The sequence below is a fragment of the Bifidobacterium sp. LH_389 genome (assembly GCF_056357235.1).
The window spans coordinates 1-57671 of the sequence record NZ_JBKEVR010000010.1 but is presented as its reverse complement, the minus strand read 5'-3'; the positions used below and the strand labels follow the sequence as shown (position 1 = coordinate 57671).

43 protein-coding genes, 2 rRNA genes and 1 riboswitch (1 of these 46 running past the window's edge) are annotated in these 57671 nt (G+C 59.2%); of the genes, 23 read left to right on the top strand and 22 right to left on the bottom strand.

Features of this window, described 5'->3' with window-relative positions; genetic code table 11:
- Together AC1AZA_RS09185 and AC1AZA_RS09180 are read left to right on the top strand one after the other, a co-directional pair.
- Positions 1-49 carry the 3' portion of a DNA-processing protein DprA gene (locus AC1AZA_RS09185; protein ID WP_476514360.1) on the top strand. The gene continues 962 nt to the left of window position 1, outside the view, so only the last 49 of its 1011 coding nucleotides appear in the window; its start codon lies off the left edge, out of view; the stop codon is at positions 47-49.
- Complete coding sequence (locus tag AC1AZA_RS09180) at positions 46-873, top strand: phosphoribosyltransferase (RefSeq protein ID WP_476514359.1); 828 nt, start codon at positions 46-48, stop codon at positions 871-873. The genes AC1AZA_RS09185 and AC1AZA_RS09180 overlap by 4 nt, the downstream gene beginning before the upstream one ends.
- Before the next feature lie 297 nt (positions 874-1170).
- Here the strand turns inward: AC1AZA_RS09180 and AC1AZA_RS09175 are convergent, their stop codons facing one another.
- Positions 1171-2232 (bottom strand): replication protein RepA, encoded by a 1062-nt coding sequence (locus AC1AZA_RS09175; RefSeq protein ID WP_476514358.1) that lies wholly within the window; start codon positions 2230-2232, stop codon positions 1171-1173.
- A gap of 430 nt (positions 2233-2662) precedes the next feature.
- Between AC1AZA_RS09175 and AC1AZA_RS09170 the strand changes: the two genes are divergently transcribed.
- From AC1AZA_RS09170 to AC1AZA_RS09145, 6 genes are all read left to right on the top strand, one after another.
- The gene (locus AC1AZA_RS09170; RefSeq protein WP_476514357.1) at positions 2663-3973 is read left to right on the top strand and encodes an ATP-binding protein; all 1311 of its coding nucleotides are present in this window, start codon (positions 2663-2665) and stop codon (positions 3971-3973) included.
- 281 nt (positions 3974-4254) lie between these two features.
- On the top strand, positions 4255-5568 hold the full coding sequence (locus tag AC1AZA_RS09165) for an ATP-binding protein (RefSeq protein WP_476514356.1): 1314 nt from the start codon (positions 4255-4257) through the stop codon (positions 5566-5568).
- 373 nt (positions 5569-5941) lie between these two features.
- Complete coding sequence (locus tag AC1AZA_RS09160) at positions 5942-6949, top strand: aliphatic sulfonate ABC transporter substrate-binding protein (protein ID WP_476514355.1); 1008 nt, start codon at positions 5942-5944, stop codon at positions 6947-6949.
- Positions 6950-6966: 17 nt separating this feature from the next.
- A complete protein-coding gene (locus AC1AZA_RS09155) occupies positions 6967-7731 on the top strand; it encodes an ABC transporter permease subunit (RefSeq protein ID WP_476514354.1) in 765 nt (254 codons plus the stop codon).
- A 6-nt stretch (positions 7732-7737) separates the two neighbouring features.
- On the top strand, positions 7738-8460 hold the full coding sequence (locus AC1AZA_RS09150; protein ID WP_476514353.1) for an ABC transporter ATP-binding protein: 723 nt from the start codon (positions 7738-7740) through the stop codon (positions 8458-8460).
- Positions 8461-8484: 24 nt separating this feature from the next.
- Entirely contained in the window at positions 8485-9657 is a 1173-nt protein-coding gene (locus tag AC1AZA_RS09145; protein WP_476514352.1) for a M24 family metallopeptidase, read from the top strand.
- 192 nt (positions 9658-9849) lie between these two features.
- Here AC1AZA_RS09145 and AC1AZA_RS09140 read toward each other — a convergent pair whose 3' ends face one another.
- Positions 9850-10899, bottom strand: coding sequence for a LacI family DNA-binding transcriptional regulator (locus tag AC1AZA_RS09140; RefSeq protein ID WP_476514351.1), 1050 nt, complete (start codon positions 10897-10899; stop codon positions 9850-9852).
- 232 nt (positions 10900-11131) lie between these two features.
- Here AC1AZA_RS09140 and AC1AZA_RS09135 point away from each other — a divergent pair, with 232 nt between their 5' ends.
- From AC1AZA_RS09135 to AC1AZA_RS09120, 4 genes are all read left to right on the top strand, one after another.
- On the top strand, positions 11132-12457 hold the full coding sequence (locus tag AC1AZA_RS09135) for an ABC transporter substrate-binding protein (protein ID WP_476514350.1): 1326 nt from the start codon (positions 11132-11134) through the stop codon (positions 12455-12457).
- A gap of 116 nt (positions 12458-12573) precedes the next feature.
- Positions 12574-14631, top strand: a complete 2058-nt coding sequence (locus AC1AZA_RS09130) for an alpha-glucuronidase (protein WP_476514349.1) — start codon at positions 12574-12576, stop codon at positions 14629-14631.
- Positions 14632-14935: 304 nt separating this feature from the next.
- Positions 14936-19429 carry an AAA family ATPase gene (locus AC1AZA_RS09125; protein ID WP_476514348.1) on the top strand — a complete coding sequence of 1498 codons (4494 nt, stop codon included), beginning with the start codon at positions 14936-14938 and terminating at the stop codon, positions 19427-19429.
- Positions 19430-19772: 343 nt separating this feature from the next.
- Positions 19773-20276, top strand: a complete 504-nt coding sequence (locus tag AC1AZA_RS09120) for a DUF4143 domain-containing protein (RefSeq protein ID WP_476514347.1) — start codon at positions 19773-19775, stop codon at positions 20274-20276.
- A 197-nt stretch (positions 20277-20473) separates the two neighbouring features.
- Here AC1AZA_RS09120 and AC1AZA_RS09115 read toward each other — a convergent pair whose 3' ends face one another.
- The 4 genes from AC1AZA_RS09115 to AC1AZA_RS09100 are packed head-to-tail and all read right to left on the bottom strand — an operon-like array spanning position 20474 to position 24552.
- Positions 20474-21298, bottom strand: coding sequence for a carbohydrate ABC transporter permease (locus tag AC1AZA_RS09115; RefSeq protein WP_476514346.1), 825 nt, complete (start codon positions 21296-21298; stop codon positions 20474-20476).
- A complete protein-coding gene (locus AC1AZA_RS09110) occupies positions 21295-22200 on the bottom strand; it encodes a carbohydrate ABC transporter permease (protein ID WP_476514345.1) in 906 nt (301 codons plus the stop codon). Before AC1AZA_RS09110 ends, AC1AZA_RS09115 begins: the two co-directional genes overlap by 4 nt.
- A 14-nt stretch (positions 22201-22214) precedes the next feature.
- Positions 22215-23564 carry an extracellular solute-binding protein gene (locus AC1AZA_RS09105; protein ID WP_476514344.1) on the bottom strand — a complete coding sequence of 450 codons (1350 nt, stop codon included), beginning with the start codon at positions 23562-23564 and terminating at the stop codon, positions 22215-22217.
- A 46-nt stretch (positions 23565-23610) separates the two neighbouring features.
- Positions 23611-24552, bottom strand: a complete 942-nt coding sequence (locus tag AC1AZA_RS09100) for a carbohydrate kinase family protein (RefSeq protein ID WP_476514343.1) — start codon at positions 24550-24552, stop codon at positions 23611-23613.
- Positions 24553-24700: 148 nt separating this feature from the next.
- Here AC1AZA_RS09100 and AC1AZA_RS09095 point away from each other — a divergent pair, with 148 nt between their 5' ends.
- The 3 genes from AC1AZA_RS09095 to AC1AZA_RS09085 are packed head-to-tail and all read left to right on the top strand — an operon-like array spanning position 24701 to position 27578.
- Complete coding sequence (locus AC1AZA_RS09095; protein WP_476514342.1) at positions 24701-25480, top strand: DeoR/GlpR family DNA-binding transcription regulator; 780 nt, start codon at positions 24701-24703, stop codon at positions 25478-25480.
- Positions 25477-26853, top strand: coding sequence for a 6-phospho-beta-glucosidase (locus tag AC1AZA_RS09090; protein WP_476514341.1), 1377 nt, complete (start codon positions 25477-25479; stop codon positions 26851-26853). Before AC1AZA_RS09095 ends, AC1AZA_RS09090 begins: the two co-directional genes overlap by 4 nt.
- The gene (locus AC1AZA_RS09085; RefSeq protein WP_476514340.1) at positions 26850-27578 is read left to right on the top strand and encodes a glucosamine-6-phosphate deaminase; all 729 of its coding nucleotides are present in this window, start codon (positions 26850-26852) and stop codon (positions 27576-27578) included. Before AC1AZA_RS09090 ends, AC1AZA_RS09085 begins: the two co-directional genes overlap by 4 nt.
- 95 nt (positions 27579-27673) lie before the next feature.
- Here AC1AZA_RS09085 and AC1AZA_RS09080 read toward each other — a convergent pair whose 3' ends face one another.
- From AC1AZA_RS09080 to AC1AZA_RS09055, 6 genes are all read right to left on the bottom strand, one after another.
- A complete protein-coding gene (locus tag AC1AZA_RS09080; RefSeq protein ID WP_476514339.1) occupies positions 27674-28921 on the bottom strand; it encodes a hydantoinase/carbamoylase family amidase in 1248 nt (415 codons plus the stop codon).
- A 105-nt stretch (positions 28922-29026) separates the two neighbouring features.
- On the bottom strand, positions 29027-30589 hold the full coding sequence (locus AC1AZA_RS09075; RefSeq protein WP_476514338.1) for a sodium:solute symporter family protein: 1563 nt from the start codon (positions 30587-30589) through the stop codon (positions 29027-29029).
- 2 nt (positions 30590-30591) lie between these two features.
- The gene (locus AC1AZA_RS09070) at positions 30592-30867 is read right to left on the bottom strand and encodes a hypothetical protein (protein ID WP_476514337.1); all 276 of its coding nucleotides are present in this window, start codon (positions 30865-30867) and stop codon (positions 30592-30594) included.
- A gap of 13 nt (positions 30868-30880) precedes the next feature.
- A complete protein-coding gene (locus tag AC1AZA_RS09065; protein ID WP_476514336.1) occupies positions 30881-31831 on the bottom strand; it encodes a phosphotransferase in 951 nt (316 codons plus the stop codon).
- Complete coding sequence (locus AC1AZA_RS09060) at positions 31828-32769, bottom strand: phosphotransferase family protein (protein WP_476514335.1); 942 nt, start codon at positions 32767-32769, stop codon at positions 31828-31830. Before AC1AZA_RS09060 ends, AC1AZA_RS09065 begins: the two co-directional genes overlap by 4 nt.
- Positions 32759-34147 carry an amidase family protein gene (locus tag AC1AZA_RS09055; RefSeq protein ID WP_476514334.1) on the bottom strand — a complete coding sequence of 463 codons (1389 nt, stop codon included), beginning with the start codon at positions 34145-34147 and terminating at the stop codon, positions 32759-32761. The genes AC1AZA_RS09060 and AC1AZA_RS09055 overlap by 11 nt, the downstream gene beginning before the upstream one ends.
- A gap of 387 nt (positions 34148-34534) precedes the next feature.
- Between AC1AZA_RS09055 and AC1AZA_RS09050 the strand changes: the two genes are divergently transcribed.
- Positions 34535-35932 carry an ATP-binding protein gene (locus tag AC1AZA_RS09050; protein WP_476514333.1) on the top strand — a complete coding sequence of 466 codons (1398 nt, stop codon included), beginning with the start codon at positions 34535-34537 and terminating at the stop codon, positions 35930-35932.
- Positions 35933-36030: 98 nt separating this feature from the next.
- Here AC1AZA_RS09050 and AC1AZA_RS09045 read toward each other — a convergent pair whose 3' ends face one another.
- Positions 36031-40668, bottom strand: a complete 4638-nt coding sequence (locus tag AC1AZA_RS09045) for a LamG-like jellyroll fold domain-containing protein (RefSeq protein WP_476514332.1) — start codon at positions 40666-40668, stop codon at positions 36031-36033.
- A 324-nt stretch (positions 40669-40992) separates the two neighbouring features.
- Here AC1AZA_RS09045 and AC1AZA_RS09040 point away from each other — a divergent pair, with 324 nt between their 5' ends.
- Entirely contained in the window at positions 40993-41268 is a 276-nt protein-coding gene (locus AC1AZA_RS09040; RefSeq protein ID WP_476514331.1) for a hypothetical protein, read from the top strand.
- Between the two features lie 111 nt (positions 41269-41379).
- Here the strand turns inward: AC1AZA_RS09040 and AC1AZA_RS09035 are convergent, their stop codons facing one another.
- Together AC1AZA_RS09035 and AC1AZA_RS09030 are read right to left on the bottom strand one after the other, a co-directional pair.
- Positions 41380-41583 carry a helix-turn-helix domain-containing protein gene (locus AC1AZA_RS09035; protein ID WP_476514330.1) on the bottom strand — a complete coding sequence of 68 codons (204 nt, stop codon included), beginning with the start codon at positions 41581-41583 and terminating at the stop codon, positions 41380-41382.
- A gap of 102 nt (positions 41584-41685) precedes the next feature.
- Positions 41686-42573 carry a helix-turn-helix domain-containing protein gene (locus AC1AZA_RS09030; RefSeq protein ID WP_476514329.1) on the bottom strand — a complete coding sequence of 296 codons (888 nt, stop codon included), beginning with the start codon at positions 42571-42573 and terminating at the stop codon, positions 41686-41688.
- Between the two features lie 282 nt (positions 42574-42855).
- Here AC1AZA_RS09030 and AC1AZA_RS09025 point away from each other — a divergent pair, with 282 nt between their 5' ends.
- The 3 genes from AC1AZA_RS09025 to AC1AZA_RS09015 all read left to right on the top strand — a co-directional run bounded on the left by AC1AZA_RS09025 (position 42856) and on the right by AC1AZA_RS09015 (position 47276).
- On the top strand, positions 42856-44055 hold the full coding sequence (locus AC1AZA_RS09025; RefSeq protein WP_476514328.1) for an ABC transporter substrate-binding protein: 1200 nt from the start codon (positions 42856-42858) through the stop codon (positions 44053-44055).
- A 110-nt stretch (positions 44056-44165) separates the two neighbouring features.
- Positions 44166-45701: a glycoside hydrolase family 30 protein gene (locus tag AC1AZA_RS09020; RefSeq protein WP_476514327.1), complete on the top strand. Its 1536-nt coding sequence runs from the start codon at positions 44166-44168 to the stop codon at positions 45699-45701.
- 15 nt (positions 45702-45716) lie between these two features.
- Positions 45717-47276: a hypothetical protein gene (locus AC1AZA_RS09015; RefSeq protein WP_476514326.1), complete on the top strand. Its 1560-nt coding sequence runs from the start codon at positions 45717-45719 to the stop codon at positions 47274-47276.
- Positions 47277-47630: 354 nt separating this feature from the next.
- Here the strand turns inward: AC1AZA_RS09015 and AC1AZA_RS09010 are convergent, their stop codons facing one another.
- Both AC1AZA_RS09010 and AC1AZA_RS09005 read right to left on the bottom strand, forming a co-directional pair.
- Positions 47631-49289, bottom strand: a complete 1659-nt coding sequence (locus AC1AZA_RS09010; RefSeq protein WP_476514365.1) for a glycoside hydrolase family 43 protein — start codon at positions 49287-49289, stop codon at positions 47631-47633.
- Positions 49290-49338: 49 nt separating this feature from the next.
- Positions 49339-50625 carry an ABC transporter substrate-binding protein gene (locus AC1AZA_RS09005; RefSeq protein WP_476514325.1) on the bottom strand — a complete coding sequence of 429 codons (1287 nt, stop codon included), beginning with the start codon at positions 50623-50625 and terminating at the stop codon, positions 49339-49341.
- Between the two features lie 184 nt (positions 50626-50809).
- On the opposite strand from AC1AZA_RS09005, the gene AC1AZA_RS09000 reads away from it, so the two are divergent.
- Positions 50810-51883: a LacI family DNA-binding transcriptional regulator gene (locus tag AC1AZA_RS09000; RefSeq protein WP_476514324.1), complete on the top strand. Its 1074-nt coding sequence runs from the start codon at positions 50810-50812 to the stop codon at positions 51881-51883.
- A 298-nt stretch (positions 51884-52181) separates the two neighbouring features.
- Here AC1AZA_RS09000 and AC1AZA_RS08995 read toward each other — a convergent pair whose 3' ends face one another.
- Complete coding sequence (locus tag AC1AZA_RS08995) at positions 52182-52493, bottom strand: DMT family transporter (RefSeq protein ID WP_476514323.1); 312 nt, start codon at positions 52491-52493, stop codon at positions 52182-52184.
- Between the two features lie 21 nt (positions 52494-52514).
- Positions 52515-52574: riboswitch (guanidine-III (ykkC-III) riboswitch) on the bottom strand.
- A 196-nt stretch (positions 52575-52770) separates the two neighbouring features.
- Positions 52771-53334: a recombinase family protein gene (locus tag AC1AZA_RS08990; protein ID WP_476514322.1), complete on the bottom strand. Its 564-nt coding sequence runs from the start codon at positions 53332-53334 to the stop codon at positions 52771-52773.
- 371 nt (positions 53335-53705) lie between these two features.
- Between AC1AZA_RS08990 and AC1AZA_RS08985 the strand changes: the two genes are divergently transcribed.
- Entirely contained in the window at positions 53706-54395 is a 690-nt protein-coding gene (locus AC1AZA_RS08985; protein ID WP_476514321.1) for a hypothetical protein, read from the top strand.
- Positions 54396-54482: 87 nt separating this feature from the next.
- On the opposite strand, the gene AC1AZA_RS08980 is transcribed toward AC1AZA_RS08985, so the two are convergent.
- Positions 54483-54809 carry an AAA family ATPase gene (locus tag AC1AZA_RS08980; RefSeq protein ID WP_476514320.1) on the bottom strand — a complete coding sequence of 109 codons (327 nt, stop codon included), beginning with the start codon at positions 54807-54809 and terminating at the stop codon, positions 54483-54485.
- Positions 54810-55153: 344 nt separating this feature from the next.
- On the opposite strand from AC1AZA_RS08980, the gene AC1AZA_RS08975 reads away from it, so the two are divergent.
- A complete protein-coding gene (locus AC1AZA_RS08975; protein WP_476514319.1) occupies positions 55154-56215 on the top strand; it encodes a sigma factor-like helix-turn-helix DNA-binding protein in 1062 nt (353 codons plus the stop codon).
- Positions 56216-56635: 420 nt separating this feature from the next.
- Here AC1AZA_RS08975 and rrf read toward each other — a convergent pair.
- Positions 56636-56752, bottom strand: a 5S ribosomal RNA gene (gene rrf / locus AC1AZA_RS08970).
- 155 nt (positions 56753-56907) lie between these two features.
- Positions 56908-57671, bottom strand: a 23S ribosomal RNA gene (locus AC1AZA_RS08965); the annotation flags it as partial.

Genomic DNA, 57671 nt, shown 5'->3' with positions numbered 1-57671 from the left:
CGAACTCGACCATGCCATCGACCGTCTCATCTCCGCAAGCATCGCATGATCAACCAGTATGGACTCCGACTCGACCGAGTGCTCGACACCACGGCCGGCAGCTACCTGCAGACCGTACGCTACGAGTCACATCATGACCTGCTATGTCCGGTATGCGGCGGGTTCAAGAACCCCGCATACCCGCGGTGTCGCAGCTGCGAAACGCTCGCGGCACAGACGCGCGCGCTACAGACCGTCACCGGGATGGAGGGTGCGACAATGGCTGCGGACCGGATCGCGTGCGGGGTGTATGCGGCGGAGCCTGCAAGCCAGACGCTGAAGATGATGTACGGGTACAAGGAGCCGCGGCCGCTGTCGCCGGACTACCGCAGGAACGTGCGCGCGCTCATCGCTCTTGCGCTCATCGGCCACGGCCAATGCCTGGATGAGTCCGCTGGCATTCCGGTGAGTGGATGGGCCATGGTGCCATCCACGGCGGGGTCGCCACGCTTCCGCCAGTCCCATCCTCTCCATGACATCATCGCGGGCGTGCTGCCGGGCGTTCCGGAAGTCCGTCTGGTGGCCAGGAAGGCCAAGACACGCAATCTCGACCTTGATGCCTTCGCGTTGGCCGACCCATCGGACAGACGTCACCTTGGCGGCGACGTCGTGTTGATCGACGACTCTTGGGTCACCGGCGGCACCGTGCAGTCCGCCGCAGCCCGTCTCAAATTCGAGGGAGCCGCGCAGGTGTCGGTCTACTGCGTCGCCCGTATCGTCAGCACCCGCTACCTTGACACGATTGACCCGGCATACACGCGGACCTTCCACCGCAGCGTCCACTACATGGGAGGCTACTGCCCCTGGCACCGGCGCAGGGAACCCGCTGCATAAGCCCGCCGGCAGCATCGCATGGTGCAAGTGCGCATTGTGATAACGGTCCGATCAATGGCAGTGGCGTACGCCTCGTCTGCCATCTGCGTGTGCAATGATCTTTCGCTGGGTGGCAGTGTTGGAATCGCCGCATCAGCGGCTAACGAAAGTAACGGTTGTTATTCCTCAAAGGAGGCTTGATCATCTTCATCGATTGACCGCTTCCGCGGACGGGTTTTCTGCGTCGGAATGCACCATGAGGACGATCCGACGCTTCACGGAAGAGGAAAATGGTACGATACCCCACTATCCGGGACGTCAATCAAGGATCTCGCGGCTCGACGCGCGGCCCTGTCTGGCGACGGATGTGGGCGAGGGATGCAGGACGATGCCGTCGCCGCGGCGGACCTCCACGTTCACGGTGGGGTAGACCTCCACGACCTTGTTCAGGGCGCGGCGGAAGGCCTTGCGGAAGTTGCTCTCGTCGGAGATGCCGTCGCCGAATCGTTCGTACAGCCACTGCCAGCTGATCACCATGTCGTGCCTGAGCCGGTTCATCGAGCCGTTGAGCCACACGTACAGGTCGTACGGCAGGACGCTGCGGCCCGAGAGCAGGTAGGAGCTCACGCGGGTGTCGAACGGGGCGGACTCGTTCTTCAGCCGCTCGTAGACCTCGTCGGTGAGGATGAAGGTCGCGCCGGAGAGGTCCTCGTTGTGCTTGTTGCGTACGTTCCTCGAGGCCTTCACCAACGGCATCGAGACGGTGTCGCTCACGACGCTGCCCGCGAACCCGGTCGTGCGACGGATGCTGATGTGGCAGGCCAGCAGCAGGCGCAGCTGCTCGCGCAGCGCGTCGGCCGTGCGCCCTCCGCGCGGCACCCCCATCTCCTCGCACAGCTGGTAGATGGTGGGGATCGTGATCTGGTGCTTCTCCGGGTCGACGACGTCCGTCTTCTTGCCGCCGCAGGCGCGGATCTGCTTGGCCATCCACGCCATCAAGAGGCGCGGGTACTTGCCGTACGGGTACTTGCGCACCAGCTTCTCCGGGTCGATGCCGGCCTCCAGCATGTAGCTGTACGTGCCGTTGCTCTTGGATACGAAGGGGACATCGGGCTTCGGCTGGGTCGAGGGGAACAGCGTCGAGGTCAGGATCGAGTGGGAGTACCAGATCTCCTTGCTGTCAGGCTCGCGCGCCTCGATGTCGGCGAGGGTGTCCAGCTTGTCGAACAGGACGAGCTCGCCGGTCTTCGGATCGACCGTCGGGTCATCGGCCTTCGGCGCGTTCGGTAGTGGGGTATCGTACCTTTTGGCGCGCGAGGTCCGCTTCCGGGTGGTCCTGCGCCCGCCGGACGTCGTCCTTCCGCCGGTCCTTGCCGTCATGCGCCTCGTCCTCCTTCCTCGCCAGCCATGGCCTCCAAGTCTACCGTCTTCGCCCCGCCGCTGGGACAGCCGTAGCCGTCCATGGGATCGATCCCGCCGACCGGGCGTGGTTGCCTGCATGCGACCGCACCGCGTGGTATGCTAATTAATTATATAAATAATTAAATACTTAATTAAATAATAACTCATACGTAGCCCGGATGCGGGGGCACCGGCGCCGTGCATGGGGAGCTTCGCGAGACTTGTCAAGAGAATTGCGAAAATAATGGTTTCGTCGTTATGATTTCTGCATGAGATGAGCGAATGTTCCTTCGTGCTTTTGTAAAAAACATGGTTCTATTCGTCATGATTTTTGCATTACAAGCATTCTTTCTGTTATGATTCCAACGATTCTGAAGGGAACCGGGAGGGCACCATGCGCAGGGACGTCATGCGGAGGCTGGAAACGTGGAGCAAGGCCAAGCGGCGCAGGCCGCTGATCCTGTGCGGGGCGAGACAGGTGGGCAAGACCTATGCACTGCGCGAACTGGGGCGGACCGGATACGATTCGTGCGCGTACCTGAATCTCATGGAACCGGCGGCCCGCGCGGTCTTCGCCCCCGGATACGCCGCCGCCCAGGTGCTGGAAAACATCGGTGTGTTCACCGGTGTGAAGATCGTGCCGGGTCGTACGCTCGTCGTCATCGACGAGATACAGGAGGTTCCCGGGGCGCTGACCCTCATGAAGGCCTTCGCCGAGGAAACCCCCGACCAGCACATCGCCTCCGCGGGGTCGTATCTGGGCATCGCGCATCATGCGGGCGCGTCGTTCCCCGTCGGCAAGGTCGACATGGTCGACATGTACCCGATGACCTTCCTCGAATTCCTCGAGGCGTGCGGACAGGGCACCTTGGCCGGCATCGTCCGCTCGCTGGACTTCGGTCGCGCCGAGGTGTTCTCCGAACGTCTGGAGCGTGAGCTTCGGCGGTACTACTATGTCGGCGGCATGCCGGAGGTTGTCGCGGAGTTTCTTGACGGCGGAGGCGACTACCGCGCCGCGAGGGAGCGTCAGCTGGCATTGCTGTCCGACTATGACAGCGATTTCTCCAAGCACGCCTCCGATGCGAAGGACCTTGACACGGAACGCGTGAGGCTGGCGTTTCGCTCGATCCCGTCACATCTGGGCAGGGAGAACCACAAATTCGTGTTCGGGCACATCGCCCCGGGCGCCAGACGCGCGCAGTACGAGACCGCGATCCAATTCATCGTGGACTCGGGCCTCGCCTACCGCGTGTACCGCGTGGACAAGCCGCAGCTGCCGCTGCGCGACTACGAGGACCTGTCCGCGTTCAAGCTGTACATGCACGACGTCGGCCTTCTCGGGGCGGCCATGGACATCGACGCCCGCGACGTGATCCTGTCGAACAGCGCGCTCGAGGAGTACAAGGGCGCGATGACCGAGCAGTATGTCTGCCAGCAGCTCGTGGCGTGCGGAAGGACGCCGTACTACTGGACCTCCGGCAGGGGCACCGCCGAGGTGGACTTCGTCCTGCGTCGTGACGGCCGTCCTGCGCCGCTGGAGGTCAAGGCCGAGGAGAACGTGCACGCCAAGAGCCTGAGGATGCTGTGCGGGCAGACCGGCCTGCACGGGTACCGGTCGTCCATGAAGGGATACCGCGAGCAGGATTGGCTGACGAACGTTCCGCTGTGGGCGGTGGGCGCGTACTTCGACCCGGACAACGACCCGGCGAACGCGCTGTAGGATGCCGCCTGTCCGGATGCCTCCGGTCTCGTCCCGGAGGCATCCGCATGCGACGCATGGAATCAATAATTAATTACACATTTAATTAATATGTTAATTAATTATCTTTTGCCAAGCGCCGTGGCGTCACCCTGGCTTCGCCTCGTGAATCGTGACGAGTGCGCATTCCATGGGTTCATGAAATCTGACGAGTGTACAAATTCGTTGTACGTAGAATCTGACGAGTGCGTACTATAGGGTTAGACAGATTGCAACGAATGCGCAGCAGGGAGGTGCGGACGGTGAAACGCAAGGCCTATGACCGCATCAAATTCTGGAAGGACCACAAGACCAAGCAGGCGCTGCTCGTGAGCGGCGCGCGTCAGGTGGGAAAGACCTTCATCATCGAGGAGTTCGGCCGTGCCGAATACGATCACTTGGTCGAATTCAATCTCGTGCTTGACGCCAATGCCCGTCGGTCGTTCTCCCAGGCGACCAGTCCTGACGATCTGCTGCTGCGCATCTCCGTTGCGTCCAGTGTGCCGCTGGTTCCGGGACGCACTTTGGTGTTCCTTGACGAGATCCAGCAGTGCCCGCAGATCGTAACCTTCATCAAGGGCCTTGTGGACAGGGGCGACTACGACTACATTCTCTCCGGATCCCTGCTTGGCGTGGAGATGGAGGACGTGCGTTCGCTGCCCGTCGGCTATCTGGACGAGTTCACCATGTATCCGCTCGATTTTGAGGAGTTTTGCTGGGCGAACGGTCTGGTCGGCTCGGCGTTCGACGTCATCCGTGATAGTTTCTCGAATCTGCAGGAGGTTCCGGATTTCATCCACCGCAGGCTCACTGACCTGTTCCACCGGTATCTGCTGGTCGGCGGCATGCCGGCGGCGGTCTCGTCCTTCGTCGCCAACGGTGCCATCGACCCCGTGCGTGCCGTCCAGTCAAACATCCGCGCCTACTATGAACACGACATCAAGCAGTACGCTCCAAAGGAGCATCGGCTGACGATTCAGGAGATCTACAGGCTCATACCCAGTGAGTTGCAGAGTCAGAACCGCCGCTTTCAGGTCAGCTCCATCACCGACATCAAACGGTTCTCCCAGATCGAGGACGAGTTTCTATGGCTGACTAACGCCAACGTTGCACTCCCGGTGTTTAATGTCGCCGCGCCGATTGCGCCGTTGCGTGCCAACAGCGAGCGTCGGGTCATGAAGCTGTTCTATTCGGACGTCGGCCTGTTGGTCGGCTCGTACGGCAAGAAATCAGCATTGGGAATCCTCGACGGTAACGCTGCAATGAACATGGGCGGGGTCTACGAGAACGTCGCCGCGCAGGAACTCGTCGCGCACGGGTTCACGCGCCTGTACTACCTCACCAGAAAGGGCATCGGCGAACTGGATTTCCTCGTCGAGACCGATGACGGCGATGTGCTGGCGTTGGAGATCAAGTCGGGTGTGCGCTTCCGTTCGCATGCGGCGCTTGACCGGGCCATGGCGACCTCCGGCTACGGCATCGACAGGGCATACGTGCTGGCGGAGACCAACGTCTTCGAGGCATCGGGCATCACCTATCTTCCCATGTACATGCTGTCGATGCTGGCCAACGGATAGCTGGCAGCCCGGAGAGCACTATGTATATTTAATTCTTTATTTAAATAATTAATTAATTATACTTGAAGTTGTGATGCTTAAGGGGCCGGTCTCGCGAATTCAACGGAGAGCGGATCGGGAAGAATGAATCCACTGCCAGGCATTACTAACTCAGACCGCTGATGCAAGGAGAAGATCGGCGAACGGGAATGAAGGACTTCGCTTATGAATCGTCATAGGTTATTTCTATGGTGACGAGTCCTCCGGGGGAATGCTCTCGTTCCAAAGGAATTGAACATTCCATAAGCAATGGCTATTGCCGATCGGTATGTACCCGTTCTCCCGACATATACGCTGTGAGCATCTCATTGATTAACAGATAAGGGGTCTACCAATGAGGACAGGAAAGATCATCGCCGCAGCTGTCTGCGCTCTTCTCGGCTTGGGCACCCTTGCCGGATGCGGTGCCGCGAATGCCGCTCAGCCCGGCAGTAACGACAAGAACATCGCGATCGGCTACCAGTCCGGCATGCCGTCTCTGACCATTGCCAAGGAACAGGGTGAACTGGAGAAGACGCTCAAGGCTAAGGGATACACCATTTCCTGGCACTATTTCGCATCAACTTCGGACATGGTCAATGCCGCAGTTTCCTCGTCGAACAACATCGACTTCGGCGGCGGTGGTGCCACGGCTAGTATCTTCGGTCAGGCGGCGAATAAGCCTATCGTCAAAGTAGCCGCACAGGCTGGTGTGCGACACGGTTCCGCCGTGCTGACGCGCGCGGACTCGGGAATCAATTCCGTTGCTGATCTCAAGGGCAAGAAGGTGGCCGTTACCAAGGGCACACTGCAGCAGTATGTCCTTGTGGCTGCTCTCAAGCAGGCCGGACTGACCTACAGTGACATCACGCCGGTGTACATCGCTCCGTCCGACGCGCTGGCCGCGTACAAGAAGGGAGGACAGTTCGATGCTTGGGCCACTTGGGATCCTCTCACTGCACAGGCCGAAGCCAGTGTTCCCACGAAGACGCTCGCCGACAATGAATCCATTTGGGGCGATGAAGCCGACCAGCAGGGCGGAGCCTATTACTTTACGAACAGTTCGTTCGTAAAGGGGCACGAAGACGTGATTCGTGATATCGTCAACGCCCTTGCCGATGCGACGACATGGTACAACGACAATCCCGAGGAAGCGGCCAAGCTGCTGTCCAAGGTGTACAACGCCGATTACGATTCACTGCTCGTTGCGGCCAAGCGGCACGGAACCGGTGAGATCTCCCCGGTAACTGAGACCTATCTGAAGGCATACCAGCAGCAAGCCGATCTGTTCACGGAGCTCAAGGTCATCCCTAACAAGATCGACGCTCTCGACAAGAACTACTACTGGAATTACTCCGCGTGAGTTACAGGCTGAAATCCATGCAGAAGACACTGTATAGACTCGCTCCCGCGGTGCTGCCCGTGGTAATTCTGCTTGCATGGCAGGCGACCACCGTGTCGGGACTGATCCCCGCCACGATCTTCCCGACCCCGGGAAGCGTCCTTCAGGCAGCGTTGGATCTCGGGGCGTCGGGGGAGCTGTGGACCAACATCGAGGTCAGTACCGTCCGGGCTTTCTCCGGTTTTCTGATCGGTGGATCGATCGGCTTCGCTCTTGGTATCTTCAACGGATTGTCCAAGTGGTCGTTCGCCTTCCTTGACTCCACCGTACAGATGATCAGGACGGTCCCGCACCTGTCTCTGCTCCCTCTGGTCATCGTCTGGTTCGGCGTCGCCGAAAGCGGCAAACTCTTTCTTGTTGCGCTCGGCGTCATGTTCCCCCTGTACATCAACACGTTGGCCGGTGTGCGAGGGGTGGATCCTGATCTGATAGAGATGGGGCGGGTCTATGGATTGCGCGGATTCCGGCTATTCAAGGGTGTCATATTCCCCGCGGCGCTCCCTTCAATCCTCATCGGCGTGCGATACGCGCTCGGCAACATGTGGATCACCCTCATCGTAGCCGAGACCGTTGCGTCCGATTCGGGCATCGGATACATGGCGATGAGTGCCAGGGAGTTCATGCAGCTGAACATCATTGTGCTCAGCATCATTATCTACGCCGTGCTCGGTAAGCTATCGGATTCCATTGCCAAGGCATTCGAGCGACACTACCTTGCTTGGTACTTCGAAGGAAGGAAGTGAGACGCCATGGGTAGCGGAATATCGCTGAATCTCGAAGGCGTGGGCAAATCCTTCGGACAAAAAGAGGTTCTCAAGTCGGTCAGCCTCGACATACCTGCCGGGCAATTCGTCTCCGTGGTGGGCAAGAGCGGATGCGGAAAGAGCACATTGCTCAGGCTCGTGTCAGGACTGGAGACTCCCACAGCCGGCACGATCTCGTTCGACGGCATTGCTCAGCACGGACTGAATCCGGCCACCAAGATCATGTTCCAGAACCCCAGGCTCCTTCCATGGAAGACGGTACTCGAGAACGTGCTCATCGGCCTCGGCAAGGAACATGTCGAGCAGGCCGAATCGGCGCTGGACAGTGTCGGGCTGCTACAGAAGAAGGACCAGCTGCCTCGCTCGCTGTCCGGTGGCGAGGCACAGCGCGTCTCCCTCGCCCGTGCCTTGGCGAGTTCGCCGAAGCTCCTGCTGCTGGACGAACCGCTGGGGGCCCTTGACGCACTCACCCGCTATGGCATGCAGCAGCTCATTCACGACATATGGCAGCGCGAGGGGTTCACCGTGCTGTTGATCACCCATGACGTGGACGAAGCTGTCGTGCTTTCCGACCGCGTAATCATGATCCGTGACCACGGCATCCATCTGGACGACACCATCGATCTACCCTATCCCAGAAACCGCGGAGATGCCCGTTTCATCCAACAATCCACCACCATCCTGCATTCGATTCTGGAACAGGACTAACGACAACTAAGGGGAACACACACCATGAGCGACCAGCACGAGAAGATTCAGAAACTCACGGCGCAACTCAACAAGGACGGCTTCGATGCCGCGATATTCAACTCGCCGGCAGGCGTTTTCTACAGCACGGGATTCTCATCGATCAACAAGGCGTCCGGCAACACGGGAGGAGTGCTGTCGGTGGTGACAGCGAGCGGCGATGTCTTTCTCGTCGTCGGCGAATTCGAAAAGCTAGCGGCTCAGGAGACTGCCGATCCCACGGTGAGCATCCTGTCGTATCCGGTCTGGATCTTCATCGAGGACTACTCGGTCCCCGGCATGACCAAGGACGTGCAGCCCAGTGATTTCGCCGCCATCGACATCGTCTCCGAGCTGCTTCACGACAGGTTGGCGAAGGGTTCCAAGGTCGGTATCCAGACGAAGTGGCTGAACCTGCGCATCGGAGAGAAGCTCAAGGACCTTTCTGACTACGAGCTCTCCGACGTCGAGGCAACGCTGACCGAGGCGCGCGTTATCAAGACTCCTGACGAAGTGAGCAAGCTGCGGTTCAACGCTCGCGCCGCCGAAGTCGCCATGAACCAGACCGCCCGCGCACTGGTCCCCGGCATGACCACTAGGGATGTCCACTACTTGTTCGAGAAATTCACCCGCGAGATTGCGAAGGATGCTACTGAGGTGGGCCATTTCCATACCACGGGAAGTCATTTCTCCCCGTACTGGGACTATCCCGAATTCCCGATCCGGCGCGGTGATGTTGTCCGTCTCGACGGCGGTCCGATCACTTACGGATACAAGTCCGATCTGGCCAGAACCTTCGCCGTGGGAGGCGAGGTCTCCGAGGACAAGAAGGCTGTGTACCGTCAACTGTGGAACGGATACAGCTATGGAGTCGAGCACATCAAGCCGGGCGTGCGTATGAGCGACATTTTCCGAGGAATCGATGAAACCATTCATCTCGAGGATCACGGCTACGTGCGTGGCCACTACGGTCACGCCATTAGCTGCGGCGAATCCGGTGAGGAAGCTCCGTTCATCGCCCCTAACGAGGACAGGGTGTTCGAGCCTGGCATGGTCATGTGCCTGGAGACGCCGTTCTACAGTTCGAAGTACCAGACGTTCAACATCGAGGATACCTTCGTGGTCACCGATGACGGCGTTGACTTCTTCACCCACGCCAGCCCGTCTCTGCTGTTCTGATCAGCGCGTGTGGACTTTAGTCGTGCAGGCCCATTCTCTCATTGAGAACGGGCCTGCGTGCGTTTAGCGCATGCATCGGCGGGGAATGACCCACGAAATTGTTTTAATTAATTAAATATATATTTCTGTTGCTGTCTACTGGAGCGGAAAACGCCTCGTATGATGCTCGCGTCAGTGCCGTGGCTCTACCTGTCAGACGGTCAGGCACGGTGACGCCTTCGCCGGGGCGGCGGTGCTTTCGCGGACGACGAGGGAGGTGGGGAACACCGTTTCGTGCGCAACCTGCTTGCCTTGCCGCATGGCGATGAGCAGTTCGCCTGCCTTGCGGGCGATCTGCGCGATGGGGTTGCGGATGGTGGTGAGCGCCGGAGCCATCATGGCGGCGGTGGGGATGTCGTCGAAGCCAACGACGGACAGGTCGTCGGGGATGCGCAGGCCACACTCGTGGGCTGCCTTGTAGGCGCCGATGGCCTGCAGGTCGTTGCCGGCGAAGATGGCGGTGGGACGGTTCGGCAGGCGCAGCAGCTTGAGCGTCTGCTCGTAGCCGGTCTTCGACGTGAACTGTCCGGGCAGGCAGAGTTCCGGTTCGAAAGGGATGCCGGCCTGATCCAATGCGAAGCGGTAGCCGTCCTCGCGGGCGCGGGATCCGGCGGCGATGCGGTTGCCGGAGATGGATGCGATGCGGGTGTGACCGAGGGCGATGAGGTGGCGGGTGGCGGTGACGCCGCCGTTCCAGCTGTCGGAGCGTAGGATCGTGCTGCCGGGCAGGGCGATGCCGCGCGGGTCGCTGACCACGTGGGGGATGCGGCGCCGGGCGAGTTTGGCGGCCTGTTCTTGCGTCAGGTCGGTGAAGATCAGCAGCACGCCGACCGGATTGCGCTTGATGAGCCCGTCCACCCATTCGTCGCTGGGCGTGCCCAGTGTGTGCAGCTCGGAGATCGACACGTGGAGGCCGTGCTCGTTGGCGCATGACTGCAAGCCGCGCAGCATTTCCATGGACCACAGCTCGTCCAGCTCGCGGAATGCGATTTCGAGGTAGCCGGAATGCGGCCGGGCGATGGCCGGCTTGCGGTACCCGGCGCGTGCCAGTGCGAGTTCGACCTTCTCGCGGGTTTTGTCGGAGACGTCCGGGTGGCCGTGGATCACTTTGGATACCGTGGCTGCCGAGACGCCTACCTCCTGTGCCAGCTGGGAGAGCCTGGGCTTGGATTGACGGCGGCTGGATGTTTGCAATGCTGTCATGGCAAACAGCATAGCAGATATTTCGTAAAATATAACAGGTTGGGCATGAAAGGCTCAAGGTGCTATAAGCGGCTATTTTTCGCAAAAAATCCGTGCGTGTCGTCTATGTTGACTCACTAGGACGTCAGGCGTATACTCAAATCACCTTTTACGAAAATAAAAAAATATTTCGTAAAAACCCGTATGGACGTAGCGCGGCGGACGAACGGGACTCATTCAAAGGAGAACGAAGATGACCAGGACATATCGCAAGGCGGCGGTGGCCGCAGCCATGACGGTGGCACTCTCGCTTACGGGATGTGGCGGCGGATCGGGCGGATCCGGCAACGCTGTCGCCGGCGGCGTGAAGACCTCGGAAGGCGATGTGACGCTGAGCCTTAACTGGTGGGGTTCGAACACCCGCGTCCAGCTCACCGAACAAGCCATCCAGAACTTCGAAAAGGATCACCCCAACATCCACGTGGAACTCCAGTACAAGGATTGGAGTGGCTACTGGGATCAGCTTGCCACCCTGATCGCCGGCAACAACGCGCCGGACGTGATGCAGATGGACGCCCAGTACCTCGCGTCCTACGCCTCGCAGGGTGCGCTGTACGACCTGAGTCAGGTGGGCGACTATCTCAAGTTCGATGGCATGACCACCTCCCTGCGCGACATGGGCAAGTTCAACGGCATCCAGTACGCGGCCCCCATCTCCTCCTCCCAGTATTCGGTGATCGTCAACCACGACGTGCTTGACAAGTACGGCCTCACCCTGCCCGACACCTCCACTTGGACGTGGGACGAGTTCACCGACTTCGCCAAGCAGCTGTGGGAGAAGTCCAACGGCGAGGTGACCGGCATCGAATCGATCGACAGTGAGCTCGGCCTGTCGCTGTGGGCACGCCAGCACGGCGAACAGCTGTGGAAGGACGGCAAGATAGCCATCAGCGAGAAGACGCTCGCCGATTTCCTCCAACTCACCTATGACTGGACTCACAACGGCGTCTCCGGCAACGCCAACCGCTGGATCGAGAACAACAACGTCACCGGCGGATCCGACGACACCGACTTCGCCAAGAACCGTCAGGCCATGAAATTCGCCACAGCCACCATGATCAACAGCTACTCGAAGTCAGCCGGCACCGAGAACATGACCCTCGAGCCGCTGCCCTCCGACACCAAGGACGCCTACACCTACATGCCCGCAGGCATGTACTGGGCCATCTCCGCAACGAGCGAGCATCCCGCCGAGGCCGCTATCCTCATCGACTACCTCCTCAACAACGAGGGTGTCGGAGAGATCTTCGGCACCGAGCGCGGCATCCCGGCCAACTCCGCCATTCTCAAGAAACTGACCGCCAAGGCCGAAGGCATAAACAAGAAGGTCCTCGAGTACGCCGAAGAGTACTCCAAGACCCTTGGCGAAGCTCCGAGCATCCCGCCGAACGGCGCCTCCAGCATTCGCACCACGATGATCCGCTACCAACAGGACGTGGCTCTGGGCAACCAGAGTGCGGCCGACGCCGCCAAGGCGATGATCGCGGAAGTACAGGCGGCCATCGACGAGGCAAACTGACCCTTCGGCCCCGTGGCATGGCAAACAGGTCACGGCAGGCGGTGCTTCGGCATTGCGCACCGCCTGCCGCGGCTTTTTCATTGCCTGCTGCCGATTACTGTTGGCAAGGAGACGGTATGAACATCCAAGATTGCATGTGGCTCGATCCAGTCGCCCTCCGGCCTCTGACCCGAGCGGACGTGTATGCGCTTGATCTGCACGGCGGCGAAGACCTCCACTCGCTCCGGCTGCGCGGCGAGATTCTGGAACTGACCGGCGGCCGACTGGCATCCGGCGCGGGATGCGAGGGCGAATCTCAGGCCAACGTGGTCCTGGCCTCCCTGGCCTCCACCGACTGCGGGCTTGAGAGTGACGACGCATTCCGCATGAGCCGAGCCGACGGCGTGCTACACATCGAAGGCAACACGTCACTCGCGTTGCTGTATGGCTTCTACGCCTATCTGCGCGATCTGGTCCTCGGCCGTGTGGTGCGCGACGGCGAAAGCCGGACGGAGTCGCCCGCCCAGCCGATGCGCATGATCGACCACTGGGACCAGATCGACGGCACCGTGGAACGCGGATACGGCGGCGCCTCGATCTTCTTCGGCACCCCCGGCGAGAACGACAACGGGTCCTACGAGCACGAACGGGCATGGAATCAGGCCGACCCGTTCCGCAACGACCTCGGCCGGCTCACATGGTACGCGCGACTGCTGGCATCCGTGGGCATCAACGGCATCGTGCTCAACAACGTCAACGTACGAGGCGGCGCTCGTCGGCTCATCGTGGAACCGTACCTGAGCAAGGTGGCGGAGCTGGCCGATCTGTTCGGCGGCTTCGGCATCGACGTCTACGTGGCAGTGCACTTCGCGGCGCCGATCAGCGTGGGCGGGCTCTCCAGCGCCGACCCGTGCGATCCGGACGTGCGCGCATGGTGGACACGGACGGCGAAGGCCATCTACGAACGAATACCGCGGTTCGGCGGTTTCCTGGTCAAGGCTGACTCCGAAGGGGAACCCGGACCGCACGAGTACGGGCGCACGCAGGCGGAGGGCGCGAACATGCTCGCCGAAGCGCTACGGCCGTACGGCGGGCGCGTGGTCTGGCGGGCGTTCGTCTACGACTGTCACCTCGACTGGCGAGACCGTACGCGGGACCGGGCCGTGGGAGCGTACGACACGTTCCAGCCGCTCGACGGCGAATTCGCATCCAACGTGTGTCTGCAGATCAAGTTCGGTCCGGTCGACTTTCAGACATGCGAGCCGGCCAACCCGCTGCTGCATTCGCTGCGCGCGACGAACATCGTGGTCGAATTCCAGATCGCCGCCGAATATCTCGGGCATCAGATCGACGTGAACTTTGCTCCCACGCAATGGATCTCCGTGATGCGAGAGCCGATGGGCGGTGTCGCGGGAGGCGTACCTCTTGCGCGGTCGCTTCGTTCGCGGGCGCCGGAGCCGGCGAACGTGGGGTACGCGGGCGTGGCCAACGTGGGCATGGGCACGCACTGGACCGGAAACGTGCTGGCGCAGGCGAGCCTGTACGGGTTCGGTCGCATGTGCTGGGACGACGGGCTCGCCGCGGAGGACATCGCCGACGAATGGGCCGCCCTGACGTTCCCCGGTGCGGGGGATCGCGCGCAGGACGAGATCGCCGCGATCCTCAAGGACTCCAACCGCACATACCGCGACTACACCGCGCCGCTCGGCGTCGGATGGATGTTCGCGCGCGAGGATCATTATGAGCCGTCGGTCTGCGCGTTCGAGTACGACCGGTGGGGCGGCGTGAACCGTGCCGACCGCAATGGCGTCGGCATCGACCGTACGCCCACGGGCAGCGGGCTGACCGAACAGTACCCGCCCGCGCTGCGCGACCTGTACGCGGACCCCGCGACCTGCCCGGACGACCTGCTGCTGTTCTTCCATTGGATGCCGTACGACCATGTGCTGCACAGCGGCGAAACCGTGGTGCAGCACGTCTACGACACGCACTTCGCCGGCGTGGAACGCGTGCGCGAGTACATGGCCACGTGGGACGGGCTACAGGGCGCGATCGACGGACCGCGTTTCGAGAACGTGGCCGAACGCCTGCGCAGGCAACTCGCCAACGCAGTCGCCTGGCGTGACATGCTCAACACGTACTTCCATCGTCTGAGCGGCGTGCCGGATGAGCGCGGACGAGAAATCCATCCATGACGCATGGAGGCAGCGTATGTCGATCAGCGGCCCGAAGCCGTATGGATGCAATGATTCACCAGCGCCAATGCCGCCAGATCACGATCGAACGTCAACGCAGTTCAGGACAGCCGCAAGGCATGCCCGAGACGTATGTCGGCCATACGAATCAGCCATTCCCGAGGCCAGCAGCCGTTAGACGGCACCCTAGCCCCAGCATGCCATGCATGCATGGCATCTTCAGAACAAGGATCTGCCTCTACCCTGAATGGACATCCAGGGTAGAGGCAGATTATACTGAATGAAATAATGTGCTCTGTCTACCATGGTAGGTTGGCTTGCCGAGGGCGGTGAAAAAGTGTCGTACGGGTATCGCGTTAACCGGCATGCGCCCCGTTCGGGTGCGGCTGCGCAGGTCTCGTATGCCTTTAACAGAGCCGAGGAGATCGCTCCGTATGCCAAGTATGCGGGCGATAATGTGACGCTCGCCGAGTACTCGGACGGGAATGCCGGGCCCGTGTTGTCGGCGTTGAGTCCGGAGGAGTACACGAACCTGCTGGAGCTCAAAAGTCGTGACGGTTCCACGCAGTTACGGCGGCTGAAGAACCTCGGTACGGTCCGGGGTGGTCGTTCGGTCGTGTCGTTCGAGTTCGTGACCACGGTTAGCAAGGACCAGTCGCTGGCGTGGGCGTTGGGTGACGAGGGGCTGCGCGAGGCGGTCGAGGCGAGGATTGCGCTGCTCAACGAGGCGCGGATGCGCGTGCTGGCGGGGAACCTCATCACTCGCGTGGGCGGGCGTGGCGAGCAGCGTTTGGTGCGTGGCAGGGGCATGAGCGTGGCGATGTTCGTGCATCACGACAGTCGTGCCGGCGACCCGCACCTGCACATTCATGACAGCGTGATCAACGACACCGTCGGTGAGGACGGGGCGCATCACGCGATCGTCACGAGGCATGGATTGAACAATCTGTGTCCCTTGCTGGATGCGATCGAGAAGTGGGGCATGGCGTCGAATCGCGCGTACCGTCAGGCGTTCGCGGACCGGGGACTGCACCTGAATGCGGACGGCAGCATCGAGGGAATGGATGCCATGGTGCGGGCGGCGAGCAAGAGGAAGGCGCAGGCCGAGGCGAATTACGCGCGTCTGGTGGGCGAGTGGCGGGAGAGGAACGGGGCCGGGCCGGACGCGGAACCGGATGCGCGCACCCGTCAGAAGTTCCGTCAGCTGGCGTGGGCGCAGGGGCGTCCCGCGAAGGATCACGACGCCGGGGACGAGCGCGGACGGTGGGCTATGGAGTACGGTTCCTTGCCCCGGGGAAAGGCGTTCACGGTCGAGAAGGATCGTGACGTGGACTGGAATCGGATCGCGCATGACGCGGTGGAGCGGTGCACGAGCATGGCTCCGGCGTTCAGCCGTTGGCAGTTGGAAGCACAGATCGTGAACCTCGCGGGCGAGGCCGGGGCGGACGTGCTCGCGTCCCTCGAGCGCATCGACGCGCTCACCACGGCCACGCTGAGGGGTCAGATCGACCTTGCGATGGGATTGGGCGCGGAGGATCTGGGCGGGCAGAAACGGTACACGACCGCCGCGGTGCTGGAACGCGAGCAGAGGATCCGCGACCTTGTGGACCGTCTGGACGCGAAGCGGTACGGCTTCGACGTGGACGATATGCCGGACCTTTCCGGCCTGTCGGACGACCAGAGATTGGCCGTGGCGGGGTTGCGCGGTTCCGTTTCCGGGATCGAGATCGTGGAGGGCGCGGCCGGCGCTGGCAAGACCACGATGCTGGCCAGGGCCGCCGAAGGCAGGGACGTGGTCGCCCTCGCGCCGTCGAGGAAGGCCGCGAACGAGCTGGGCGAGTCCCTCGGATGCGAGGCGGACAGCGTGCAGAAGTTCCTGTGGGACCGTGGCTGGCGACGTGCCGAAAACGGCGTGCTGCACCGTGACGAGTCCCTGTGCCGGTGGGAGGGTTCCGTCGATCCGGCGCGTGGAGGGACGATCATCGTGGACGAGACGGGCATGCTCAGGCAGGACGACGCGGTCGCCTTGCTGGGGGAGGCGGACCGTCTCGACTGCCGAGTGTGGCTGGTCGGGGACCGCAGCCAGCTGCCTGCGGTGGGTGCTGGCGGCGTGCTCCAGCTCGCGATCGACGTGACCGGACGGCACATGGAACTCGATTCCATCCACCGGTTCCGGGGCAAATGGGGTGCGGTGTACGGCGAGTTCAGCAAGCAGCTGCGCGACCGGAGAGACCCGGAGGGCGCGTTCGACCGGCTCACCGGCATCCCTCCGAGCCCCGTGTTCCCGTCCGTGGACGAGATCACGAAACGGGGTGGCGGCAACATAGCGAAGACGATCGAACTGCTCGAACGGGCGCACGTCGACCGCCGCAAGGCCATTGACGCATGGTATGCCGAGGCGATCCGGCGCAACCCGGTATGCGAGGAGAGCATGGTCAGGGCGTTCGATGATGCGGACCGGCTGGCCGAATGGATCGCGGGACGGTGGACCGAAAAGACCGCAGTGACCGTTCCCGACAACGAGCGGGCGCGTCTCGTGGGACGTCTCGTGCACGAACGGCTCAAGCGCGAGGGCAGGGCCAAGGGACCCGCGACCTGCGGGCGCATGGGCGCGGAGATCATGGCCGGCGATCTGATCGCGGTGCGGCGCAACGAGCGCGGGGCCGGGCTGGTGAACCGTCAGGTATGGCATGTGGACCGGGTGAACGCGGACGGCAGCGTGCAGGCCACGCTCACCGAATCCAGGCATCCGCGCGGCACGCGTATCAGCGCGGCGTACCTCGCGGCCAACGCGGAGCACGGGTACGCGGCGACGCCGTGGGGCGTGCAGGGCGTGACCATGGACCGGTCGATCACGTGGATGGACGAGAACAGCACCGCGAACATGATGTACGTGGGCCAGACCCGCGGACGGTATTCGAACATGGTCGTTGCCGTCGCGGACGGGCTCGAGGACATGAAACGCATGTACGCGGACGCGTACCGCAACGAGGCCGCGACCGGGCTCGTGGACGAGGCCGCAGCCCAGGTACGCGAACAGATCCGGCGAGAACAGGGCGTCAGCGAACCACAGCCCGAACCCCGAACCCTGACCGACCGGGAACGCGAATGGCTCGATGTGCTCGAGACGATGGCCCGCGAGGAGCTCGACGGCCTTGCCAAGGAACTCGAAACGGCCCAGACCGCGGAGCGTGCGGCGGACCGGGCCGCGGAAGCACGTACCGCGCTCGACGCGGCCCGGTCCGTGTACGAGCGTGACGTGAAACCGTTGGATGATGCCGTGGAATCCGCCAGGTCTCTTCTCGCGGATGCCACCCGAAGCGAAACCGAGCACGCGCTGCACGTCATCTCCGTACAGGGCGAGAGGGTCAACGCCATGTGCGAGAAGAGCGGTGCGCGCGTCGTCGGCCGCGAAGCCGATCTGGAAAAACAGCGCGACACGTACCTGCGCGACCTCGACCGGCTCCGTTCGCCGGGCCTGCACCTGTATGCCAAGCTTGAAACACGGGGACGGGTATGGCGAAGGGACTTCGAGGCGACGGCCCTCGACATCGAACGCCGGCTCAGTAACGTCGAGGGCCGGCTCGAAAGGATCGGCGAGGCGAAGAGGGAGCTGAAGGAGTTCCGCGAACGCTGGGGATGCGATCCGATGACCCTCGATCGCGAGGAAGGATACTGGCGGGACGGGAAGACCGTGGCGCGGAAAGCGGCGGAGGAAGCCGCCGGGTACAGCCGCCATGTCGGCACGATGCGGGAAAGGCTCGAGGCGGCGCAACGGGAGCGCAAGGATTCCGAGGCGGCGAACCGCGCCGCGCGGGATCTGGACAAGGCGGAAAAGGCGTTCGAATGTGCGCAGCTGGAAGAGCGGCGGCATCCGCTGTCCGATGAATCCGGCACGGATATCCGCGCCCGCATGGCCGCGTTCGTGCCCCGGGACGGGCAGAGCGAGGTTGAACGGTACGAGCAGCTGGACCGTGCGTGCGCCGGGATCATGGCCGACAGATACCGTTCATGGCTGCCGAAACCGGGAACGGAGGGATCCCGCAACGCGCTCTGGTGGCGGGAACAGGCCGAGGAGCGGCGTGCGCACCCGGACGATCCCAAGTGGAACCGTACCGTGCCGCAGCCGGAGACCTGCGTATGGGCGGACGGCGAGGGAAGGCTCGTATACGCGCATGGATCCGGCATGAGTCTGGGCGAGGCCATCGACAGGGCCACGCAGGTACGACCGATCGACGACGGACGACTCGCCTCCATGGGCGCGACGCAGATCGGCGAGGAAACGGTGAAGGCCGGCGAGCAAAGCGAGTTCCAGAATGAATGGACCGCGGTCTCGTACGACGAAGCGGCGGGAAATTCCTTGATTGCCCCCGATGACCCGGCTTCCCGCTCCGCGTGCCGGTTCCTCGCCGGCACCCCCATCGTCATGGGGTACGATCCGCGGACGGGCCGCGCCATCAGGATCGACGCCGTGCGCGATGACGTCTACGGCGAGGGCATGCGCATCACGGCCGCATACGCCGCCATCGACGGGGACGGACGCGTCACCGTCCATGAGGTGCCGGATCTTGCCGAGGCATGCGATAACGTCATACGGTTCAACCACGCCGATCCTGCGGAAGTGATCGCCGGCGATATCCAGGCGTTCACGGGCATACCCGCCGACCGGATAGTCGGAAGCGAGGAACAGATCACGGCAGCACGCCGGGCCATGGGGAATACCCTTGACGGTTATCCGGGAGCGCGGATTCCTTCGGTCGCGCCGGGGCAATCGTACGTTCAGGGCCCATCGATGTGAGACATGATTCACCGTGGCTGGTTGCTTGCGGGCTCGTCCCGTGACCGTAGACGCCGACCACGCGCAGGATGCGCTCCGGTTCGCCTCGGTGATAGGCGAAAAGCGCGTCGCCGAAGGCATGGGGTTGGGGTGGTAGGAAATCGATTATAATTTATTTCTGTATCATATAGCGTCAAGAAATCGGTTATACCTGATTCGCAGCCGGAAGGGAGTGTTCCCGTGACCGGGCAACCCCTTCCAGACCGAGCTGGCGTTCGATGAGACGGCCTGCATGCAGTATCTTCAGGATCTATTCTCGACCATCCTGTTCAGAGATGTCGTTTGCCATGCTGGCATCCGGGGTATGGACGCGCTGGAGCGGGTGGTGCGCTACGCCCTCGGAGAGGAGGGGCATCTCGTCACCGCGGCAGGCAGGGCGTTCCTTATCTATAAGGTCCCGCGCGAGGATGCGGTGGGCAAGCGTGCGCTGAAGATCAACGACAAGTACTACGTGGTCGATCAGGGGCTGCGTGGCGCCGTCGGGTTCTCCAACGCGGATGCGATCGATCAGGTTCTGGAAGGCATCGTTTACATGGAGCTCCGGAGGCGCGGATACGATGTGCACGTCGGCAAGGTGGGCGACAGGGAGATCGACTTTATTGCCCGGCGCGGGGATGAGACCGCCTATTATCAGGTTTCCTATCTGATCGGATCGCAGAGGACAGCGGACCGTGAGTTCGGCGCGTTCGACGGCGTGCGTGACAACTGGCCCAAATACGTGCTGAGCATGGATGAGTTCCCGCGCACGCGCGATGGCATCCGGGGCATGAACATCATCGACTGGCTGCTTGGGAGGGGAGGGCGGTAGGGCCGTGCGAGATTCGTTCTGGTCGTACGCCGGTCCCATGCCGGCAGCGAATCACGGCACAGATGTAAAACCAGCTCCTCCCATCGCAACTGAGCGTTCATAGAACTTTGCATCAACGTTGGATCCATTCAGCCTGCAAGTCGTAGGTGAAGACAGACTGAACGGATCCAACGTTGATGCATTGGCGTATGCGGCGTTTAACGGGAGGAAATTCCTCCCACCATGCCGTTGATGAATCGCTTTTGCATGACGAAGTAGATTAGTGCGATGGGAAGCGCCACGATCACGCCGGCCGCAGACAGCAGCGAGTAATCAGTGAGGTGTGCGCCTTGGAAAGTTGCCAATCCCAGCGGTGCCGTTCTCAGAGAGTCGGAGACGATCATGACAAGCGGAATGAGGAACTCATTCCAAGTCCACATCATGACGAGCACCATCATGGTCATAATCGGAGATATGGCCGTCGGCACCATCACTTGCCACAATAGCCGCATGTCAGAAGCGCCATCAAGGCGTGCCGCTTCGATGATCTCGTTGGGAAAGTGGCGGAACTGGTTTCGCATCCAATACGTGGCAAAAGCCAGTGACTGTGCGGTCTGCGGAAGGATGAGAGACCAGATGGTGTTCGTTAGCCCCACATCCCGTAGGTTGAAGTACAGCGGAATGATGAAGGCAGCAGACGGCAGAGCCAAACCGACTAAAATGATCATGAACAAGATGTTCGATCCGTAGAAGTTTAGTCTGGCGAATGCGAATCCCGCAAGGATGCTCATCACCAGAGTCAGTGCCATGACCATGATGGTGACGATGATGCTGGTTATCATATACTGCCCGAAATTGCCGCGCGTCCACGCTTCGGCATAATTGTCCAGGCGAACTTGCGATGGCAGTGCGAAGCCTCCGAAGTTCTCGCTGGATGGCGTGACGGATGACAGCAGCACACCGACCAGCGGTACCAAAGAGAACAATGCGAACAGGCAGAGCACGACATGGTTAACGATTTTCTCGCCGACGCTGAGTTTCATGCCACCTCTCCTTTATCGATCTTGCCGATCAGATAGGTCATCACGACGATCATCACCGTCAGAACGACGGCGATTGCCGAGCCGAGACCAACCTGATTGACATTGAATGCCCTGTTGTATGCTTCCCAAGCGGGAACCGTAGTGCTGGTTCCTGGGCCTCCGCGAGTGGTAACGTACACCAGGTCGAAGGCCTTGAATGCCGCGATGACCGTCAGCGTCAGAGCCACAGATATCTGTCCGCGCAATGAAGGCAATGTAATCGCGAAGAACTGTTGACGACGATTGGCCCCGTCCAAGGCTGCAGCTTCAAAGAGTTCCGGCGGAATATTACCGACGCCCGACAGAAACAGGACCAGACAGAGGCCGATGTTCAGCCATGTACCGACGATGCCGATTGCATACAGCGCCGTCCCGTAGTCGCCGAGCCAGATACGGGTCAGACCTTCCGCGCCGATGAGACGGAGGAATTCGTTGATGAAACCATCCTGCGAGTACATCGACACCCAAATCGTTGCGACTACCACCGATGAGATCACCTGAGGCAGGAACAGCACCGTTCGATAGAAGGACATGCCGCGCATCTTGGATGCGCTGGAAATCAGCGCTGTAAGAAACAATGCCAAAGCCACGGGTATGACCGCGTAGAAGACAACCAGAACCAGGGCATGGACGAATGATCCTCGGATCTCCGCGTTGGCGAAGGTCTGTACATAATTCCGAATACCCACAAAGGTCGATGGTCCCATGCCGTTCCATTTATAGAACGAATATTGCACCGTTTGTACCACCGGGATACCCAGAAATAGTACGAACGTAATAAATGCAGGGGCAACGTACAGATATGCCGCTTTGGATTTTCTCGGCTTGCGTATCTGAGTTTTATCCGGCAACCGCGTTTTCATGATCTCTGCTTTCCCTACCGTTCATTGAGAAAGGTCGCGTAGTTGTCTTGCAATTGCTTTGTCAGGTCGGACGGCGTGAGTTTGCCGCCGATGAGATCCTGCATGCCTGCCGCAATGGTGTCGTAGGCGGTAGGAGTCGTATAGTCGAGGTAGGGCACCACGCCGTCGGACTTGCCGATCGATCGGTATGCCTCGGCGATGTCAGCATTGACGGTTCCGGCGGTCGGTGCATAATCGTCCGGAAGCACCGTGGAAATGTTGCCGGTCTTGATCACAGATTCCGCAGCTTTTGCATTGGTGACAAAATCGATGTACGCCGCTGCGACATCAGGATGAGCAGACTTGGAGGTAATCGCCCAGCCGAGGCCTTCCCCGCCGGTAGTCACCGGCTCATTGCCAACGTTGGAATTGAGTACGAAGAATCCCACGTCCTCACCCATGTTCTTCTCCAATGTGGATGCCTGCCAAGTGCCCTGAACGGTGAACAGCGCCTTACCTTGGCTGAAATCGGATATCGCCGTATCGCGCGATACTCCATTGGAACCCTCCGTCAGCCATCCCTTGTCTTGCCAATCCGCAATCTTCGCAACGGCATCGACCGTCTGCTGATCAGTCCAGGCACCGCTCTTACCGCTTACCAGATTCGACACATAATCGGAACCTCCGATCGCAGCCTGAACGACACCGAGCAGCTGGATGCCCGGGCTCTTTTCAAGATCCCCGTATGCCAATGGCAACAAGCCGGAGGCTTTGGCCTTGCCCATGGCCTGTTCGAACTCGCTCAGATTCGAGGGGACATCCAATCCGAGTTCCTTGAGTTTGGACTTGTTGTAATAAATGCCGATCAGCTCGCCGGTCTGAGATACGCCATACAGGTTGTCGCCCTGCCATTGCTTGCCGTCGGTGCTGAAACTGTTGAGCTTGAGCAGTCGGCTCGGGAAATACTGGTCCCAGCCGTACAGCTTGGAATAATCATTGAGAGGACGGAGCATCCCCGCCTCCACGAATGCGCCCATATCCGGATATCCCTGATTCGCCTGAATCACATCCGGAGGAGTATTGGAAGAGAGAGCCAACTTCAACGTTGTCTTCAGGTCCTTGAAGGACTGCGCCGTCCTTTGGATCTTGACGTTCGGGTATTGCTTTTGGAACTCCTCGTTGAGCTCTTGCTGTGCCTCCGGCATTGTTCCCTCGACGTTCTGATCCCATACCGTCAGCGTAACTTCACCGGCAGCAGCCACGTTTTTTGAGACTTCATTCAGTTCTGTAGGAGCTTGCGAGGTGCTGGAACCCGGGCCGCAACCCGTTACTGTCAGCATGAATCCCGTCAGCAGTGCAATTGCGCCGATTTTCGTGACTTTCATGGTGTTACCTTTCTGTGTTTGCAATGGTGGTGTTCATTGATGCTTGCTAATAGTTCAAAGCCCACTGCCGAATGAACGACCAGTCATGGTCCTGCTGCCGTGGGCTTTCTAGCAACTGGACAATGTCACTCGGACGGGGTGTGCTCACTGCGCCTCCCGTGCCGCACACCGAACAGGTGGCAGCTAATGACGCCAGTTCCAGACAATTGCGAAAATTCCATTGCCAGGCCAAACCGCACATGAATGCTGCGGTAAAAGTATCGCCCGCTCCTGTTGGGTCGACGGCATGCACGGGAATGGCCGGCACGTAAATGGCAGCCTCCTCGCGGCGCTGGCCAATTGCTCCCTTGGGTCCGAGTGTCACCACAGCCATGGAAACGTGACGCAGCATGATCTCCAAAGCATCCTCGACGTGGTTGGCGCCGGTGTAATGCTTGGCTTCCACATCGTTGACGATCACCGCGTCTACCTGCTCGAAACGCTTCAGTACTGATGGAGACCATTCGCCGCTGGCATCCCATCCCACTCCGCCTATGAGCAAAGCGCCCTTGTTACGGAGATCCCGAGCCCATTGTGGGATTGTATCCTGCAACCCCACGTGGACTGTAGAGACGGATTCAGTGTTGCGATGCCATGCCGGAACATATTCCCGCTCCCAGTATGTGACGAACGATCGATCCTTCCCGTCGGTGATGGCGACGGAAATAGGAGTCTGTCGAACGCTACCCACTTCGCAAGCAGACAGATCCAGATTGGGCTCGTTCCGCAACTCCTCAAGCACCATGTGGCCCAGCTGATCATCGCCGAATGACGCCAGCAATCCGGTTCGAGCGCCGAGGCGTGCCGCAGCGACGGCTCTGTTGGCCGCTCCTCCCGGAGAGAGACAGAATCCTGTAGAGAGCACCTCAGTCCCCGGAGACGGCAACGGTGTTCCCGAAAACACCATATCCGTGAATACCGTGCCGGCAACAAGAACATCAATGGACATGAGGGCCTCCGATCAACCGTGATCGAGTTTTTGATTGAGTATGACAGACTTTAGCATACATTGCCAAAGAAATGCAAACTGCGACACAATAATTCATATAGAATGAGCAAACCTTGCAAAAGTCTTTCAAATACACTATGATGGAATCATGTTGCTAGCCCAAAGAAGAGAACACATACTCGACGCACTCGCGCAGGGAGGCCAAACCGTTAGGGATCTGGCCGATTCCCTGTCCGTAAGCGAGTCGACCATTCGTCGCGACCTGCGCCTCATGGAGCAGGACGGCCTGCTGGAACGAAAATACGGCGGGGCGATCCTCACTCATGGCAGTAGGATGGAAACCACCGACTCCGGAGATCCTGAAGCCCCCATCCTCAGCCCTCTCAATGATTCGTCATATGAGCTTCGACATCGTCTGGCCACCGCGGCCGTGGACATGGTAGAAGACGGCAACACCGTCATTCTGGACATCGGGTCCACGACACCGCTCATCGCCCGATCATTGAAGGGCCGCCGCATCACGATCATCACATCGAACCTCGCCGTGTTCGACGAGGTGAGAGATGACCCCGGTGTCGATCTGGTGCTCATCGGCGGCGTTGTCAGGCACAATCATCAGACACTCGTTGGTCCATTGGCGGAACAGGCCACTCGTCAAGTCAGTGCGGACATCATGTTCCTGAGCTGTACCGGCGTACGAAAGGATGTCGTCGTGGACAATATGGCCATCGAAGCCCCCATCAAGCGTTCGCTACTCGCTTCCGCAGAACGCGTGGTGCTGCTGGCCAGCGAAAAGAAGTTTCCCGGGACCGGAGGCCTTCAGCTGTGTCGACTCAACGAAGTCGACACAGTCATCACGACCTCCGGAACGCCGGAAGCAATAACCAATCAATGCCGGGCTTCCGGCAGAAAGGTGATAGTGGTATGAAACTCGCAATTCTTGGAGGAGGCGGTTTCCGCACCCCCTATGTTTGGCAGGCACTCATCCGAGACCATGGCAATCCACGGGTCACGGAAGTCGCCCTCTACGACATTGACGCGACTCGTCTGTCTACAATGACCAATATCCTCAACATCCTCGCCAAGGGTTTTGACGATGCACCGACGCTGACATCCTATACTTCTCTCGAACCGGCACTGGAGGGCGCCGATTTTGTATTTGCCGCAATCCGCGTCGACGGGCTGGAAGCGCGTTGCTGCGACGAACACGTCGCCCTCGACCGCAACGTTCTCGGGCAGGAAACCACCGGTCCGGGCGGTCTGGCGTACGCCATTCGCACCATCCCGGTAATGATGCACATTGCGGAAACCGTGAAACGCGTTGCGCCGGACGCTTTCTTCATCAATTTCACCAACCCCGCCGGCATCATCACCGAAGCGATGCAAACCGTACTTGGTGATCGCGTGGTCGGTATCTGCGACACCCCGTCCGGCTTAGGGCGCCGTGTCGCGGGAGCCTTGGGTCTGGATCATACACGGGCTCAAATGGACTATGTGGGACTCAACCATTTGGGATGGATGCGCCGCGTCATCGTGGACGGCAAGGACGTTCTGCCCGACCTCCTCAATGACGACGTACGCCTTGACAAGATGGAGGAGACCAAGATCTTTGGCAGGGAATGGCTCCGCGAACTTCACGCCATACCCAACGAATACCTCTACTACTACTATGACAATCGAGATGCCGTACGTCGAATTTTGGAATCCCCCCAGACCCGCGGCGAATTCCTTCTGGAAACACAGACACGGTTCTATCGGCAGGCAGCAACTGCCGGGGACAAGGCTGCAGACGTATGGTGGAGCGCCGTCAGTGAGCGTAGTGACAGCTACATGGCAGAAGCATTGGGGGGAGTTCAGGGACATCCCACCAATCACCGAGACATGAACGTCGATCCGGCCCATCTCGGTTATGCAGGAGTTGCCTTGGGCGTCATGAATGCCATCAGCCGCAACGATCGACAAACCATGATCCTGAACGTCCGTAATCGCGGCACGGTCAAGGACATGCCCGACGATGCCGTTGTGGAAGTTCCCACCATGGTCGATGCCAATGGCGTGCATCCGTTGTCGCTTTACGCTCAGCCCAATCTGCATCAGATCGGTCTCATGCAATCCGTGAAAGCAGTGGAACGGCACGTCATCACGGCAGCTTTTACAGGTTCCCAGACCGAAGCCCTCCTTGCCTTTGCGCAGCATCCTCTGGTCGATTCGCTCTCCATTGCGCACGAACTGCTCGAGGGCTACATGGAGAAGATCCCGAGTGTCGCCAAGACGTTGAACCCCCGGAACCGCACGCTATGAGCATCGACATCGTCATTTCCGATAACGCTGATGAAGCCGGTAAGCTAATCGCGGATGAAATCGCAACCGTCATACGGCGCAAGCCCAACGCGGTCATCGGAGTCGCCACTGGCTCGTCACCTCTGCCGATTTATCGTGCTCTGGCCGATAAAGTCAGCAGTGGTCTGAATGCCACCGAGGTATCTTGGTTCGCGCTGGATGAGTATCTAGGTCTGCCGCCGAGAAGCGAGCAATCTTATCGGTACTTTCTGGAACGCCATCTCATTGCACCTCTGGGACTGGATCCGAAACGGCTCCACGTTCCGGATCCCAGCGACGCCGATCCCGATAGAGCCGCGCAACGCTACGAAACCGAGATCCTGCAAGCGCAGGTAGATCTGCAGATCCTCGGCATAGGGCGAAACGGCCACATCGGCTTCAATGAGCCCGGGACCCCGTTCAGCATTCCTACGCATCGAGCCAGTCTCAGCGAGACTACCCGAAAAGCAAATGCGCGATTCTTTCACGATTCCAGCGAAGTGCCGCGTGAATGCCTGACTCAGGGACTGGGCACAATCATGAGAGCACGTCGCATCGAGTTGATCGCCACCGGCCCTACGAAGGCTGATGCGATCGCACGAGCGACGGCTCCCCCGGCGGATCCGAAATGTCCGGCAAGCATATTGCAACGCCATAACTCGGTTCGCTTCGTTCTGGATCCCCTAGCAGCTGCCAAACTCACTTAGGGAACCCGTAACGGAACACGTAATGGGTTCCGGCAACTTCACAGTCACCGGAACCCATTCTAGTTGACATCCGATTCAACGCTGACCGGGTTTTGTCATTGCAACAGTTGCATCAACACGCCCGTCAACTCATGCATGCCCTTGATTTGGGCTTCGGGATCGGTGTATTCCTTGGGAGAATGGGCATATCCTCCTGCACTGGGGGCGAACAGCATGACGGTCGGATACTTCGCGTTCATCGCTACGCTATCATGACCACTGATCGTCTTGATCCTTGAGTGGCTCAGGCCAAGGACGTCGGCTACGTGTTCGCTGAGGTCCCATCCCGGTCGCCAATACGACATATTCTCACGCGTTTCCATATTCATGGTCCTAATGGCTGTACCCGACACGGAAGCCAGCCTCTCAAAAGATGCAATCAGCTTCTCAGACGCTTCAATCGCTGTGGCATACGATGCTGATCTGACCTCTATATGGAAGTTTGCCTTCGATGTAACGATGTTGGGAGAGTGGGGGAATGTACGCAGTTTGGTGACGCTTGTATGCACCTGATCGTCCGGATATGAATCAGCGACCTTCCGGGTCTCGACAATGACCAGCGCCGCAGCATAGAGCGCATCCCTGCGTTCCGGCATCGGAGTTGCACCGGTATGCGATTGTTCGCCTTCGACGGCGACGTCAATTTTTACAGCGGCCCAGTTGCCGACGACCACGCCAATGTTCGTCCCCGTTCGTTCTAGACAAGAACCTTGTTCGACATGGATTTCGGCATATGCATCTACTGGTTCAATCCACTCGTCCGGGCCATTCCATCCCAACCGGACAAGTTCGTCGCCCAAACGGACGCCATGCTCGTCCTTGGATTCCAAGACTGTCTCTATATCAAGGGCTTTGGTGAAAACTCGGCTACCCATAATGCTCGGCTCGAAGCGGGCTCCCTCCTCATTGGTCCAGGACACCACCGCCAGATTCTTTTTGGGAGTCCAGCATCCCCTGTCGTTCAATCGGGCTATGTGACGTGCCGCTGCCAAGGCGCAGACCACCCCATAGGCCCCGTCATACAACCCACCGTTCTCCTGACTGTCCAGATGGGAACCGGCAAGCACGAAGGGAGCGCCTTCAATCCACTCGTAACGCCCATAGATGTTGCCTATCCCATCAACAAGCGTATGCATGCCACTTTCCGACAGTTGGCGAATGAACCAGTTACGCTGAAGATCGTCATCGGCCGTTAAGGCCATTCGATTGGTGCCGCCATTGTCCAAGCGCCCGTTCGCACACTCATCTTCGAAAAGATTGCAATAATCTTCGTCCGTTTCGGTGAAATCTCCATATCCATGCATGCCTTGCTCCTTTATCATCGCCATACCAAGTGAAATAAGTGAGTTATGTTTGTGGACTGTCGCCTAGAGACGGCGGACAGCCCACAAAACAGACTGCGTGCCGGATTACTGGGCCACGACATCGGCTGCAAGGCCGAGCGGGTTAGTCGCCCTTCTGGGCTTTCGCTGTCCAAGGACTTCTGTCGGATCCTTTGCTGCAGCCACGGCGAACAACTCATCCACATGAGACTTTTCTTCGGGAGTGACCTTGCTACGGGTAACAAGACTGACGATGATGTAGATCGCCAGATTGATGATCAGTCCGACAACTCCGGACGTCAGGCTGCCGAGGGCGGGAATGTCATCGGGGTAGGCAACGGTAAGGACGCCAGCCACAATGAATCCGCTGATCATGCCTGATAGCGCACCGTACTTGTTGCCGAACTTGAAGAACACTCCGAGGAACAGCGGTACCGCGATCTGGATGATGCCTTGGTAGGACAGCTGCGCAAGCAGCTGGAGACGACTCATGCCATTGGTGAAATAGGCAAGCACGGCACTGATCAGCACGAAAACAATCATGCATGTCTTGGAGAGAATCGTTTTCTTCCTGTCATCAAGCTCCATGCGATTGCCGATGACATCGTTGGCGATCTGGGTGCCGGCCGCCTGTACGCTGCCATCGATGTGACCGATGGAACCGGCAAAGATCATCACCAGACCGAGGCCGAGAAGCCAAACGCCGCCGTAGTCGGAAAGCAGCGTGGTCCACCCAGCTTGGGGATTCGCTGCCACATTGGGAAGATGAGCGGCTGCAAGCATGACAAGCATGAGCAGGGCGTAGAACACGCCGCTGATGAGGATGGCATAGTTCGTGCTCTTCTTCACGCTGCGGATGTTGCTTGCCGTATAGATGCGGACGAAGCTCATCGGCCAACACAAGGCTCCGACCACACCCGTGAATACTTGGCAGAAAAGGTAAAGGGGACCATATGATCCGCCGTCACCCGGCACATGCAACAGGTTTTCGCTGATGTTGGATAGTTCTCCCCAGCTGGCAGGACTGTTGGGAGCAACCAGCAGATAGACGCAGACGATAGCGGCAATCACATATGCGAAGATCCCCTGATACATGTCGGTATAGATAAGCCCTCGCATGCCCATTTGCACGGTCCAGATCTGACGAATGAGAATGACCGCAAGCCCGATGAGCAGGCAAACGGGCAGCGTCCAGCTACCTCCGGAAGCGATCCTGAACACCGTGGCCAGGGCTTGCATGCCCAGAATGGTCCACGGAAGAATGGCAATTGCGCCGATGATGCTGCACACGATGCCCACGGACTTGGACATGTAACGCAATCGCAGCAAATCAGGCTGGGTGACGAGGTTGTAGTGCTTTCCCCATCGCCACGCACGGGTGGCGATGAAATACATGAAAGACAGGCCGAGCGTACTGTACGCAAGACCGTAAAAGCCGAATACGCCGCTGGCGACACTCAGGCCGGCGAAGCTGATGAATACGGTACCGGGCCACCACGAATTGACGTAGCACATGGCAACATACCAAGGACCGAAAGATCTTCCCGCCACTGCGTAATCATTGAACGAGCGGGTCCGTTTGAGGGTGACATACAGAATAACGATAATGCCGATAAAGAACAGGGCGATCATAGAAAGCATGACGGCCATGATCACTCACCTTCCTTTTCCATTTTGTTGTCGTTTTCGGGGTCAACTTCGCCCCGAACGCTTTCCATCCAGTAGAAGAAGAACATGACCCCTACTAGAAACAGAAAATCGAACAACCAATACCAGATGGACAATGGTGCGCCAAGGAACAACGCGGTTCGTCCGCTGCCCCAGAAATACAGGGGCGGAAGTACCGCGAACGCAAGTGGAATGCTGTACAGCACAACGAAAATCAAATTCTTAGTGCGCTCCGGCATCCCTTTGATGATGGTTGTCATAGTGAATCTCCTCTCAGATGTTGGTTTTCACTTGGTCCCAATCAAGCTGGTGCGAGTAGGTATAGGCCCTCATCAGTTTCCAAATGCCGTACTTCCAATAGTCGAATTGGACATCACGGATCACGCTGTTGATGATGCCCCACAACCCCCATTTCACGTCGCCAATGACCCTACTCGCTTGGACACGGGCTAACTGTTGGGCGGAAACCTTGCCAAAGTATTCCTCCAGCAACGGCATGGCATCCTCATCTTCGTAGAACATCTCGGCAAGGAACAATCCAAGTTCGCATGTTTCCTCGTTGTTGCCGCAGAACTCGAAGTCGATGATCTTCATGGCGTCATCTCGTGTCATGAAATTACCTGGCATCGGATCGTTGTGACATGGCACGATGCTTAAGCCAGACGCTTCGAACCGTTCCTTTACATCGCGATATTCATCGACAAGTTCAAGAGCCCAAGAGGGCAACTGAATATGCTGTTCTCGGATTTGATGCAAATGGGTGTCGATCTGGTCGAACAGCGTATTCCGGTTAGCAAACAATTCACTGTCATGAAGTTTGCGATAGATGTCCATGACTTGCAGTCCCTGCTTTTGGGTGCGCAGAGACGTGGTAGTGCATGTATCGTACCCGTCAAGGAACTCGGTGATCTCCACTCCGGATTCGCGGTCGAATTCGTATACCGTAGCGCCGATACCAAGATCAGAGGCCCGCTGCGTTCCGGCATCGCCGGCGGATCGATCGATATATCCGGTGCCGATCCCGGGAACCTTGATAAAGTACTTGATACCTTTCGGGGATATCACAAGCCAGTTTTCGTTGTTCAGACCGCCCGCCAATGGCGTAATATGCAGATCCTGATCCTTCCATATGGAGGCAGAGCGTATGGCGTCCTTGACGCTGTCCGGCACAATGCTGTCCGATGGCCAGGAAATACGCCCATCCGTGATTATGGACTCACTCATTTCAACGCTCCTTGCAATGATGCCAGCCACGAGGCAGGGCCAATGGGTAGGAACAACTGGTTTCTGGCCTTAACGAGTCTCCACAGACCATATTTGGCAAAATCAATCTCAGGAGTATCCGTGGTGGCGGATCGCCATAAGCCAATCAACGCCCAATACAGGTCGCTGAGAATACCGAACGTCTGGGCGACCGGCAACGTTTCTTCCGGCAGTTCCAGCCCGTTGATCAATCGTGCCGGAGTTCCGCAGAACGGACCTACTTCCGCAAGAATGCTGCCGGCCTCCTCTAACGGATCCATGACACCACTCACGGTCCATCCGGTCAGCAGCGGCATGCTGACTTCACCGGGACGCATGCCGCTATCAAGCAAGATGTTGCTGGCAGCTCCGTCACCATGGCAAGGAACGGGACTCTCATGGAATCTATCAACGCGTCGGATGAATGGATCCAGCCGACTAAGGATCCTATCGACTTCACGAGGTAAGGGTTTTCCTGTATGACGGTATAAATCACGCATGCCAAAGACATCCTCAATCAGATTCCGTTCCATCAACCCCTCACGCACGGAAAGGGGCAGGTGATGGACGCGGCGGTGCTGTTCAAGCACCGCCCATAAAATGTACGGATTTCGGAGCTGGTCCAGTTTGGCGGCATGCCATGTATCCGGCAAACGCTTCATTACAACTGTTTCACGTTCGACCTCAAGAACCTTAGGGCCAATTCCCTGTTCGCCAGCAGACCGCATAAGCGCGGCGATACCTTCGAAAGGACTGGCATAGGGTCGGCTTTCTCTAGTGAATACACGTCTGAACACAGGGTTGCCCTGGCTGTCGTGGCCTTCGGTGAAAATGCCGTCACCGCCAACCCAACTGGGGGTGATGTCCGTCTCCTTGACGTCTCCCCATATCCATAGTTCTTGATCCTTCTCACCATCCATAATCCGGAACCTCCTCGAAAACCGGATAGTCAACGGAGCCCTGTCGGGTTTGTTCAAGTAGCTGCGTAAGCGCGAGGACACCGGAGTCATCGAATCGGCGCCCCACGATTTGCACGCCGATCGGCATCCGATCAGGTTTCGAAAAGCCTTCGCAATATGTGGCGGCCGGCTGGCAGGTCTGGTTGAACCATGCCGTGAATTGCGTATGATGCAGAAGCATTGCGTCATCACCGGGGCCGGGTGATTCGGCAGGAAAGCCGATGACAGGTATGACGGGACAGATCAGGTAATCATAGCGACATGTCGCTTCCTGAATAGCATGCACGGTAATCAGCAATCCGTTAAGTGCATCATCGTAATCCGCCATGGAAACCCGTTCGGCTTCCTGAACCCAGTCATGCACCAAGTCAAGAACCTTGTCCGGATGTCTGCTGGAACGGATTTCGCTGGCTGCATGAGCTTTAAACACGCGGTCAGCATTAGCGAAATCCGTATCGGTTAAATGCAATGCCAACTCTTCGACTCTGCAGCCGGCTTGCTCCAAACGTATTGCTGCCCGTCGAACGGATTGCTCTACATCGGCCACGACGGGCTTTCCATAGCCCATGTTCAATATGAGTCCCACACGCGGCATAGTTGCCAACACCTGTTCAATAGGCTGCGGCTCGAACCGGCCGGGAAGGCACCACGGATCCGTACTTGCTTGACGTCCTACACACGCTAGGCCTTCAATGACATCCGAAACGGAACGCCCCAGAACGCCGCTGGAACGCATTGTACTTGCCGGTGAATATGCTATGCGTCCCTGCGTGGGTTTGATGCCGGCTAAACCACAATGAGCAGCAGGAAGTCGTACGCTGCCAGCCACATCCGTCCCCAGCGCCATGGCACCAAGCCCACAGGCCAATGCCGCTCCGGGGCCACTGCTGGATCCCCCCGGGCTGAACATCGGATTCCAAGGATTACGCACAATGCCGAACTGACTACTGATTCCAGAACCAAGCATGCCCATGTCCGGCATCGTACCTTTGCAAAGCACTATGGCTCCCTGCTCTTCGAGCCGTAGTATCGGCTCGCTGGAAAAAGCGGAAACTGCATCGCCCTCATGGATAGCGCTGCCGTGCCAACGAGGCAATCCCCGCACATGATACGAGTCCTTGACAATCACGGGAATGCCATCCAGAGGTCCTAGCGGTCGTTCCTGACGATAACGCTGTGCACTCTCTTCAGCAAGGCGTTCGGCATTCGGATTGATGACGCTGATCGCATTCACACGTTCCTGCACGATCTTCGCATATCGTAAGTGATCCGCAATTACCTGATCTGGGCTGAACAAGCCACGAAGATATGCCGATCGGTATTCAGATATTCCATACATGACGCCCATCCTTTCGAGGAACGATGCTGCGAAGATACAAATGCTGTTGTTTGTGACTAAGCGAGAAACTTCATCCGTCGTGACGTTGATTTGAATATAAGCGAATTGGCAAAACGCTGCGCCAGTGTAGTGTTACGCATGGGTTATTTATGCCAGTCGTACCGTAAATGGCCCATTACCTGTAAATGGCTTATTGCAGTTCGCTGCCATGAATAATCACAAATCAGCTTACTTTACGTATCCCGCTAAGTAGAATCGTAATTTACTACATTACGGTTCTAGTCTGGCCACAGACATCTACCTCGTACAGCACTAGTATAGAATCGTAGTTTAGTGAATTACGATTCTACTTTAAGGCATGGGGTCGTTCGCGCGGAAGGAGACTGGATGTTCGTCGGCAGGCAACGCGAATTGGCGACGCTGGAGCGCCGGTGGGATACGGGCCGTTTCGAGTGCGTCATCGTCTACGGGCGGCGACGGGTCGGCAAGACAACGCTCATCAACCATTTTCTGGAGGATCGTCCGGCGATCTTCTTTTCCGCCATCGAGTCGAACGAGGCACGGAATCTTGAATCGCTGAGTCGAAGCATCGCGATGTTCGAGCACGGAGACACCACATTGGAGTCCGCTCCCGTACACCGCAATCTCGAATCGGCATTGGAGGAGGTCTTCCGGCTGGCAAGCCAACGACGTCTCGCTCTGGTCATCGACGAGTATCCGTATCTCGCCAAGGCCGATCCCTCGGCCAGTTCCGTGCTGCAGCATGCCATCGACCGGCACGGGAACGACAGTCGACTCATGCTGATCCTGTGCGGATCATCCATGTCGTTCATGCAACGGCAGGTACTCGAATACCAAAGCCCGCTCTACGGGCGACGCACCGCGCAGATCCGGGTGGAGCCATTCGACTACATGGACGTACGGCACTTCATGCCGCACTACGATGCCCGGGACGCGGCAATGGCATACGGCCTGACGGACGGCATTCCCCAATACCTTCGGCAGCTCGACGAGTCAATGAGCATTCGGGATAACATACGCCGGAACATCCTCGATCCGGACTGCTATCTGTTCGAGGAACCGGACAACCTCCTGAAACGGGAGCTGCGCGCCACCGCCGAGTACAACGCCGTCATTCAGGCAGTCGCCTCGGGCTCGTCCAGACTGAACGCCATCGCAACCGCATGCCACATGGAATCCGCTTCCTGCTCCACCTATCTGCGCAACCTCATTGATCTTGGCATAGTGCGCAAGGAGACCCCGTTCCGGGAAGACTCGTCGCGCAGGACGATCTATCGGATCCGGGACTCGTTCTTCCGGTTCTGGTACCGGTTCGTGCCTCCCAACATGTCGCTCATCCAGTCCGGTCACGCGGATCTGGTCGCCGACCGCATCATGCAATCACTTCCGGACTTCATGGGGCAGACGTTCGAGGACATCTGCCTGCAATGGATATTGAGGCACAACGCAGGCAACGTACTGCCTTTTCTCGTTCTTGATGCCGGACGATGGTGGGGTCCGGACCCGTCCACGAAGCGCCAGGAAGAAATCGACATCGTGGCCACGGGAAATGATCCCGGCACCATGTTGTTCTGCGAATGCAAATGGCGCAGCGTTCCGAGCGGCATGAAGGAACTGGAGACGCTGCGTCACCGCGCGGCATTGCTGCATCCCGACCATGCCCGCTACATGCTGTTCTCCCGTTTGGGATTCGACGCCCCGTTGCGTGAAACGGCTTCCAGGGACGAGACCGTAACGCTTGTGTCATTCAGCGAGATGGACTGAATACGATTCGGGCCTGTTTCCCGCCTGCCGGTCAAGGCAAGCGGGGAACAGGCCCGAATGTTGGCTTACTGCCTTGTGGAATCAGGAGCGCCGGCGCATCAGCGGCTGGCGGTCCGCTTCCTGTGAATCACCACGGCACCGACGATCGTGCATACGGCCGCGATGGCCATGACGGCCGCCACGCTCACGCCGGTCGCCGCCAGCCTGCCGTGTGACTTGTTCGCCGCATGGGTCTCTACCGCTGCACCGGAACCGTTCTCTGACTTGACACCGTCATTGCGGACATCGTTTCCGGAGATCGGAACGTTACCGTTGCCGGCACCGGACTCATCGGTCCGGCCGTTCCCGTCCTGCTGAACGTTGTCCTTGTGATCGGTATCCTGCGGCTGCTGCTGATCGGGCTTGCCGCTGGGCTGCTCGGGGGTCTCCGGCTTGGTCTGGCCGGGGTTCTCGGGCTGTTCGGGCTTACCCGGATTCTCGGGCTTGTTGGGCTGCTCAGGCTCGCTCGGGTTCTCCGGCTTACTGGGCTGCTGCGGCTGTTCGGGCTTACCCGGATTCTCGGGCTGCTCGGGCTTGTTGGGCTGCTGCGGCTTGCCGGGGTTCTCGTTGTTCTGATCCTTGGCGACCACGGTGACCTTGCGGCTTGCGGCGGCCTGGTTGCCTGCCTTGTCCGACACCGTGTAGTACAGGGTGACGGCGCCGAGCTTCGAGGTATCCACGGAGCCCTTCACCACGATCCTGGACGTCACGTCGCCGTCCACGTCATCGGTGGCCTTCACGCCCGAGAGCGGGTCGAAGGAATCGCCCTGCTTCACGGTCACGTCATCGACGCCGCTGAACGTCGGGGCGATCTTGTCCGGATGCTCCGGCTGCGGCTGGTCACCGCCGACGGCGAGGAACAGGCCGTACTGCGCCAGCCCGTCCTTGTCGAGACCGGCAGCGGCGTCCGCTGCGAACGACACGGCCTTCCACGCGTACACCTTGCCGGGGGTCAGGCCCTTCCACTCCACCTGGGCGGTCATGCCGGACTTCACGGTGGCCTGTCCGATCTCCTTGCCGGAGGCGGTGGCTGCCACGGCGTCGGTGGCGAAGCTCGTGGTGCGGGTCTGCAGCTGCACCGGAACCGTGTAGTCATCCGCGCCGCGCGAGTAGCGGTGGCGGGTATCCCACTGCGAGGCGTTGAAGCTGTCCAGCAGCGGCGAGTAGGCATCCACGCTCATGGTGCTGTTCCCGGTGTTGAACTGGAGCAGACGCAGGAAGCTGGAGCCGAACTGCAGCGGGGCGGTGGAATCGACCTTGTCGAGTCCCAGGGTCTGCTGGTCGACCTCGTAGAACTGGTAGTCGGCCAGATACTCGATCACGTCGTTGCCGGCCTGGCCGACGTTCTTGTCCACGTTCACGGCCACGCCGTGCTCGTGGCCTCCCATGGCGAGGAAGACGTTCGGGTTGGCCTTGATGACGCTCTGCATGGCCGCGCCGTCGTGGGAGTCGGTGCCGTTGCGGCCGTCCTCCTGCGTGCTCGGCGCCAGCAGGGCGTGCGTCGCGATGATCGCGTTGCGATCGGCGTACTGGTGCAGCACCTTGTTGGCCCATGCCACGTCCTCCGGCGTGACGTCGTAGCCGAACTGCACGTCGATGAAATCGAGGCCATCCACCGTGAACAGGTCGTAGTGGTTCTCGTTGCTCACCGTGCCGTCCGGACGCACGTAGGGGTGGTACGACCAGTCCGTGGTGACGTAGTCGGCCTTGTGCTGCTGCCAGCTGGCGTTCACGCTCTCGTAGCGGGAGGGACCGAAGTACTTGTTGAAGTACCTGTCGTAGTCCTTGCCCTGCTCCGAGTCGTGGTTGCCGGCAAGCACGCCGTTCGGCAGACCGGCGTCGTCGAGCACCTTCTGGGCGTCGGACGCCACCTGCTCCTCGTCCTCCAGATGCTGGCAGGTGTCGCCCTCCTTCCACTGCGGGCCGTCCCACTGCGTGCAGTTCTGCTCGTAGTAGCCCGGGTTCTCGAAGTCCTCGATGATGTCGCCGGTGTGCGTCGTGAACGCGATCTTGCGCTGCTTGGCGTTGTTGACGATCCACTTGGTCACGTCAAGATAGGCGTCACGGAACTTCTGGGCCTCCTGCGGATTGTCCGGATGCTCGATCGCCCCCTGCGACAGATACTGGGTGTCGGAGAAATGCGCGATGGCGAAGTCATAGTCGGCCGGATCCTCGAACGTGTCGTGGTTCGTGTCCTGCGGCAGGTCATCGGCGAAGGGATCCTCGCCGGTCACCAGCACGTGCACGGTGCCGGCATCCACGTAGGCATCGGAGAACTCGCCCCGGATCGTCACCGCATTACCGGTGGACGAGCCCGCCACCGCGCCGGCCACGTCCCAGGCCTTGGTCTTCGCGTTCCACAGGCGCATGACGGCTTCGCGGGAGGAATCGAGCGTGCCCTGCCAGACAACCGCACGATCATCGGTGCCGAGAGTCGCGGCATCCACGTCGAAACGCTGGTAGGGGATCTCCTGCAGACCGTCCGTGCCGACCGTTGCGTGCACGGATTCGACGCTCTGGCCGTCACCGGGCTTGAGCGGATCGGTGATGGTCGAACCGGTGCCTTCGTTCGCGGCGAAATCGAGCGTGGTCGGGATGCCGCTGACCACGCCCTGCGTGGCCCCGTCCTTCGGCAGTACGGCAGCAGCACCGGAGAACGTGGTCGTCACGTCGCCGTAGTCGTCGCCGGACTTGCCGGCCGCCGCCTGCAGCAGCGCGGAACCGTCGCCCACGGTCTGGTCGGTGCCGTTGGCGGTGGGGATCGTGGCGCTGGTGAAGTGCACGGTCCGCTCCACGTGGAAGCCGTAGGCATCGTCGTACGAGAACACCGCGGTGTGGTCGCCCGCATCCATGCCCTCGCCGATCACGTCGCCGGCCGTATGATCGACGCCGTCCACGTTCACGCGAACCCTGCCGTCCACGGCCTGGCTGTTCTCCACCACGGCGGTGAGCTCAACCGGGCCGGTCAGGTGCTGGCCCTCGACCGGGATGGTCGAGGTGATCTTGGTAGGCGTGGCCGTCGGCAGACCCTCGAGCGCCTCGCCGGCAGCCTTGTGGGCCTGGTATCCGTCCAGCGCGACGTCCCAGATGCGGGCGCGGCTTACGCTGGTCTTCGAGTAGAACTGCGTACGGTCGTTGCTGGTGGCGTCGCCGCCCAGCACGATGTTGCGCGCGGTTTCGGCGCTGGCCAGCTGGATCGGGCCATTGGCCGCGACATCGGCTTCCTCGTTGCCGTTGAGATACATCGAGGCGGTCTTGCCGTCCCAGATCACGATCACGTCGTACCACTCGCCGGTCTTGAGCGCGGTGGAGCTCAGCATGGACTTGTACGAACCGGCGATGTTGATCATGTACCCGGCCTTGCCATTGGACGTGTATACCGCGAGGCCGCCGGACTCCTTGCCGGAGCAGATGTCCTCCTCGGAAGCGGTGGGCAGCGTGGCGTTGTACTTGAACGTGCATTCGATGGTGGCGACGTTCTTCTTGGCGATGTCGTCGTAACCGTCCTTGAACTTGTACAGCAACGCATCGTCACCGTCGAAGGTGGCCACGCCAGGCGCGAATTCGGAACGCTTTGCGATCGCCGGATCGTTGGTGACCATCGGAAGCTGACCGGTCGCCTGATCCTTGCCGACGCCATCCGCGAAATCCACGTCCAGCAGCATGCTGTCGGGCACGATCACCTGATCGCTCAGATCGTCGGTCGTGAAGTGCACCTGCGCGTTGCCCGCATACCCGTAGACGTCATGCCACGATACATCCATGACATGGCTGCCGGCACCGAGCCCGGGACCGAACTGCGCGCCGATGGTCTGCGGCACGCCGTCGATCTTCACGGACGGGAGCCCATCAACGTGCTCCGGATCGTTCAGCGCAACCGCAATGGTACCCGCTGCGGCATAGTGCCGGCCTTCGGCCGGCGTGCTGGACGCCAGCGAAAGGTTCAGCGGCGCGGGCAGATTCTTCAGCGCATCGCTTGACAGCGTCGCGGCCTCGGCGGCACTCACCGCACGCGACCATACACGCCCGCGGGCGATGGTGGCCGCGGAGAAGAACTGAGCCCCGCCCTTGCCGTCGGCGTCGCCGCCGAGCACCATGTTGCGCGAAGCCTCCACGCCAAGCTTGATCTTGCCGGACGCGTCGACCTGTCCTTCCTGCTTGCCGTTGAGATACAGGGTGGCCTTGCTGCCGTCCCACGAGGCGACCATGTCGTACCACGTATCGGGCTGCAGAACGGTCGTGCCGTCGGCCTCCTTGTACTTTCCGTCGACGTTCACCCAGAAACGGGCCTTGCCGTTGGAGGCGGTCATGGAGATGCCGCCGCCCTCCTTGCCGGAGCAGAGATCCACGCCCTGGCCATCGTTGATCTGCGGAATGCTGCCGTTGAACTTGAACGTGCATTCCATGCTGGCGGCATTGGCCTTTGCGATCTTCGCATAACCGTCCTTGAACGGGAACATCACCGCGTCATCGCCGTGGAACGTGCCCACGCCCTGCGTCTCGCCGTTCTGCGCCACGAAGCGCGGACTTCCCACCACCTTGGCCGCAAGCTTGGCCTCGCTGGAATCCACCGGGACACCCGTCGCAAAACCAGCATCAAGCAGCAGATTCCCGTCGGTAGCGTCGGCCGCATTCGCAGCTGTTGCAGCCGCGGCCCCGAGCGGAACCGTCATGGCTACCGTAATCGCGGCAGCCATGACCGCTCTGAACAATGAACGTGCGCGCATAGCCGCACCTTCTTTCTTTTTCGATTGGTCCGTACCATCGATCCTTGGGCCATCCCGATCGGATCGGATTCCATCCCGGCTTCACAGCACACGTGCGGTACAAGGCGAACGAGGCTTCGACTCCGATCATCTGGCTCGCGGATTCTTCCTGCGCCGTCGGTGCCGAATGCGTATGGCGTATCGTCGCTGCCGGCCTGCGGTCATGACTATCGCACTAGCCAATCCCAGTGCCCATGAATACGTTGCAGAAATGAAGACACGCACACTCACTCATAGCGCAAAAGTGAACGACACATGAAAAGCACCAGTCGAGAACATAGATTACGAACAAACCATGTCGCCAACGACACGGACCAGCTGACACGGTTACTGCCGCTCAAGAACGATCCGACAGCGCCGTTCGACACCCTCAACGTCCGCAACCCCGTAGTGCTGGACAAGAACAACGTGGTAATAGGCATCCATTCGCACGAGGAGGGCATCGTCTACGGTCAGGACGTCAAGCAACCCCACGAAGAGAACCCGGCCGACCGCCAAGGACGAACGCCATACGGCCGCGGAATCCTGTGACGCGTGCCACCGGGTCTCCGGTCGCGATCATCGAATACTGAAACGACCAAAGACTCTGGCGGGTCTTGTCACGGAACGAATGCCGCCCAGAAATGCTGCCGTTTTCTTGTCCTACGCCTTGTCTCTCTCCAGCGCCCGGTACACGGTGGCCCGACCCACGCCCATCATGCTGGCGATCTGGTTGACAGTCACCGTTTTCGAGTCGTAGAGGCGACGAACCTCGGCCACCTGCCTCATATCCAGCTTCAGCGGCAGGCCGCCGCGCCGGCCCCGGGCCCGCGCAGCCTCCAGACCGGCGTTAGTCGTTTTGCACACATCACCGCGATGGAAAGAGACATGCCTACAGTGGCCTCGGCATTACAGCCAGCGATCAAGATTAGCTACCCGCCGATCGAAACGGTACTTACCCCACAAACATCATGTTTCAGATTCAGGCGTTTGCCATCCCGATATCCGTCTCAACCGATACTGCTTGGGTGTCAGTCCTGTGTGTTGCTTGAACCAGGTGGAGAAATAATGCTCGTCCGCAAAATGCATCTGCCTCGAGATCTCGACCGATCGCAGACCGGTCCCGGCTAGAAGCGTCTGGGTTTGCCCAAGCCGCTGTTCGACGTAGTACCGGTATGGGGTCCGGCCATATTCCCGGACGAAGCATCGGTTCATCTGAGAGATGGAGACGCCAACGGCATGCGCAATGGATGCGGATTGCAGGGCGTCCTGCGTATGCAGGTCGATATAGCGCTTAGTGCGAATCGCGATGGCATTCGTCTGCGTCTGCGGCGCAGGCGACGCGCTCGACAGGGCGATGAAGATGCGGTGCAGGATGACCGGGCACTGATCGGCGAGGAGCAGTGGATCGTTGCGATTCTGTTCGCAGCAGTCCACGAACTCCTCGAACAACGGCAGAACATCCGCGCACTGGGGGATGTACGGATGGCCGGTCGACATGTAGGCATGGAATAGAGCGTCGCACAGGAGGCCACTCACGTTCATCCATATCTTCTTGAAGGGGTCCCTAGGTGACGCCCAGTACTCGTGATCGAGAGTAGCTGGCAGCAAGTAGGCGTCACCGGCCCGTGGGACGAACTCGACATCGCCACAGCGCACGTGCCCTTCACCGGAAATTACGTATTCCAAACAGAAGAACGGCGAATTGGGCCTGACGATGTGGTATTTGCGATTGGGGTATGTGATACCCGTCAGTTCGATGCGGAACCGATCCTCATGAGGCATGTGGTTCGGAGGGAAACTGACTACGTGTTCCGTGCTGTAAGGCATGACCGTAATCCTCACTTTTTTGCTCATTTATGCAACTAAATCCGGTTGTGCAGCGCATTATCTGCAAGTATAACTGAATTATCCGCATCAAACAGGCCGGCCGCGGAAACAAAGAAACGAGCCTACAACATCAAAGCAGATGTCACGGGCAATACGCGAAGGAGCGCAGTCATGCGTAGCAGAAACATTCAGGCGGCCACGGCTTTCATTGGCATCATGGCGATGGCCTTATCCGGATGCGGCATGCCGGGAGGCACACAAGCCACCGACGGACAGCCTTTGGACAATAACACCAAGGTTGAGTTGACCATGAGTGGCTGGAATCTGGGTACCACACCCGAGTTCGACACCATCGTCAATAGCTTCCACGAAGCGCATCCCAACATCACGGTCACGCTCAAGGCGTACTCGGCCGAGGACTACGACAAGCAGCTGACCGTGGATCTTTCCGGCGGAACCGGGCCGGACATCGTCACCATGAAGACATTGGGCAAGTATGCCACGTATGTAGGTGGCGATACCCTGCAGGACATCACGGACATTGCCGATCGCATGAAAGGCGACCAGTACGACCCGTCCGCCTACAACCTCGACGGCAAGACGTATTCGCTGCCTTACCGCATGGACAGCTACGTGATGTACTACAACAAGACCATGTTCAACAAGGCTGGCGTGGCCGAGCCTTCCGCATCGTGGACTTGGAACGACTTCATGACCACGGCCCGTGAGCTGAAGGCCAAGCTTCCGGCGGCCGGGTATGACGCCAATGCGGTCAAGCCAGCGTATTTCCACACGTCATGGCAGCAGATTCCGCAATCCATCGCCTTGGTGCAGACCAAGGGCGCCGACCTGCTCTCCGGCAACTACGACTACATGAAGCCGTACTACGAGCGCATACTCACCATGCAGGATGAGGATCTGATCCTCAACTACGGCACGGTGTCGTCGTCCAGAACGCAGTATCAGGCGCAATTCAGCACTGAAAAAGCCGCCATGATGCCTATCGGCACGTGGTACATCATCGACATGATTACGCAGAAGCAGAAGGGTGACGGCGCCAACTTCGAATGGGGCATCGCACCGCTGCCGCAGAATCCCGACGAGCCGTTGCCCAGTACGCCGCTCACGGTCGCATCGATCGCTGGCTTGGGCATTTCCGCCGGTACAACCGGGGACAAGCTCAAGGCCGCACGGGAATTCGTGGAATGGGTGTGCGGCGAGCAGGGCGCCAAGGCGATCGCGGCACTGGGACTCACGCCCGCGTTCAAGAACGATGCCGTGGAGCAGGTGTTCTTCGGACAGCAAGGCGTGCCGAACGACGATCTGTCCCGTAAGGCATGGGCCGGGCAGAAACCTCTGATCGACTCGCCTGCATCCGCGGGTACCGACGAGGTCCTCACCATCCTGAAGGCCACGCATTCGGCGATTCTCACCAAGTCCGATTCCATTGATGACGCCATTGCGTCCGCCACCAGCCAGATCAAGAACAGTGGTGCTCTTGACCGCTGAACCATCACGCCTCGCTACTGGCGGCAGTATCGCAGCCGTACAGGCCATCCGATACCGCCGCCGGTGGCGGTTCCAACAGACAAGGCATAGGCATAGTAAGGATTCCCACCATGTTTCCCTTTGAATTATGGACTGCGACATCCGGCGATCTCGTGTTGCGCCGGTCAACGCTGCCGACGCCCACCCCTGTTGCGTCCGCAGGTACTGCGACGCCGGTCGTGATCGACCCCTCACTCCACCGGCAGGATTGGATGGGAGCGGGCGCGGCCATCACCGACGCTACGGCGGCGCTGATATGGACGTCCATGGATGAGCGGCAACGCACGACTCTGTTGCGGGAGTTGTTCGATCCGGTTCGCGGGGCGGGATTTTCCATGATCCGTATCCCCATAGGATCCTGCGACTTCAATGCGCAGGACTATTACACCTATGATGACGTGCCGTTTGGCAGCCATGATGTGGATCTCGAATCGTTTTCCATAGGGGAGGGCATACCGGGCAGCGCCGATGCAACCAAGGATCTGCGCTACATCGTGCCGGTGGTCAGGGAGATTCTGGGCGTCAATCCCGGCGTGAAAATACTGGCCTCGCCATGGAGCGCCCCGGCATGGATGAAGAACACGGGATCGCTGACCCACGGAGGGCGTCTGCGCTTTGGAGAATGGACCGGATACGGCTACGATTCCATGCACGATAGTTTCGAAGGCGTCTATGCTCGATACCTGACGCGATTCGTGGAGGAATATGAACGTCTTGGCATACCGATCCATGCGCTCACCATTCAGAACGAACCCGCGTGCGCCTCGCCATGGCCGGCAATGACGTGGACGCTCGAGGAGCTGGCGACGTTCGGACATGACTTCCTGCGTCCAGAACTACGACGGCACGGCTTGGAAACAAAACTGTACTATCTCGACGACAATCCCGGCACGTTGCATGAACCACTCGGCGACGTCATCACCGGTGAACAGGCAGCGGCATTCGACGGCATTGCCGTGCACACGTATGCAGGCCCATATGACAATTTGGATTACGCCCTCGGATCATTCCCCCATTGGACGCTCATGATGAGTGAACGCCGCTGCATGATGGAGGAAAGCGTGGAGGATGCTTCACACATCATGTTCGGCGTCAACTGCAACTGGCTCATTCGCCGAGGCATGAGCGCCATCACGCTGTGGAATCTGGCACTCGACGAACGAGGACTGCCAAACAGGGCCGGATCCACAGGACGCCGGGGCGTCATTACGATAGAACGCGGCACCGGCAACGTACGTCGCAATCTGGAGTATTACATGCTGCGCAACGTCAGTCAGGGCATAGCTCCCGGTTCACACGTCATAGGTTCGTCGAACTATACGGCTAACGGCTATGACGGCGGATTAGGAGCAGTGGCGTTCATGGGACCGGATGGAACGATTACCGGCGTACTGTACAATCCGTCATCCGATCCCATCGAGGCTGCCGTGACAGTCAATGGCAGCGGAGCTATCTGGCAGCATGCGACGGTACCGCCTTATGGAACCGTCACGCTGCAGAAATCCACGCATGCGATCAACGATTCCGCAGTGCCCGACGATGCCGACTTTCCGCTCGATCCGGTGCCGGCGCACTTCGCTGGGGACAAGGCGCCGGGAAAGGGATGAATCATGGGGACGAGTATGGGGGACAACAAGATGAGCAAGCCGAGTGATGACAAACGATGGACGCTGTGGACGCTGCGGAGCCAAAGACGACACTATTTCGACTCTTCGGTAACGCTGAACGAGTGGAAGGCTGACCCGAACGATGACGAACGCGCATCGGGCGGGCTGACCGTGACCAATGCCGGTACCGGTTCTGTCCCGCTGGAATGGCTCCGGCGCATAGGGGATGCGTCACCGTGCCCGTATGCAGCAACCGACGTGGACTGTCGAGGCATAGGCACTGTGGATGTTGTATTGTCCTATCGGGTCGATGGCGCCAATCGTATCGACGTGGTGCAGCACTGCAAAGGCAGTGCAACCATTGGCGTGACCATTGCGGTGATCAAGTACGGCCGCAACGTTATGACGCGGGATCTACAGGTGCCCGGCGGCGGTGCGCGACGGCGGATACTCAGGGTAAAGCTCAACGGCATGTGCGTGAGTGTTCACTGCCCGATGTCTGACGATGGAAACAGGGCTGCTGCGACGGAACCCGTTGGCAATGATTATTGCGGCAGTGTGGATATCGGCGCGATATTCGATCTGCGCTCCGATGTGGTCAGAAACCGGTTCCGCCTCCTGGGCGGCGTACGGGTGTCGGCAGGCGGGTCGGTCGTGATCCGAAGCATGCGCGAATACCTTACATGTGGCACCGGGCAGGCAGATCCTCGGGTGGTGCAGTTGGAGGATGGCACGCCCATAGTGCAGGGCAATCGCATCTGGATAGCGATGACCACGCGCGGTTACGAACGTGTGGAGGATAGTTGTCAGGGAGTGTACGAATTCGATCTCAACACTTACGACTTGCGGCTGGTGTCGGTCATCGCATTCCGACCGTCTGCAGATGACCTCATTGACGGATGGGATGCAAGCGGAACAGACCGACAATGGCATGCGGCGGCAATACTGTTCGATGAGCATGCCAACCGCTGGCGATTCACGGTCACATCGCACGGCGACGATCACGCGTTGTGGCAGGGAGAACTTCCGCACGACCCTCGCCGGGGTGGGTTCATCGAAGCCAAAGCCCGGCGAATGAACTACCCTGCGTCCGGCAACGAAGAGGACTCGCACGTGGTGTACGACGCTGGAAGCAAGTCCTGGCTGATGATCTACGTGCGCATGGATCGGCAATTGCGAAAGTACCTGACATTTCTCGCTCAGGCTGACACATGGGACGGAATCTACAGGGATGTCGCCGGACCGGGTGACGCCCAAACCGGACCGTTGCTTCAACGGGCGAACGGACACTGGCTCGTGTTCGCCGGACTATGGAACGACGAGCCGGACGACGCCAAATTCGTGGCATTGGATCCCGACTGCGGATTAAGAAAAATGGGACAGCTGCACGTTGACCATGAACCGGATGGCAGAAGCGTTTGGCCTGCAATTGTTCCCGTGACCGCTGCAGGGGACGGGAGTCAGTTGATGCTGTCATTCAATCGGAATCCGACGCTCGGACAGACACCGACGGGAAGATACTCGTATGGAGATCTGCTGGTGTACAGGCACGAACATGATGAGGATGAGCAATAAACCGTCTGACAAGTGGCCTTCTTGTATCCTCGAACAAGACCTAGAGGCGATCCAAGCTACCCAAAAGCTACAGCGGCTACACTGCTCTTGACCTCGACGAATGACTGTTCGACCTCATCGAGCGTCTTCCATGCCAATGGGGATGGCACCGGTATTGCTCAATCATAAGCAACCCGGTATCATCCCGCAATAATGACTGATGACCAAACCTCTGAAGTCTCAGCGACCTCGAGCAAAATGTCTGCCTAACCTCCGTTCGCCGCTAAGACAGCAACGACTAGATCGGCTCTGGTAAGCCAATCAGACCATCATTCTGACCTCGAAGAATGCTGCGTTTATCGGCGACGATCGTTCTTATTGTTCGCAATAGTTGAAGTAACTGAAAGAAGCTTCCTCGCCATAACCTGAGTAATCCATCGCCGCCAGACCAACGAATGCACCAGTAAAAGCAGCATCGCCTCCGGCTTCTGAATACTCATCAGACAGCACTGCGGCATCCAGAACGACTGGCAATGCAACCCAAGGCGTCAATCCGGTTCTTTTCTCAGTTACATCATCGCTGAAAGAGTACGCATATCGATATGTTTGCGTATGGACTTCCACGCGCAACTGGACGGACGAGCAATCGTCCGGTATGGCGATCGCTTGATCCTGAAGGTATGACGTCAAACGCCCATGAGCACATTGCAATACTTCAAGCACTCGGCAGCATCGACGCTCGTCATAGGTCACTACTACGCCTGACCAGTTCGTAGCCCCGTAGTAATTGATCAGCCCAGCCATGGCTTGATATGTTATCGGCCGGAATGCCAAGGACGTTTCCGCCGTGAAGTCGAACGACTGCCAGCGTCGAGCCACCATGGATACATTGAATGTGCTGCATAGGGAATGCTCACCCCTCAGCAACAATTGTCCTCCACCGACATGCCCCATACGTTCATCAAAAGGAACACGAAGAGTTTGCCAGTCAATTCCCAACGATTCAGACATGAAGTCATCGTGTTGAGTACGTTTCGTATCCTCATCGCGCAAAGGAAGACCATTATCGTCTGTGGAAACAACCGCATCGGGTTCTTCGACTGCAAGCGATCCATGTCGTCCTCCGACAATCCGAGGCCATTCGTTTTCCCAAATAACCCGATGGATCGAAGTTTCCCGCCCAAGAGTGCTCCACCCTGCAGCGCACAATGGTTCAGTCTCATGACGCCATGGCCGTCTGCATAATGACGCGTAGTACCATTCACCATCCGGAGTGTCGAACAGGGATCCATGTCCTTGACACTGCAATGGCCCATAAGGATCGTCATAGTTCGTGAGCAGCGGCTCATCCATCACTTCATATGGTCCGAGTAGGTTACGCGCACGCGCCACGGTTTCCTGATGTGATCTGCCGGTACCTCCTTCGGCTGCGAACAGGTAATACCAATCGTTCTTGCGATAGAGATGAGGTCCTTCCGTCACTTGTACCGGGCTACCCTGCCATAGAATTCGCTGAGTTTCTCGTTTCAGCTGCATAGTGTTAGCATCAAGCTCCGTGATTGTGATCCCGTTAAACCGGTGATGGTATTCGCGCGAGTCGATCGTTTGCTGAAGCAGATACTTCCGTCCATCGGAATCATGGAACAGACTTGGATCAAATCCAACCCCATTCAGCGGGATTGGCTCAGACCACGGTCCGTGTATATCCGTAGAGGTAACCACATAGTTACGCACGTCCTTGAACGTGCCACGAGATGACACCGTATTGGAATAGACGAGCCAGAACTTGCCATCAGCATAGGACAGGTCCGGGGCCCATACTCCGCATCCCGAAGCAACACCACGCATATCAAGCTGTGAGATACGATCCAACGGGAATGGGAGTGGCTCCCAATGCTCCAGATCCAAGGACTCGTGCAGTCGCACACCAGGAAACCATTCAAAGGTAGAAGTAGCGGCATAGTACATATTCCCGACTCGGATTACTGAAGGATCGGGATGAAACCCGGACAGAACGGGGTTTTCGATCATGATTGGGTCCTTTCGCAGTCCTGCGGCAGCTCCACAAGACCAATGCGCGATGTCAGGCTGCAGCGTCAATTTCCTTGTTCATCTCATCGCTCAGTCCTCTGGCTGCCTCTTGCGCTGTACGCTTGCCATAGATCACATCCTGCTGATAGCGCAGCACAATATTCCCCTGATTGCTGGAGCCCGCCGGGGAAATCTCGGGGAGTCCACCGACATGAGGTTCGATGCGATCGGTAAAGTCAAGGACCTTTTGATCAATGACCCCGACCTTGTTTCTCATGGACTCTCGAATCTTCCCATTGGAGGGGATGCCTCGTTCCACACCCTGCACCTCCGCTGAATATTCACTGTTCACTAAGTAGTCAATGAGCATGGCGGCCTGCTTAGGATGTTCACTCTTAGCACTAATCGTCCATGTAGGAGAGTAGCCGTACGTATCCCATTTACCGTCCACGTTCGACGGTATCGGTTCCAGAGAGACATTCTCAGTACCCAAAGCCGTCGAAAGCGCGGAAAGCTGCGACGCAGAGTAAAACCCGGTGGCTTGCTTGCCCGTCCCGATATCGCTCTGATCAAGAGTGGCCGTAGAGTTCTCGGTCCATCGATCTGCGGTGCCGGCCGACCCGTTGGCCACCATATCGGCCGTCAATTGGAAAAATTCAGTCAGAGCTTTCTCCTCCATGGCAAATTTACCGTTTTTATAGACGGTAGTACCATGCTGATTGGCCCAGATTTGAAGAATCGCAGCTAGAGGGGTACCGATGGTGACAGCGCCATGGGACTTTTCAGAGACTTCCTTGCCGAATGCTACGTATTCATCCCACGTCCAGTTATCGGTGTCGGGAAGAGTAACACCGATACGCTCCAGCAAATCATTGTTGACGACCATGCCGTAGTTGCCGATCATATATGGAATCCCGTACTGTGTGCCGTTCATCTGTCCGGCTTCCATATTGGCGATGTTGCTGGTATCGATATCGTCGCCGACTTGGGCAAGGTCGAGCAACACACCTTGCGATGCATACGACGACAGGTAAGACTGATCCATTTGGATCACGTCAGGTGTGTTGCCACCTGCAACCGATGTAGCAAGTTTGTCCCAGTAACCGGACCAGTCGGCGTTCTGCAACTCGACGTGAATGTTGGGATGTTCTTGCTCGAATTGCTTGACGACTTTCTCCGTATTGGCTGCACGCACATTGCTGCCCCACCAATTCAGACTGATGGTCACCTCTTCGTCGTCAGGATTCTGCGCGCTAGTGCCACCCGAACCTCCGCATCCGGACAACATCAACAATACGGCTAGAGAAGCGCCAGTGACACGAAGCTCGTACTTATTCATAATATGCTCCTTTACATATCGTATCGGTAAGATATTTTCCTATTATTTGCCAGTAAAATATTTGCTCTACAACGAGTTTTATAATCTTACCGATAAGATAATGATACGCATAGGATCCACAGAAAGCAATCCGACACCGCCAAAACTTCTGCCGCAAGGCCTCTGCGGCGTGTTGCATGGCACTATGCTGGAAACCAGCCAGTTTCCGAGGGAGGTTTCGATGGTCACACTCCGCGATGTCGCCAAAGCAGCCGGCGTAAGTGCCACTACAGCGTCCGCGGCGCTGCGCGGCAAACCCTACGTAAAGCCCGAAACCGCCCAGCTCATCAGAACCATCGCAGAGCAGATGCATTATGAGATGAACTATTCCGCCCGCGCTCTCACTTCCGGCAAAAGCGGCATGCTTTCCATAGTGGTTCCGAACCTCAGCGAACCGTACTATCCCCAAGTCACCAACTATCTCATGGAAGAAGTTCACAGGCTTGGCATGCCGATGATCATCCACATGTCCGACCTGACATCCAGCACCGACCATCGGTCGATTCGCCAACTGGCTACGTTCGCGGACGGCATTTTCGCTTTCCCATTCAACCTGACCGACTCAGAAATGGATTACCTGCAAACCCGTTGCCCGGTCGTCATGTTCAACGATTGTTCGCCTGATCCTCGGTTCGATGTAGTCAATGTACGGCAGGAGCATGCTATGAACTGCGCCGTGGAACATCTAATCGCCCGTGGATATCAGCGTATCGGCATCCTCGGCCACCGGTACAAATCCCATGCAGAGGCAAGCAATACGTTGACCCGCGTTGGTGTCATTCGCCCTCAATCGGCGCTTCGATCGCTCGCCGATCATGGTTTGCCAGCCGATGATTCAATGATCCGCGATGTCCCATGGACAGTGGAAGACGGTATCGTAGCTGCAAATCGACTCGTTGACGAAGGTATGCCATTCGATGCGGTGTTGTGCATGAACGATGCCATGGCCCTAGGGACCATCCGCGGATTCGCCTCTCGCGGCGTGCATGTGCCTCACGATGTAGCCGTCATGGGTGTTGACGGCATTGATGAAGGATCCTATAGCGTACCGTCCTTATCCACTGTCGCCATTGATTTCCGAGGCATGGCCCACGCTGCAGTCCAGCTGATGCTTAGCCGCATAACCCATTCAGACATTCCCGAACATCCCCAAATCATTCAGGTCGGATACCAACTTATTGTTCGAGAATCCACCACGGCTATGACACCATTGCATTAATCTCCACCACCTTGACTATTTGTGGCTTGTTGGGCAGAGGCTCACTCTGACCGGCATACTGTCGGGCACGGGCGGACCGCTGCATGACCTCGACGCCGCGGGCGTGCGTTGCTGGGTCCTGATCGCCGCCGGAGTCGCCCCCTGCCGCCGCTATGACGGCAGGTCCATGCGCTTCTCTCAGCTGATCCCCGTGCCGGGAATCGACACACCTACGTTGGTGTCATTCTTTCCGACCGTCACATGCGGGCCGCCGCGCTTGCCCAGCGTCACGCTGCCAACAAGCATCCATCCGAGATCATCAACCGACGATCTTCAATCCCGCGACGCAGACGATCAACCCGCAGATAAGCAGGATGCGCAGCAGCGACGGGGCTTCCTCGCCGCTGACCATGCCATAGGCCGCGGTGATCGACTCGCCGATGCCGACCCAGATGGCGTAGGAAGCGCCGATCGAAATGTGCCTTGTCACGTATGCAAGGCCACCCATGCTGGCAATGAGGTCGACCGCGAACACTACTGGAACGACCTTGGAGAGCCCCTCGGAACGGTCAAGGGCGATCGCCCACACAGATTCGCACAGACCGGAAAGAATGAGAACGAGCCAAGACATGGCCACCACGCTCCTCATGCGTATGGCAAGTCTTATCAAACCGGGTACTTGTCCATCGTCCGGGAACCACTGTGGCCCTGTCTGGCAGCGGGGCACATCACGGCCGGGATCATGGTCGTACGCCACGCGCCCCGATATGCAGAATCGTAATTAAGTGAATTACGATTCTGCTTTAAGACGCTGGGGCGTTCATGCGCAAAAAGACTGAATGCGGTTCGGGCCTGTTTCCTGTCTGCCGGTCAAAGGCACACGAGAAGCGACGCCACCACACATCTATCTACGCCTTGTCCCTCTCCAGCGCCCGGTACACGGTGGCCCGACCCACGCCCATCATGCTGGCGATCTGGTTGACCGTCACCGTTTTCGAGTCGTAGAGGCGGCGTACCTCGGCCACCTGTTTCGCATCCAGCTTCAACGGCCGGCCACCGCGCCGGCCCCGGGCCCGCGCAGCCTCCAGTCCGGCGTTGGTCCTCTCGCGGATCAGGTCGCGTTCGAACTGCGCCAGAGCAGCGAAGATGTTGAACACGAGGATGCCGCCGGGCGTGGTGGTGTCGATCGCCTCGTTGAGGCTCACGAATCCCACGCCCATCTCCTGGAACCGGTTCATGAGCTCCACGAGGTTCTGCACGCTGCGGCCCAATCGGTCAAGCCGCCAGACGACGACCACGTCGCCTTCGCGCAGCAGCTCCATCATCCTGTCGAGCTCCGGCCGATGCGCCTTCGCGCCACTGGCGGTGTCCACGAACAGCCGGTCGCATCCCGCCTTCTCCAATGCGTCGCGCTGCAGGTCGGCCGTCTGCCCCGCGGTGCTCACTCGTGCGTATCCGAATCGTTTGCCCATACCGGAAAACGTATCACAAACCGACATCAAGCTTCCGATATGAGATATTGATATTGAGACGGTTTTTGATACACAATCTCCCGGCGTTTCGGAGACGGAACCAGCAGCAGACGGACAGCGTCCGAAAACGACCGTTTTTGGGCGGTCGCCATCGGTGAGCTGAAGGCACCGGGTTGATATCCTGAAAGAGAGATGACGGTTATCAAGCTGTCACACGCGCCTTCTTTTTATTGGCGTTCCAACGCCGAAACGCCATGGTCCCCCAAGCCGGACTCCCCTAGGAAAGGAAGCACAAGGCCCTCTATTACTAGTCCAGCAGTCGCGGCGGGCGACGGCGCCCGCCGCGACGATACGACGCAGGGAGAAACACAATGACACGCAACAAGTCGATCACTGTCGGCTGCCTGGCGCCCATCCTGCTGCTGTCGGGATGCGCCGGCCCGCCGTCGGGCAACGCGGAGGTGTTCGAGGAAGGAACACAGGTCGAACAATGGTCTTCCTACGAGGACCTCGTGGCGCAGATCCTCGCGGACGGCAAGGTCAGCCGCGCCGAAACCGAACAGGCCCTCAACGCCCTGGGACAATGCCTGGGCGAAGCCGGGCTCGCCGGCGAAATCACCTACGACCTCGACACCTACCCGTGGCACCAAGGATCGCTGCACGTCCCGACGTCGATAGTCCCGGCACTCAGCGACGAGGACTTCAACGACGAAGCCAAGCGGCATGCACACGAGGAGGAAAGCGCCAGACAGTATGAGGAGCGGCGGGCGAAGTGCGCCACCTTCGATCAGGTGGAGGAGTGGGTGCTGTCGCATGCGGACTTCTCCTCGTACGACAAAACACGCTACGACGCCCGCGTGGAATGCATCAGAACGAACGCGCCCTCGTACGCCGACCGCATCAGCGACTCTTGGCCACGCGGCGTCGAGGGGCTGCAGCGGCTAAGCGAGACGTTCACGCCGATCATCACCACGGACGGCGACTCCGGCGAGGACCTCGAGGCCCTGACCGCATGCATGGCGTCGGCAGGCAAAAAAGTCATCAAAATCGGCACTGAATAGCTGACATCGGTGGTGTATCGTCTCGTGACATGACCGACACTGGGCACTGACCTGAGGCACTGGTAGCCGCGCGCGGCGCACTTCCGGTCACGCGCCCAGCGTACCGATGGGGATCACGTAGATGCCATCGTCGCGCCGGTAAGCGAACTCGCCGATGCCTACCAGCACGGCAAGGAATTCGGGATCGCTGGTCCGCGCGTACGGGTTGGCTGTCAGTTTCTTTCGCATGCGCGAAAGGGTCGCGACGGCGTCGGGCACCTTGTCCTCGCTAGCTTTGATTTCGATGCCGGCCCAACGGCCGTCCGCCAGTTCGATGATCGCGTCGCACTCCAGTCCAGAGTCGTCGTGGTAGTAGCGCACGGGCTCCATGCCGATGTCCGGAAGGGCGCGCGCGTATACCAGCAGGTCCCGCACACACAGATTCTTGAGCCGAAGATGCACAGATACCGTTCGATCTGCGCGTCGACGATGCGCGGGCGGTATGAGCTTGGACGGATGCCTGTGGATGCCTTGCCCGTCATGCGTTCCACCTTCCTGAGCTGCGCTCCGGCTGGTCGCGAGTTTTGCGACGACGAAAATCCGAAACTTCTAACTACAAGAATCCGAATCTTCCGACTACCAAAATCCGAATTATCCAACGACAAAAATCCGAATTCAGTGGTGAGACGCGCGGATGCCCATCCTGTTTCCCAGACCGTGAAAAGCGAGAGTTAATTCAATCTGCCGTTTTCCCCGTCGTTGGCTACACTGGGATGGCTATGTCTATTCCAGAAACGATCTCGACGCCACAGGCCGAACGTCCCGGCATCCTTCCGGGCGACGACGGCGGTGAAGCGCCGATCTTCGACGTATGGACCGATCTGGATGCCGTCGCCGTCTGGGCGAGGGCGAACGAGCGCGACGATCTGCAGCCGTTCACATTGCCCGTGACCGAAGCGATGCCCGAGCACGTACGCCGCGCGGCGCAGCGGCTTAACGCCTACACGATCGGCAGCCTGTTCTCCCATGATCCGATGCCGGACGACGATCCCGGCTGGCGGCCCGAATCGGACGCCGGCGAGCCCATGGAGCCCATGACGCTCGCCCAAAGCGTGGAGCACGCCATCAATCTGCTGGACGGACGCGAATTCGAGGTGCTGATCCGGCGCATCCTATACGAACAGCCGGAGACCGTCGACGAGGTCGCGGAACGCTGCTCGGTAAGCCGCGAAAAGGTACGCCGCATCGAGAAGTCGCTGCGTCTCCGCCTGCAGACCGTTCTCGAAACGCATCATGTGGAGGAACGGCTCAAGGCATTGTTCGACGGCACCGTGCCGTTCATGACCACGGTACAAGCATGTGTGCGCATGCCCGAGATCGGGGAGCGTCTGGAAGGGCTGTCCACGCCGTTGCACAGGCTGATCCGCAACGTGTGCGGCACCCCGTTCGAGGTGAGGGACGGGTGGGTCGCCTCGCCCTCGATCATGTTCGCCCGTCAGGAATTCCTCGAGCTGCTGCGGGAAGAGGCCGATGCGCACGGCATCGTCTCCCCGAAGACGCTGGACTCGTACGACATCCTCACCGATTCCGGGGTACCTACGGGGACCGTAGCACGCTGGCTCGCATACTGCGGCATCGTGACGGTGGACGGTCATGCGATCGTATGCGCACGCTCGCGTGATGTGATCGAGGCGATCCTGTTCCTGAAGAACCGTCCTATGTCCCCCGCGGAAATCGCGTCGCTGCTCTCGGAGGACGATGCGGCGACGGTCGAGAGCGAGCTCAGGGCAGATCCCCGGCTCGTGGGTGCCGGCGGCGGCCGCTGGACCCTGCGTCGCTGACAGACAACGCCGCCAAGCAGGAGACTGCGGACCCGGCAGCCCGTCGTCTCCTCCGCTCCACGGGAATCCGCTGCGGCAACGACCCGATGCCCTTGCGATCCCTTCCGGCAAGTGATACGGAAAGAGCCCGTCAGACATCGTCTGGCGGGCTCTGGGAGATGAGGAAGAGAAGGCCCCAGTGGGGCAAAGCCAAGCCCGGTCCGGCCGGCGAGACGCCGGGAGGTGAGCCGGCGACGGCATCCTCCCCCGGCTCACCCGGATACAGGAAACGGCCCGGAGATTTTGTCCCTCCGGGCCGTTCGCGTGACCGGCGTCTGCGACCGCGAGTCAATCCCCCGCGACAACGCCTGACCGCAAATGCGGCGCAGAAATGAATGACGGGGGCGTCCCGTAGGACGCTCCCCGTCATTCGAAGTGTATTTGCGGCGGTGTGTTACTCTCCCACACTCTCTCGGGTGCAGTACCATCACCGTGCCAGGCCTTAGCTACCGGGTTCGGAAAGGGACCGGGCGTGACCCCTGGGCCATGACCACCGCAAAAACCGGAACGCATGGTGGCGGTCCGGGAACCGGACAATGGACGCGAGCAACCCTCGTTGCCTGTCGTTGTGTGAAGCACGCTTGTGCTCCGTGCCGCAGACGAATCCGACGCCCAACCATCCCACGCACACGCACTCCCGGAAGAAGGCGTGTGTCGTGTTGGCGTTCCCCCATTAGTACCGGTCAGCTCCACCGCTCGCGCGGCTTCCACGTCCGGCCTATCAACCACGTGTTCCACATGGAGGGTACAGACCCCAAGAGGGGTCAAGGAATCCTTATCTCGGAGAAGGCTTCCCGCTTAGATGCTTTCAGCGGTTATCCCTTCCGAACGTAGCCAACCGGCCGCGCCACTGGCGTGACGACCGGCATACCAGAGGTTCGTCCACCCAGGTCCTCTCGTACTATGGGCAGGCCTCCCCAGGATTCCAACGAGCGCAGAGGATAGAGACCAAACTGTCTCACGACGTTCTGAACCCAGCTCGCGTGCCGCTTTAATCGGCGAACAGCCGAACCCTTGGGACCTGCTCCAGCCCCAGGATGCGACGAGCCGACATCGAGGTGCCAAACCATCCCGTCGATATGGACTCTTGGGAATGATCAGCCTGTTATCCCCGGGGTACCTTTTATCCGTTGAGCGATGCCGCGCCCGTGCGCCGGCACCGGATCACTATCCCCGACTTTCGTCCCTGCTCGAGCCGTCGCTCTCGCAGTCAAGCTCCCTTGTGCGATTACACTCAACACCCGATTGCCAACCGGGCCGAGGGAACCTTTGGGCGCCTCCGTTACTCTTTGGGAGGCAACCGCCCCAGTTAAACTACCCGCCAGGCACCGTCCCAGAGCAGGATCACTGCTCATGGTTAGACGCCAGATATGAACAGAACGGTATTTCACCTTCCGACTCCACCCAGGCTGGCGCC

What these genes read in the sequence shown, in the direction of transcription:
- AC1AZA_RS09085 (WP_476514340.1), top strand. Translation starts at nt 26,850, where the DNA reads ATGAGCATCGACATCGTCATTTCCGATAACGCTGATGAAGCCGGTAAG.
- AC1AZA_RS09100 (WP_476514343.1), bottom strand. Translation starts at nt 24,552, where the DNA reads ATGTCCATTGATGTTCTTGTTGCCGGCACGGTATTCACGGATATGGTG.
- AC1AZA_RS09040 (WP_476514331.1), top strand. Translation starts at nt 40,993, where the DNA reads ATGAAAAGCACCAGTCGAGAACATAGATTACGAACAAACCATGTCGCC.
- AC1AZA_RS09170 (WP_476514357.1), top strand. Translation starts at nt 2,663, where the DNA reads ATGCGGAGGCTGGAAACGTGGAGCAAGGCCAAGCGGCGCAGGCCGCTG.
- AC1AZA_RS09175 (WP_476514358.1), bottom strand. Translation starts at nt 2,232, where the DNA reads ATGACGGCAAGGACCGGCGGAAGGACGACGTCCGGCGGGCGCAGGACC.
- AC1AZA_RS09055 (WP_476514334.1), bottom strand. Translation starts at nt 34,147, where the DNA reads ATGTATGGAATATCTGAATACCGATCGGCATATCTTCGTGGCTTGTTC.
- AC1AZA_RS09020 (WP_476514327.1), top strand. Translation starts at nt 44,166, where the DNA reads ATGTTTCCCTTTGAATTATGGACTGCGACATCCGGCGATCTCGTGTTG.
- AC1AZA_RS09145 (WP_476514352.1), top strand. Translation starts at nt 8,485, where the DNA reads ATGAGCGACCAGCACGAGAAGATTCAGAAACTCACGGCGCAACTCAAC.
- AC1AZA_RS08990 (WP_476514322.1), bottom strand. Translation starts at nt 53,334, where the DNA reads ATGGGCAAACGATTCGGATACGCACGAGTGAGCACCGCGGGGCAGACG.
- AC1AZA_RS09180 (WP_476514359.1), top strand. Translation starts at nt 46, where the DNA reads ATGATCAACCAGTATGGACTCCGACTCGACCGAGTGCTCGACACCACG.
- AC1AZA_RS09000 (WP_476514324.1), top strand. Translation starts at nt 50,810, where the DNA reads ATGCTGGAAACCAGCCAGTTTCCGAGGGAGGTTTCGATGGTCACACTC.
- AC1AZA_RS09070 (WP_476514337.1), bottom strand. Translation starts at nt 30,867, where the DNA reads ATGACAACCATCATCAAAGGGATGCCGGAGCGCACTAAGAATTTGATT.
- AC1AZA_RS09060 (WP_476514335.1), bottom strand. Translation starts at nt 32,769, where the DNA reads ATGGATGGTGAGAAGGATCAAGAACTATGGATATGGGGAGACGTCAAG.
- AC1AZA_RS09125 (WP_476514348.1), top strand. Translation starts at nt 14,936, where the DNA reads ATGGTAGGTTGGCTTGCCGAGGGCGGTGAAAAAGTGTCGTACGGGTAT.
- AC1AZA_RS09110 (WP_476514345.1), bottom strand. Translation starts at nt 22,200, where the DNA reads ATGAAAACGCGGTTGCCGGATAAAACTCAGATACGCAAGCCGAGAAAA.
- AC1AZA_RS09075 (WP_476514338.1), bottom strand. Translation starts at nt 30,589, where the DNA reads ATGGCCGTCATGCTTTCTATGATCGCCCTGTTCTTTATCGGCATTATC.
- AC1AZA_RS09155 (WP_476514354.1), top strand. Translation starts at nt 6,967, where the DNA reads ATGCAGAAGACACTGTATAGACTCGCTCCCGCGGTGCTGCCCGTGGTA.
- AC1AZA_RS09050 (WP_476514333.1), top strand. Translation starts at nt 34,535, where the DNA reads ATGTTCGTCGGCAGGCAACGCGAATTGGCGACGCTGGAGCGCCGGTGG.
- AC1AZA_RS09115 (WP_476514346.1), bottom strand. Translation starts at nt 21,298, where the DNA reads ATGAAACTCAGCGTCGGCGAGAAAATCGTTAACCATGTCGTGCTCTGC.
- AC1AZA_RS09160 (WP_476514355.1), top strand. Translation starts at nt 5,942, where the DNA reads ATGAGGACAGGAAAGATCATCGCCGCAGCTGTCTGCGCTCTTCTCGGC.
- AC1AZA_RS08975 (WP_476514319.1), top strand. Translation starts at nt 55,154, where the DNA reads ATGTCTATTCCAGAAACGATCTCGACGCCACAGGCCGAACGTCCCGGC.
- AC1AZA_RS08995 (WP_476514323.1), bottom strand. Translation starts at nt 52,493, where the DNA reads ATGTCTTGGCTCGTTCTCATTCTTTCCGGTCTGTGCGAATCTGTGTGG.
- AC1AZA_RS09080 (WP_476514339.1), bottom strand. Translation starts at nt 28,921, where the DNA reads ATGCATGGATATGGAGATTTCACCGAAACGGACGAAGATTATTGCAAT.
- AC1AZA_RS09105 (WP_476514344.1), bottom strand. Translation starts at nt 23,564, where the DNA reads ATGAAAGTCACGAAAATCGGCGCAATTGCACTGCTGACGGGATTCATG.
- AC1AZA_RS09150 (WP_476514353.1), top strand. Translation starts at nt 7,738, where the DNA reads ATGGGTAGCGGAATATCGCTGAATCTCGAAGGCGTGGGCAAATCCTTC.
- AC1AZA_RS09140 (WP_476514351.1), bottom strand. Translation starts at nt 10,899, where the DNA reads ATGACAGCATTGCAAACATCCAGCCGCCGTCAATCCAAGCCCAGGCTC.
- AC1AZA_RS09090 (WP_476514341.1), top strand. Translation starts at nt 25,477, where the DNA reads ATGAAACTCGCAATTCTTGGAGGAGGCGGTTTCCGCACCCCCTATGTT.
- AC1AZA_RS09130 (WP_476514349.1), top strand. Translation starts at nt 12,574, where the DNA reads ATGAACATCCAAGATTGCATGTGGCTCGATCCAGTCGCCCTCCGGCCT.
- AC1AZA_RS08985 (WP_476514321.1), top strand. Translation starts at nt 53,706, where the DNA reads ATGACACGCAACAAGTCGATCACTGTCGGCTGCCTGGCGCCCATCCTG.
- AC1AZA_RS09095 (WP_476514342.1), top strand. Translation starts at nt 24,701, where the DNA reads ATGTTGCTAGCCCAAAGAAGAGAACACATACTCGACGCACTCGCGCAG.
- AC1AZA_RS09005 (WP_476514325.1), bottom strand. Translation starts at nt 50,625, where the DNA reads ATGAATAAGTACGAGCTTCGTGTCACTGGCGCTTCTCTAGCCGTATTG.
- AC1AZA_RS09045 (WP_476514332.1), bottom strand. Translation starts at nt 40,668, where the DNA reads ATGGCTGCCGCGATTACGGTAGCCATGACGGTTCCGCTCGGGGCCGCG.
- AC1AZA_RS09030 (WP_476514329.1), bottom strand. Translation starts at nt 42,573, where the DNA reads ATGAGCAAAAAAGTGAGGATTACGGTCATGCCTTACAGCACGGAACAC.
- AC1AZA_RS09025 (WP_476514328.1), top strand. Translation starts at nt 42,856, where the DNA reads ATGAGTGGCTGGAATCTGGGTACCACACCCGAGTTCGACACCATCGTC.
- AC1AZA_RS09135 (WP_476514350.1), top strand. Translation starts at nt 11,132, where the DNA reads ATGACCAGGACATATCGCAAGGCGGCGGTGGCCGCAGCCATGACGGTG.
- AC1AZA_RS09015 (WP_476514326.1), top strand. Translation starts at nt 45,717, where the DNA reads ATGGGGGACAACAAGATGAGCAAGCCGAGTGATGACAAACGATGGACG.
- AC1AZA_RS09120 (WP_476514347.1), top strand. Translation starts at nt 19,773, where the DNA reads ATGGACGCGCTGGAGCGGGTGGTGCGCTACGCCCTCGGAGAGGAGGGG.
- AC1AZA_RS09065 (WP_476514336.1), bottom strand. Translation starts at nt 31,831, where the DNA reads ATGAGTGAGTCCATAATCACGGATGGGCGTATTTCCTGGCCATCGGAC.